Consider the following 55905-nt stretch of genomic DNA (forward strand, 5'->3'; position numbering starts at 1 on the left):
GAACGCATCAGTTGTCCTTTCCCTCGCGGGAATCGACTACCCACTTGCGGCGCGTCCATGCACACGAATCAGGACGCGACGGTGATACCGAGTATGAGCACCCCGATGAGCAGCCAGGTGGCGTAGTCGCCGATGTGACCCGAATGCATGGCATGCGGCCAGGCCGTCAGACGATGGCCTGCACCCCAGGGACGGTCGCCACCACAACGCACCCGCGGCGGTCACGATGGAGGGAACCGATCGGGTCGCGACGGTTCCGAGGTATCCGGTGTGCTCGAGCAACCCGGCGCCCACCTGCGCCGCAAGCTCCGAACTGCCGGGCACTCAGCCCGATCAGCAGCAGCACGGTGATCGTGGTGCGCATCGTCACGGAGGCTTTCGGCAATACCGTCCTGCCCTCCGGAGCTTCGCCCTCCCCACTGGTGCGCTCGCTCGTGTCGCCCGGGCAGTCCGGGAACTAGTGGACCCATGATGTGATTGCATGCCCCGGCCGCAGCCGTGCCAAGCATCGGATCGACCACCGATCAAGCATCCCGGTGCTGGGAGGTCATGCTCGGGTGTTGCGCCTCCGTGGTCGCCGCCCCGATGGCTGCTCGGGCTCCGGCCGCGCGGATCCGGGTAGCGGCGGCACCTGTTTGCTCACGGCCTCGTCGGGTGTCACCAGGATCGGGTCCCCGTAGTGGGCCAGCTCCAGTGGTTCACCGGAAAGCAGCCGGTAAGTGGCCCAGTCCGGGGTGATCTGGACTTCCACCAGACTGTCCCGCATCCGCAAGCGGAACGTCAGCCGCTCGAGCGCGCTGGGAAGACGCGGCGCGAATGACAGGTAGCCGTCGTGATCGCGCATCCCTCCGAACCCGGCGACCACACTGGTCCACGCGCCCGCAAGCGAGCCGATATGCACCCCCTGGGAGACATTGCCGTGCAGGTCGTTCAGGTCCGTCAGACAGACCTCGGCGAAGTAGTCGTAGGCCAGATCCAGGAAGCCGGTCTCCGCGGCCAGAACCGCCTGCGGCGCAGCCGAAAGCGAGGAATCACGCACGGTCCTGGCTTCGTAGTAGATGAAGTTGTGCTCCTTCTGCCGCGCATCGAATGCGTCCCCTCGCAGGTACATCGCGAGTACCAGATCGGCCTGTTTGACCACTTGTTTGCGGTAGAGGTCGAAATACGGGTAGTGCAGCAACAGCGGGTAATCCGATTCGCCTGTCTTGTCGAAGTCCCATTCCGCGTGCGCGGTGAATTCGCTTGACTGCTGGTGCACACCGATCGCCTCGTCGAACGGGACGAACATGTGGTCGGCGGCCTCGCTCCAGGCTTCGGGTTCCTGCGCATCGACGCCGAGCACGCCCGCCACCCTCGGGTTACGGGAGCAAGCCCTGGCGGCCTCACGCAGATTGCGCTGAGCCATGAGATTCGTGTAGGCATTGTTATCGGCAACCGCGGTGTATTCGTCGGGGCCCGTCACGCCGTCGATCCGATAATTTCCCTCGCGGTCGTAGTGTCCGAGCGAATGCCACAATCGGGCGGTCTCCACCAGGATCTCGGTGCCGTATCCCGCGTCGAACCTGGAGTCCCCGCTCGCCGCGAAGTAGCGGGAAACGGCATCGGCGACATCGGCACTGACATGGAACGCCGCTGTCCCGGCCGGCCAGTAGGCCGAGCACTCCGCTCCGTCGATCGAACGCCAGGGAAACGCCGCTCCGCGCTGACCGAGCAACCGCGCGCGACCCCTTGCCTTGTCGAGCGTACTGTAGCGCCATCGCAGTGCGTACCGTGCGGCTTCGGGCATCGTGTAGGTCAGCACCGGAAGGACGAACGTTTCGGTGTCCCAGAAGGCATGTCCTTCGTAGCCGGGTCCGGTGAGCCCCTTTCCGGGGATGGCACGGCTTTCCCCGCGAGCGCCGGCCTGCAGTACGTGGAACAGTGCGAACCGCACCGCCTGCTGAAGCTCCGCGTCACCGTGCAGTTCGATGTCCGCGGCAGACCAGAACTCCGCCAGGTAGTCACGCTGCTCTTCGAGCAGCCCTTCCCAGCCGGTCTGCAACGCCCCGGCGAGCGCGGCGTCCACCTGAGCACGCAGGGCCGGCGCCGAACGCCGCGCGGACCAGCCGTAGCCGACGTATTTGGTCACACACAACCGTTCGCCGCGAGGCACATCCACCGCCAAGGAGAGCCTGGCAAGGTCTGCCTCCGCGGAGATGTCGGTGCGCAAGCCGTGCGGAGTCTCGATCCGGTGGTCCATCGCCGCGGCCATGCGCAGCCCGGAGTTGCGCGTGTGGTGGTTCAGGACCGCGTGGTATTCGCTCGCGTCGGCGAACTCCGGAACGAGCGGGGCATCCAGAGCCACCGAGACGCGAGGGTCGTTGCTCTGTGGCGCAATCGGTTCGTTCGCCAGCAGATCCGACTGCACGACCAACTGCATATCCGCGTCCAATGGCCAGACCTCGTAGCGCAGCGCCATGACCGCGCGCTGGGTGAACGAGACGATCCGCTGCGAGCGGACCAGTACCCGGCGCCCGGTCGGGGAGATCCATTCGGTCGACCGGGCCAGCGTCCCGGTCCGGAAATCCAGCACACGCTCGTGCGATGTGGTCTCGCCATAGCGCACATCGAACGGTTCGTCTTCCACGAGCAACCGGATGATCTTGCCATCTGTCGCATTGACCATCGTCTGGCCGTCTTCGGGGTCCCCGTACCCGGTTTCCGCGTACGGTAGCGGATGCTGTTCGTGGAAACCGTTGAGATAGGTACCGGGCAGGGCCCGCGGCTCTCCCTCCTCGAGGGTGCCGCGGATACCGATATGCCCGTTGGACAGCGCGAAAAGCGATTCGGTGCGTTCCAGCGCCGTCAGTTCGTGTTGCCGCCTGCGCAGGCTCCACGGCTGGGCGTCCCGGTTGTTCCTCGACTCAGCCATCCGATCCCTCCAGCAGGTCCGCCAGATCGGACACGACCACGTCCGCGCCCCGTTCCCGCAACGCCGCGGCCTGATCCGAGCGGTTCACCCCCACCACCGGGACGAAACCACCTGCCCGGCCCGCGGCGACCCCGGCAAGGGCGTCCTCGAACACCGCCGCGTGCCCCGGTTCGGTGTGCAAGGCCGCGGCGCCGGCGAGGAAGGAATCCGGAGCAGGCTTGCCCACCAGTCCCTGACGTTCGATGACGAGACCATCCACGACCACCGGAGCGAGCGCGGTCAGCCCCGCCACCGCCAGGACCTCCGTGGCGTTCGCCGAGGCACTGACCACGCCGACCCGCAGGCCTGATCGCCGCACCGCCGAAAGGAAGCGCACCGAACCGGGATAAGCCCGCACTCCCCCGCGCTCGAGTTCCGCGCGCAGCCGGTTGTTCTTGGCCGTGGCGACACCATGCACGGTCGGTTCCCGCGGGCCGTCCGCTTTCGTCCCGTCGGGCAGTTCGATCCCCCGCTCCGCCAGGAACGCGCGCACTCCGTCCTCGCGCGAGCGCCCGTCCACCAGCCGTGCGTATTCCTCGTCGCTGAACGGGCGCGCCGCCGGACCCTCATAGCTGCGCACCAGATCGTCGAAGGTCTGCCGCCACGCCGCGCGATGCACCGCAGCGGTATCGGTGAGCACTCCGTCGAGGTCGAACAGGACGGCCTCCACCGTAGCTGGCAGGCCGAGCTCGCCGTGCAGCATGGCGGCCGGTTTCCGGGACAGTGCCCTCTGGTCGTCTCCGCGTTTCATGGTCACTTCTGCGGGTACCCCGAAATCGAGAAGGACACACATGCCGGCCACCGATGAAGCGAGGAACGAATGCAAGGCCCACAGGCGAACCCGCGGCGCACGGCACTCGACGACGATCTCCAAGCCGAGCCGCACGAACAGCAATGGCCACAAGTGGCCGAGGAAGTACGCGTGGCGGCCTCGGGCGATTCCGGGACCGGTGAGCAGACCGCCGCGCTCACCGGTAAACGTGTCGCCTTCCTCACCGCCACGGAAGGAGTCGAGCAGGTCGAACTGGTGGAGCCGTGGCGCGCGGTGACACAGTGCGGCGGCACCGCCGAACTGCTTTCCGTTCCCGGTGCGCACGGACAGGTACAGGCTTTCCATCATCTCGACAAGGCGGACACCTTCGCCGTGGACAACACCGTCGACGAAGTCGAGCCGCAGGCCTATGACGCACTGGTGCTTCCGGGGGGAGTGGCCAATCCCGATGCACTGCGCATGGACGACACCGCCGTGGCCTTCGTCCGGGAATTCTTCGACCGCGCCATCCCGGTCGCCGCGATCTGTCACGCGCCGTGGGTGCTCGCCGAAGCGGACGTGGTGCGCGGCCGCAGGCTCACTTCATGGCCGAGCCTGTGCACCGATCTGCGGAACGCGGGTGCCACCTGGGTCGATGAAGAAGCGGTTCTGGACGGTTTCCTGCTCACCAGTAGGAAACCGGACGATCTTCCGGTGTTCAGCACACGATTGATCGACCTCGTCGGCACCCGGCTGCGCGCCTGACACCGGTGGGCCGGTCGCTTCTCCCACGGAAGCGGACCGGTCCACCCGAAACCTGCGAGATCCTGACGACACAGGGAGGATGGATGACCGAGCCACTGCGGCTGCTCGACGAACACGGCCAGAACGTGTGGGTCGACGACCTGTCCCGAGCGATGGTGCGCTCCGGCGAGCTGGCCACGCTGATCGACCGCGGGATCACGGGTGTGACATCCAACCCGACGATCTTCCACACGGCGATCACCGAAGGGAACGCCTACGACGACCGGCTCGCGGAGGAACTGCGCCGACAGCGCGATCCGAAAGAGATCTATCTTTCCCTGGTCGCCGAGGACATCCGGGACGCATGCGATCTGCTACGGCCGAATTTCGACCACGATGGCGCGGGGCTGCGCGGATGGGTCTCGCTCGAGGTCGATCCACGCCTCGCCGACGACTCGGTAGCCACCGTCGAGGAAGCGAAGCGTCTGCACGCGCTGATCGACCGGCCCAACCTGTTCGTCAAGATCCCCGGGACCCTCGCGGGACTGGCCGCGATCGAGAACACCGTCGCGCTGGGCATCCCGGTCAACGTCACACTGTTGTTCTCCGTGGACCGTCACCGCGCCGCGGCACGCGCGTACCAGCGCGGACTGTGCAAGCTCCGGGCAGCGGGCGGCGACCCGGTCTCGACGCCCTCGGTAGCCTCGTTTTTCGTCTCTCGCGTCGATTCCGCGGCCGATCGCCGCCTCGAGGAGCGCGAGGGGCCGGCGGAACTGCGGTCCACCTTGGCCATCGCCAACGCGAAGCTGGCCTATCAGAACTACCTGGACCACCTCGACGAAGCGGAATGGCAGGACCTCGCGGCGGCCGGAGCCCAGCCACAGCGGTGCCTGTGGGCTTCGACCTCGGTGAAAGACCCCGCACTTCGGGACGTCTCCTATGTGGAGGCACTGGTCGGGCCGGACACGATCACGACCATGTCGCGCCCGACCATCGAGGCTTTCGGCGATCACGGCACGGTCGATCCGAGCCTGCGCGACGGGCTGGAGGACGCACGGCGAACCCTGGAGCGCTTCGCCGAGGCCGGTGTCGATTACCAGGAGCTGACCACCGCGCTCGAGCGCGACGGTGTCCACCGGTTCACCGACTCGTTCATCGGTCTGCTCGAGGCCATCGCCGAGAAACGCGATCACTTCGCCGAAGGGGGTGCCCGATGAACCGCGAAGAATTCCGTGCCGAACTGGCGGCCGCGCTGCGGGTCGATTCGGTGCGGTGCAGCACGGCCGCCGGGTCCGGTCATCCGACCTCCTCCATGTCCGCCGCGGATCTGCTGGCCGTCCTGCTCGACGGTCACTTTCGCCGGGATCTGGGCGATCCGGCCGATCTCCGTGGTGACGAGCTCATTTTCTCCAAGGGGCATGCCTCACCCCTGTACTACGCGGTCCTGAAGGCCCTCGGCCTGGTGACGGACGAGGAGCTGCTCACCTTCCGCGGACTGGGCAGCAGGCTGGAGGGCCATCCGACACCGCGCGCCCCGATGACCCGTGTCGCGACCGGTTCACTCGGCCAGGGACTACCGATCGGCGTCGGGGTCGCTCTGGCGGCAAGGGACCTGGAAAGGCTGCCGGAGCACCGGACCTGGGTCCTGTGCGGCGACTCCGAACTCGCCGAAGGCTCGGTCTGGGAGGCCTTCGCCCATGCGGGGTGGCGACACCTCCACAACCTGACCGCCCTCGTGGACACCAACCGGCTCGGGCAGACCAGGCAGACCATGCTCGGCTGGGACATGGACGCCTACGCGGAGCGGGCCCGCAGCTTCGGCTGGCGTCCGATCGTGGTGGACGGGCACGACCTCGCCGCGATCGACGAGGCGCTGACCGAGGCCACTCGTACCGAGGACCGGCCGACAGCGGTATTCGCGAAGACCAGGAAAGGCCGTGGGGTCGCCGCCGTCGAGGATCAACTCGGGAAACACGGAAAACCGCTCGATGAGCCGGAGCAAGCGGTCACCGAGCTCGGCGGCAGGCGCGATGTCCAGGTACGGCCCCGCGCACCGGAGACCGCGGACGTGCCACGTCCTTTCCCGGTATCCGGTAGCGATCACGGTCCCCGCTGGGACCTGGAGAAGCAGGTGGCGACCCGCACCGCCTATGGAGAGGCGCTGACCGCACTGGCCGCCGAACGCGGTGATGTGCTCGCCCTCGACGGGGAGGTGTCGAACTCGACCAAGTCGGAGATCTTCGCCACCGCGTACCCGGAACGCTACTTCGAGATGTTCATCGCCGAGCAGCAGATGGTCGGCGCGGCGGTCGGGATGCAGACGCGCGGCTGGGTGCCCTTCGCGTCCTCCTTCGCCGCGTTCCTCAGCCGTGCCGCGGACTTCGTTCGCATGGCGGCGATCTCCCGTGCCCAGCTGTGCCTGGTCGGCTCGCACGCGGGCGTGGCGATCGGCCAGGACGGGCCCTCGCAGATGGCGCTCGAGGACATGGCCATGCTGCGGGCGGTGCCCGGCAGCGTGGTATTGCACCCCTCGGACGCCAACCAGACGGCCGCGCTGGTCCCGGCGCTCGCCGAGCATCGCGGTATCGGCTATCTGCGCACGCTGCGCGGTCCGACAACGGTGCGGACCGCGCCGGAGGAACCGGTATCTATCGGCGGGAGCCGTATCGTGCGGCGCAGTCCCGAAGACACCATCACACTCATCGGCGCGGGAACCACCGTGGACGAATGCGAGCGGGCGGCCGAGACCCTTGCCGCGCGCGGAATCGCCGCCCGCGTGCTGGACTGCTATTCGGTCAAGCCGATCGATGCCGACGCGGTGCACACCGCGGCCGAGGCTACCGGAGCCCTGGTCACCGTCGAAGACCACCGGCCACAGGGCGGTCTCGGCGACGCCGTACTCGAAGTCCTCGCCGAATCGGCTGTCCGTCCCGTGGTCCGCAAGCTCGCCGTCCGGTCCATGCCGTTGTCCGGGCGACCAGAAGAACTGCTCGCCGAGGCGGGCATCGACGCGGCCGGGATCGTCGAGGCAGCCGAATCCCTTGTCGGCCAGCCTGTATGACGCGGCCCGGCGGTTCACCGCAAGCGTTCGACGAACCAGTGCCGGTCCGCGCCGACATCGCCACAAGCTGGGTCGGTGCACACCGGACCGGGCGCCTCCTGGTGCGGCTCCGGCTCACCGGAGAGCAGCGTGCCGTGACAGTGGTCGAGCCCTCGTGCGCAGTCTTCACAGTCGTTCACGAGGCCCGCCTGCCCTTTCGCTCGGCCTCGGCGACCGCCTCGGCCAGTTCGTCGCGCCCGAGTTTCGAACGGCCGGGGACGCCCAGTTCACGCGCCCTGCGCTCCAGTTCCTTCTTGGTGAGCTCCGCGCGGCCTCCGGGCTCGTCCTGCCTGTGGGAGGCGGTACGGCTTCGCCCGCTCCGCCGTCCCTTCGGTTCCCCCGCGCCGCGCACGCTGCGGGACAGGGCTTCGAACAGGTCCACGACCTCGGTCGCCGGTTCGGGGTCACGAGCCGGTCGCACGGCATGCCCGGCCCGCTTGTCCTCCAGCAGCTTCCGGACACGTTCGGCATAGGTGTCCGCATAGTCCTCCGGTCGCCATTCCGCGGACATCGAGTCGATCAGGCTCAACGCCATCTGCACCTCTTTGTCCCGAACCTGCACCTCCGGCCCCTCGGCGGGCGTACGAACCTCATCGGCGAACAGCAGAGTGTCCAGGGCAAGAGTGGTTTCGCCGGCCCGCAAGGCCGCCAGATATTCCTTACCCCGCATGACAAACCGGGCGATTCCGGCTCGTCCGCTCTGCGCCATGGCCCGCTGCAACAGCGCATACGCTCGCCCGTGCTCCTCGCTGCCCGGCGCAAGCCAGTAGCTTCGCTGGAAGTACACCGGATCGATCTGTTCGGTACGGACGAAAGAATCGATATCGATCGTGCGCGACCGGCCCGGGGCGATCTCGTCCAGTTCGCGCTGCTCGACGTGCACCACAGTGCCGTCCTCGAACTCATACCCCTTGACGATGTCCTGGTAGTCGACTTCTTCGCTCGTTCGCTCGTTCACTCGGCGGTACCGGACCCGGTCGTCGGTGTCCCGCTGGTACTGCCGGAATCGCACACCGTGATCCTCGGTGGCGCTGTGCAGTTCCACCGGGATCGTGACCAGTCCGAAGGTGATCGCCCCTCGCCACACCGGGCGCGCCATCGAGGGCCTCCTCCACGCTGTCGCCGTCTACCGGCCTGGTGTTCCCCACTCCCGGACCGGTCAAACACGGCACCCGTGGGCGCCTACTCCCCACTCTGGAACAGTTCGGCCGCCCGTTCGGCCGAACCGGGTGCCGCACCGATCGAGGACCAGGGATCGGTCTTGCGCGCCAGCCGGGAACGCATCGCTCTCGGAGCCCAGCCATTCGGCGTGGCCCTGCCGAGTTCACTCCAGTCGAGCGGGGTGGCGATCGGCGCTCCCGGACGGGCGCGCAGCGAGTACGGTGCGATGAAGGTCTGCGCGTACGCGTTGCGGTTCACGTCCAGGTAGATCCGGTGGCCGCGGTTTTCCTTGCGGTGTTCGGTGGTGAGCCGATCCGGTTCGGAAGCGGCAAGCCGCTCGGCGACCCCGGCCGCGAGTTCGCGTACTCGCCCGTAGCCGGACCGCGCATCGAGCGGCGCCACGACATGAAACCCGCGCCCGCCCGTGGCCTGGAGGAACACGGGAAGCTCCAGGGCACGCAGGCGGTCACGAACCTGGCGTGCCACCCGGCGCAGCATCGATACGGCCGTTCCGCGCGGCGGATCCAGATCGATGACCAACCGGTCCGGGTTCTCCAGCGCACCGGTCTTCGATAACCACACGTGGAATTCGACGGTCGCCTGATTGGCCAGATACAGCAGTGTTTCCGGGTTGTCGCACACGACGTGGTGCACCGGCGAACCGGTGCCGTGCACGGGCACCGTCTCGATGCGCAGCCAGTCCGGAAAGTGTTCCGATGCCTCCTTCTGGAACCAGCCCTCGTGCTGAATGCCATCGGGATAACGGCGCAGCATCAACGGCCGGTCGCGCAGGTGCGCCACCATGTTCTCGGCCACGGCCCGGTAGTACTCCACGACGTTCTGCTTGGTCAGCCCCGATTCCGGGAAGAAGAGCTTTTCCGGGTTGCTCGTGCTCGTCGATCCGGTGGCCATCGCTTTTTCCTCCGCTCAATGCTGTTCGCGAACCACGTCCGCCGGGTCTTTGTCCGTACGAAGCCCGGTATAGCGCGGATGACGCAGTCTCCCGTCCCGGGTCCATTCGCTGAACTCGGTCTGGACGACCAGCCGCGGACGCACCCAGTGACAATCCCGTTCCGGTATCCGGTCCGCGAAGGGGCTCACCTCGGTCTGGTACCGGCGCAGCATGGCGCCGAGCGAGCGCAGCGTCGCCGTGGTGAATCCGGTGCCGACCTTGCCCGCGTAGCGCAGCCTTCCGCTCCGGTGGTAGCCGAGTAACAGCGCACCGAATTCCGCACGAGCCCCGGAAGGCTCGGTGAATCCGCCGACGACGAACTCCTGGCCGAACGCGCACTTGAACTTCAGCCAGTCGTGCGACCGGCCTGCTTGATAGGGGGCGCTCGCCCGTTTCGCGATGAGCCCCTCCCACCCGCGACGGCAAGCCTCGGCGTAGAACCGTTCCCCCTCGGTATTGCGGTGCGCCGAGTACCGGAGCACACCGCCGAAGCCGAAAGCCGCCGAGAGCAGCTGTTTACGCTGGCGTTGAGCCAGCCCTCGGACGTCGTGGCGCTGCCAGTGGAGCAGATCGAACAGGTAATAGGACACCGCGACACCGGTGGCGGCGATGCGTGCCGGATCGGTCAGCCCCAGCCGCTTCTGCAAAGTACCGAATCCGCGATCCCGGCCGGCGGCGACGATTTCGCCGTCGACCGCGAAACAGGATGACTCCACGGCACGCAGGGCCGCGACGACTTCCGGAAAGACCCGGTCGAGAGCCTGTCCGCTGCGCGACCACAGCCACACGCGAGAGCCCTCGCGCACGCCGATGGCCCGCACCCCGTCCAATTTTCGTTCGTAGATCCACGCCTTGTCCGAAAACCGCTGTTCGGTGAGCGCGGCCAGCATCGGTGCCCGCCAGCCGGGCTCTTCGCCATCCCACGGTTGCGCCGCACGCACCATGCAGCGGGGCTACCCGGAGGTTCCCCGTCTCAACCGTCCCGCCACCGCTGCCACCGTCGAGGTTTCAGCGGAAGCCACCCCGGGAACGGCGACCGTATTCGGACAGTGACGAAAACGAGGGGCATGACGACTCGCACGGCGCCACGAACCGGTGTGTACCTCTCGCCACGGAGCGGTTCCGCTTCTTCTCCGGAGTCCGCCCGGCTACCCGGACACGCGGCCGTCGTGACAGCAAATCCGTTCCGGTCCCGGACGCGACATCCTGCAGGTCCGGACGGAGAGCACCCGGATTGCCTCCGGAAATCGCGTCGCCGTCACCTGACCTCGGCCACCGCCGTCCGGTACCGTGCCCAGGCGGCGGCCGCCGCGACGGCCTCGGGTCGATTCTCGTACCAGTACAGAACCTCTTCCGCGGCCGTGACTTCCAACGACCGGCGCACCGCGAGCGTACGGACGACAACGGCGAACTCCCGCTGGTCGAGGGCGAACTGCCGGGCAGTGCGGACAAGTGTCTGCACCCCGCAAAGCGCGAGGAAGCCGACCGCGCGGAGGTCGACGACGACCGAGGCCAGCAGGTTGTCCCTGGCCACGCTTTCCAGCTCGTCACACAGCACGGGTTCGGTCTGCAGATCGATGTCACCGATGACGGTACAGACCGCAACACCGGAAGAAGGGCGCTGCCGGACGGCCCGCAGCCGTTGCTGTCGACTATGGGTTTTCTTCCGCGGCAAGAGCATCTGATCAGCAGAGTAAGAAGCCGAAAGATCGGACATGGTAATGACTCCCCATCCACGACGGAGCTCACACCAGGCCACGAACCCGCCGCGAAACCCGCCGAAATCGGCGAACTGAACGCCGGCTCGTGGTCTGAACCGATGTCCTCAGGATAGGGCGATTCGGCTATACGGGCAATGAACACCATCACCCGTTCGGAGGTTTCATGCGCGCGTCAGCAATGCGTTACGGTAAAAGGCTCGTGGTTGACACAGCAGCTACGTCCGGATGGCGCGTGTTCCACCACTCGATCAGAAACACCGCCGTCCGTCGAGCACTCTGCGAAGTCGTTCCCATGACGACGCACACTGCAATCTCGTAGTACGGAGGCATGACAGTGACCACGAAACCGGGAACCGGAAACCGCGATCCCTACAACACCGTGCCGATCATCCGATTCGACGGCGAGATCGACCTGCGAACCGAGCCCCGGTTCGCCGCGCGGATCGACGAGGCGCGCCAGCACGAGCCCCGCGCGATCCTGATCGACTTACGGGAGGTCACCTTCTTCGGTTCGGCGGGTATCCGCCTCCTGGCCGATCTCGAACACGAGTGCTCTCGCCACGGCAGGCGGCTCACGGTGCTGCCCAGCCCACCCGTACGCAAGGCGCTGCGGCTGGTCGGCATGCTCGGCAGGTTCGAATTGGCCGACCGGCGCGCCGACGTCGCCTGAACGGCAAGCGCCGAGGTCGGTCGCCGGGGGCCACCATCCGTTGGTCACCCGACGGCCGGTTTGTCCTCGGCCAGTGCGGGAATCAGTCCACCCGCCAACACGGTGTGTACCTGCCGCGGCGAAAGGCGGTGGCGCACGCCGAACTCCTCCTGCTTGGTCATGTCCTGCACGACGATCGTCTCATCGCCCTGCAGAACCGTGTGCAGGCCGGAAATTCGCAACTGGTCCCCCACCTCGACGCGCTCCAGATCCCGCTCCTGATCGAATTCGAGCGGAAGAATGCCGAAATTCACCAGATTCTGCCAATGTATTCGGGCGAATGAAATCGCGATGACGACTCGCAGGCCCAGGTAACGTGGCGTGATAGCGGCATGCTCCCGTGACGATCCCTGACCATAGTTCGCTCCGGCCACGACGATGTGCTCGCCTTCGGTCCGCGCCGCTCGCGCCGGATAATCCGGATCCAGGCGGGTGAACGTGAATTCGGCGAGCTCCGGGATGTTCGAACGCAGCGGCAGTGCCTTCGCTCCGGCCGGGGATATCTCGTCGGTCGAGACATTGTCTCCGGCACGCAGCAGCACTGGCCCCGTGACGGTGTCGGGTAGTGCGGAAAGGTCGGGAAGCGCCGAGATATTCGGCCCTTTGACCGGTTCCACAGCGCGGGCCTGTTCCACGGGCAGCGGTGCCACGAACGCCGAACCCGTCACCTCGGTTCGTTGCGGGACGGTGAGTTCCGGCGGTGCCAGACCGTGTCGGCGGGCGAACGCGGTGGGGTCGGTGATCGTCCCGGTCACCGCGGAAGCGGCGGCCGTCTCCGGGGAGCAGAGCCACACCGAATCATCCGGTGTCCCGGAGCGGCCGGGAAAGTTACGGGGAAACGTACGCAAGGACTGCTGGCCCGGAGCGGGCGCTTGGCCCATACCGATGCAACCGAGGCAACCGGTCTGGTGCAGTCTCGCTCCGGCCCGGATGAGCTCCACCGTCGCGCCGGTTCGTGTCAGGTCGGTGAGAATCTCCCGGGAAGCCGGGTTGATGTCGAGGCTCGTCGTGTCCGCGACCCGGTGCCCCCGCACCATCGCCGCGACAACACTCAGATCGCGCAGCCCCGGGTTCGCTGAGGATCCGACCACGACCTGGTGCACCGGTGTACCGGAGACCTCACGTACCGGCACCACCTTGTCCGGCGCGGAAGGCTTCGCGATCAGCGGCTCGATACTCGACAGGTCGATCTCCTCGGTCAAGTCGTAGCGCGCGTGTTCGTCGGCAAGCAGTGGGACGAAATCCTCGGCCCGCTGTTCTGACTCCAGAAAGGCACGCACCTGCTCGTCGGCGGGAAAGACCGTGGTGGTCGCCCCCAGTTCGGCTCCCATGTTCGCGATCACGTGCCGGTCCATCGCGGTGAGCGTGTCCAGTCCCGGACCGTGGTATTCGATGATCCGGTTGCGCCCGCCGGACACCCCGTGTCTGCGCAGCATCTCCAGGATCACGTCCTTGGCCGAACACCACGGAGGAAGCGAACCGGTCAATCGCACGCCCCAGATCTGCGGCATCCGCACGTACAACGGCTGGCCGGCGATGGCCAGCGCCACCTCGAGTCCGCCGACACCGATCGCCAGCATGCCGAGTGCCCCGGCGGCGGGGGTATGTGAGTCGGAACCCGCCAGGGACTTGGCCGGGACACCGAACCGCTGCATATGGGTTGGATGCGAGACGCCGTTACCCGGCCTGGAAAACCAGATTCCGTAACGCTGGCACGCGGTTCGCAGGTATTCGTGGTCCTCGGCGTTCTTCTCGTCCGATTGGAGCAGGTTGTGGTCGACGTACTGGACGCTGCGTTCGGTACGAGCGCGATCCAGCCCGAGCGCCTCGAGCTCCTGCATGACCAGAGTACCGGTCGCGTCCTGCGTCAGCGTCTGGTCGATTCGCAGCGCCAGCTCCGCGCCCTCGGGTACCGGCTCGCCGATCCGGTGCCGGTCGATGAGTTTCTGGGCGACACCGCGGCCTTCCATTCGTGCTTGCATATCTGGTCACCTATCCTGGCAGGGAATGTGGCAATCGCGGCGTCAGCCCTCCGAACGTTCCCTGCGGAGTTTCTCCTCGAGCGACTCACCGTCACGTTGCTCGGCAGCGGTCAGGCCGTGCCCCGTTGCCGCCGTCCAGTCCTCCGGCGGTTCCCGGCCCGACTCCAGTGGATCCTCGGCAAGGGTGTCCTCGTCCAGCTGCTCGCTGACCTGGATCGCCTCCGGTGTGCTTTCGACCTGCTCATCGCCGCGTTCCTCGTCGGCCATGACACGCGCTCCTTCCTTTTGCACGGTGCTCGCGCTATCCGGCGACCGCTTCGCGCACCTGCGCGGCCGCGCTCGGCCGTAATCCGGCCCGTACCAGTGCGGCCGCGGCCGCGGGAAGCCGCTCGGCGGCCACAAGGTTCCCCAGTGCCTCGGGGTCCTCTGGCAGACCGAGCGCTTTCGCACCCTGTAAGGCTTTCCGGTCGAAACACGGGCGCAGCTCCGGCCAGATGCCCTGCACCTCCCGGCAGAAGATGTTCGCTCCGGTCGGCCCGATCCGTGGCAGCTCGGTGAGCCGTTCCCTGACCCCGTTCGCGGACCCGTCCGCCCGCTTGCGCAGCTGACGGAGGTCGCCCTGATACTCACGGTGCAGCAGCTCGGCTCCCTGCCCCAGCGCCGTGGCCGTCTGCTCGTCGTAGCGCCGGTACCCGGCCCTGCCGAGCGCATCGACACGCTGCTGCCAGGTCGCCGCGGCCATCCGCCGCGGACTGGTCATCCCCGCCTCGGTGAGTTCCCGGGACGCGGCGACCGCGATCTCGGCCTTGATCCGCGTCGAGAGCAGCAGGGCGAGCACCGAGAGCCGGTAGAGTGGCGATGGTTTGTCGGCCAGCCGGATACCTGCTTGCTCGGCGTAGGTCCGCCCGCACATCTCGAGCGACCGCCGCATGATGTCCCCATCCGTGGTCATATCGGTCGGTTACCCGGTACTCGCGGCCGTGAAACCTCAGTCCGCCAGCCACACTGTTTTCGGGTTGGTGAAGGACTGGACACCGAACCGGGCCAGCTCGCGACCATAGCCGGAATGCTTCACACCGCCGAACGGCACCTCGGGCGTGGACGCGGTGAACTCGTTGACGTACACCATCCCGGCGTCGATCTCGTCGATGCAGCGCCGTTGTTCGGCCTCGTCGGTGGTCCAGACGCTGGCACCGAGCCCATAAGGCGAGTCGTTGGCGATATCGAGAGCCTCACGCACACTGGCGGCCCGCCAGACGAGCGCCACCGGGCCGAAGAACTCCTCGCAATGGCCGGGAGAATCCGGGGGAACCTCACACAATACCGTTGGCGGATAGAAGTTTCCGTCTCCCTCGCCCGGCGTTCCGCCCGTGACCAGCCGCGCTCCCGCGGCGATGGTGTCGGTGACCTGCCGATGCAGTGTGCGAACGGCCTCCTGCGAGGACAACGGTCCGAGTTCGGTCTCGGAGTCCATCGGATCCCCCATCCGCACGGCCTCGAACTGCTCGGTGAGCCTGTGCAGAAACTCCTCGGCGATGTCCTCGTGCAGGATGAAACGCTTGGCGTTGATGCAAGATTGGCCGTTGTTGAGGATTCGGGAATGGACCGCGGCCGAAACGGCACGGTCCAGATCGGCCGAGGCCAGCACGATGAAGGGATCGGTGCCGCCCAGCTCGAGTACCGTGGGTTTGATGTGCCGCCCGGCCGCCGCGGCAACCGCACTGCCCGCCGCTTCGCTGCCGGTCAGCGTCACCCCGCGCACTCGCTCATCAGCCACCACCGCTTCGACCTCCGACGAGGGGATCAGCATCGTGGTGAGTACCCCGTCACCGCATCCGGCCTGCGCTACGACCTCCTCGATCGCCAGGGCACACTGCGGGACGTTCGATGCGTGCTTGAGCAACACGGTATTGCCTGCCAACAGGGCGGGGGCAGCGAACCGGAAGACCTGCCAGTAGGGGAAATTCCACGGCATGACGGCCAGGATCGGGCCGAGGGGCTGATATCGGGTGAACGCTCGGGCACCATCCACCGTCCATGGCTCATCCGCGAGCAGGCCGGGGCCGTGGTCGGCATACCAGTAGCAGCCGGATGCGGCCTTGGCTACCTCGGCACGCGCGGCTCCGATCGTCTTGCCCATTTCTTCAGTGGCCAGCCGGGCCAGGCGTTCGGTGTCCCGCTCCAGCACTGAGCCGATCGCCCGTAGTTGCCGGGCCCGCTCGGCGACCGATGTCGACCTGCGCGAACCGAAGGCCTTGCGCGCACCGTCGAGCGCATGCTCGATGCCGGCACGGTCAAGGGGTTCGAAGGTTCTCGACACTTGCCCGGTCGCGGGATTGATGCTGTCGATCGGCACGTCGTTCTCCTCTGGTAGAAGGCGGGCTGTTCGTTCTCCGCTGCCGCGCGATGACGGGACAACGAGTCAGGACCATGCACAGGGCAGCAAAGCGGTAAGGCGGACCGAGAAGGCTCGGCACCGCGGCGCGGCGGAATCCGTCTCGGCGAGCGATACGGTCCGGGTGGATTCACCCTGTACCGAAGCCGTCCCGGGACAAGCTGATCACAGCCCTACCGTTATGTCTTCCGGAGAAGCCATGTCCTCGCAGGCACACGGCCCATTCGAGGAGGCGGCTGGCGCCGGTGTCACGGTTTCAGGATGACTTTGGTCCAGCCATCCAGCCGTTGATCGAAATTCTCATAGGCGCTCGGGGCCTGCAGCAGTGACAGCTCGTGGGAAACGAGGAAGGACGGTTTCGCCCGGTCCCGGTGAATCAGCTCTCGCAGGAACCGGTTATAAGCTTTGACGTTGGCCTGACCGGTCCCCATACGCTGGCCCTTGAACCAGAATTCTCCCATGTCGAAGGGGAGCTTTCCGTGCTGCGCGAGCTCACCTTCCGCCCCGGGATCCTGCGGGAGAAAGGCCCCGACGACACCGAGCGTTCCGGTCACCTTGACCGAACTGACCAAGCGGTTCATGGTCGACTCCGGATGTTCGCGCCCACGTGGGTCATGGGCATGGAAGCCGACGCACTCACACCCCTTATCCGCTCCGATCCCATTCGTGCGTTCCAGTATCGCGTCCACCGGGGAGCTCTTCGAATCGTCGATGGCCGTGGCACCGATGGCCTCGGCCAGCTTCAACCGGTCCGGGTGCCGATCGACGATCATCACCTCGCTCGCACCCCGCAGATAGGCCGAGTACGCGGCCATCAGTCCGACGGGCCCGGCACCGTAAACGGCAACCGACTCACCGGGCTGAACGTCGGCGAGCTCCGTGGCGTGATAACCGGTCGGGAAGATATCGGCCAGCATCACGTAGTCGTTCTCTTTCTCCACGGCGTCCTCGGGCAGGACGAGACAGTTCGCATCCGCCCAAGGGACCCTCAGGTATTCGGCCTGTCCACCGCTGTAGGAACCCATACCGGCGAAACCATAGGCGCCACCGGGAGTGTCGGAGTCCACGTTGAGGCAGAAGGCGGTGTTGCCTCGTTCGCAGTTCCCACAGTGCCCGCAACAGACGTTGAACGGCAGACATACCCGGTCACCGCGGCGAACGTGTTCCACCCCTTCACCGAGCTCCACCACTTCCCCGAGGTTCTCGTGGCCGAGCACGCGTCCGTATTCCATCGGTGTGCGTCCCTCGTACATATGCAGGTCGGAACCGCAGATATTGGTACTCGTGACACGGATGACGGCATCATTGGGATTCTCGATACCGGGGTCAGGGACGTCCTTGATCCGCACATCGCGGGGCCCGTCATAGACAAGTGCCTTCATTGGTGGAATTGCTCCCTTCAGCACGGCTTCATGGCCTGTGATACTGGCCTACCCGGAAATCGGCTGCCCGAACCATCCGTCCGCGCAGCATCGGCTCGTCCATCGCGCCGTTGTCCGCGTCCTTGAGCCAGTGATCCCACCACTGCACCAGCCCCTGCAGGAATCCGATGGCCGGGTTCACCGAGATGCGGGTATTTGTGCGACCGCGGTCCGATGGGCCTCTGCGCGGCACGGCCAGCTCGGTCATCAGGCGGAGCACCGCGTTCGAATAGCCGTCCGCCCAGCCGCTCACGGCCAGTACCGGGATGCCGAGCGCGACGTCCTGATCGACCTGTACGAACGAAAACCCGATGACCGCCGGTGTTCAGGCGATCGCCGTGGTCATCCCGGCCCACGACGAAGCGGCGGCTTCACGGTGATCGTGGTGGCCGACACCTGCACCGACGAGACACCGTGGCGCGCTGCCCGGGCCAGAGCCCAGACGCACACGGTCCGGTGGCACAACGTCGGACGCTCACGTGCCGCAGGCGTAGACGAGGCTCATCGACATTTCGGCGCCACCGGACTTTGGATCGCCTGCACCGATGCCGATTCCGCCGTCCCACCGGATTGGCTGACGAACCAGCTGCGGGCGGCGGTATGCGGCTGGGATGCCTTCGTCGGAACGGTGCGACTCAGCGCCGGTCCACGGCACGCCTTCGACGCGCGCTACCGGGCCCGGCAGGGACATCGCCACGCACACGGCGCGAACCTCGGCGTACGTGCGCAGGCGTACACAAGAATAGGCGGATTTCCACCGTTGGCAACCGGAGAAGACGCCGGCCTGCTGGCACATCTGCGGGCATATCGGTTTCCCGTACTCGCCACCTCGGCGGCGCCCGTGCGCACCAGTGCCCGGTTGGACGGGCGAGCACCCCGCGGGTTCGCCCACGATCTGCGAACACTGGATCACACCACCGGATCGGCGAGACAGCGCCTGTTCGCCGCAGGACCCGATGAACCCAGCACTGGGGAACACCGAGAGTCCCGATAGTAAAAAATCGTAAAACACCATCGGAATTCCGTGAACGGAGTTGTCTTCCCGGGCCTGGAGGGAATATATTCGCGGGACGGTTCAAACCACGTGCCGCGTTCCGCGTTTCCTGATCAAGTCAGCAGGGAGCTGCGCCGTGGTCGGGGGCGGTACAGCTTCCTGCTGACACTCTGTCAAGCCAGGAGTTGTGCCGAGTGACGCCATCCTCTATCGGATCCACGCATGCGCAGCAGAGCCACGCACACCACGGTTCGCTGGTGTGTGCCCATCCATGGCTGCATCTGTATCGGTATTGTCCACAACGGGACGTGCTGGTATGCCGCACTGTCGGCGAGGTGGATCTGCTCACTGCCCCACTGCTGGCACGCGAGTTGCGCAGCATCGAGAACAACGGCCAGCGGGTGCGCACGGTCGTGGTCGACCTCTCTGAAACCACCTTCCTCGGCGCGGCAGGGGCCGATGTCGTGCTGCAAGCCAGCGCACGAGCCCTGGCCGAGCGCCGCGAACTCGCAGTGGTCGGCCGGACCACGGCAGTGCGGCGCACATTGCAGATCACCGGCATCGAAGAGGCACTGCATCGGTATGCCTCGGTGTCCGACGCGGTCGGCGCCGCCCGCCTCCACACCCGGCACCTGCGCACGATCAACGACCACTCCAGCCGGGACCATAGCCAGCCGAGGATGCCTGGATACCCCGCGACGCTGCCCGAACACCACGCTGAACGGGCGTCGGGAACAAGATAATGTACGACGAATCCGATATCGACTGGCTGGATTGGGCCCTGCGCACCTATGTACACCGGGTCGCCGCCGGATTCGGCCTCGGTCCGGGCGCCACCTATTGTGAGGTCGCCGAACTGGCCAATGCCTACATCGCACTCGCCACCCCCGCGCCACACCGGCCAGACCGCGAAGCCGCCCTGGTCTGGGACCAACGGTACGGATGGGCATTCGGTATCGAGACATACTCCGGCGAAGACCTGCTGATCCTCGCTTACCACACCGAAAAACTGCTGCCCGAACCAGACGCCGTCGTCACTTTTGTCAAATCCGTCCGCGCCGAACCCGAGAACTACCCCACCCCAGCCGACCCACCGCGGTTCGACACCACGACCGACGAACTGACCAGACAGCTTTTGACCTATCTCCCCGTGGTCGGCTAGCACCACCGGCAGACCCCACATCGAACACCCGGAGCCTTATCGATCGATGGCCGTGTGGCGAGCGAGCCCGATCGCCGCGAATACCAAACACGCGCCGGAAATCCCTTCGAACACCAGTGCGGTCCCCGAGACGCGCATCGTCTCGTTCAACGCGACGACACCGCCACAGGTGGCCACGAGCGGATCGAGCACCGTCAGTGGCGGCAGTGAGGCCGCCAGGGGCCCTGCACGGAACGCGGCCTGTTCTACGATCACCGAGGCCAGTGCCATGGCCAGCAACATCCAGACCGGCCAGTCCATCAGGACCGGTAGCGGTCCGTCCCGGATCTGGAGCAAGCAGTACTTTCCCAGCACACTCACGATACCGAAGCCCAAACCCGTGCTGGCACCGAGCAGAGCCGCACGATAGCGGGACAGTGTTCCGTTCGCGAGCACGGCCAGCACCGCGGCCAGCCCCAGCGTCGTCAAGGCGCTCAGGAGCAGAGTCGTCCGGTTGATCTGGCCGGGCGAGCCGGATTGTGGGCTGGCGGCCAACAAAAAGGCCGTCAAGCCCGCGAGCAGAATTCCTGCCCACACCACCTCGGCCCGCTCCGGCCGGCGCCGCTGCAAAAACCCATTGGCCGAGAGCGCGAAGACGAGCTCCGTGGTCAGTATCGGTTGCACGATGGTCACCGGCCCCATCGCGAGCGCGAACGCCTGCAGTGCCACCGCAACGAGCCCTGCCGCGGAACCGGCCAGCCACACCGGCCGGGTGGCCACCCGCACCCACCAACGGGCTGTGGCATCGGTGTGGGTTCCCGTTACCCCGTGATGCTGGAAGCTGGTGTTGACCGCGAACCCGACCGCCGCGCCCAGTCCCGCTCCCACCGCTATCCACTGCATCCTCGACGCACCTTTGTCCCGTGGTTCGGTATCCCCGTACGGCGATCGCGGCCTTCGTGCTCGACGGTCATCTCGTATCGGACCGCCGTCCGATACGACCAGACCCGTTGTCGCCTCGCCGCGATCGACAGCGGCCGCCTCGGACGAGGCGTATGAACCACCGGGCCACTCTTCGCGGACCGGCCGGCTGCTGGGACATGCTCTCCGGCGCCCGGCCCTGCAAGCGACGTGTGCCGGAAACGAGCACGGTCAGCAGTGGTACCGCGAACAAGGCACCCGGGACTCCAGCGGCGACGGCTCCGACCGTGATGGCCAGAACGATAGCCAAGGGGTGCAGGTGCAACGTGTGGCCGAGCAACAGTGGCTGCAGCACATTTCCTTCCAGCTGCATCACGACCACCACCACGACCAGCATGATCAGCGCCGCTCCGAGCCCGTTGGTGACCAGAGTGACCAGTACCGCGACCGCACCGGCCAGCACCGTGCCCGCGATCGGAACGAACGCGCCGAGAAAGACCAACGCCGCCAGCGGCAAGGCCAATGGCACCCCGAGAACCAACAACCCGATCCCGATTCCGAGCGCGTCGCCCGCTGCCACGAGTATCGTCGCGCGCACGTAGTAGGTCAGCGCGGAGAAACCGGCATGCCCCGCGGTTTCTATCCGGGCCCGCTCGCGCGCCGGGGCCGCCCGGACCACGAAATGCCATATCGCGGCGCCCTCGTACAAGAAAAAGATCAGCGTGAAGATTGCCAGCGCGATCGCTGTCAGGCCCTCGGCCAGGGTGCTGAGCGCCCCGGAGAGTAGACCGGTCTGATGAGCTCTCGCCATGGTGATCGCTCGATTGACAAGATCCTGCAGTGTATGCGGAGACAACCGCAGCGGCCCGGCCGCCAGCCACCCATTGATCTGCTGAATACTGTCACCCAGCCTGCCCTGCAGACCAGGAAGCCCAGTCAACAGTGCGTTGATCACCGCGCCGAGCACACCGCCGATGATCACGAGCCCTCCGATCACCGCCAGTGCCACTGCGACCGCGCGAGGCAGCCCCCATCGCACCAGCCGGGTCACGACCGGATGCAGCAGCGCCGCCAGTAACAATGCGACAGCGACCGGGATCACCACCACGGCCAGATAAGCAATCAGGTAGCCCAGCACCACCAGCCCGGCAAGACATACAAGGCCCCGCCAGGCGAACGCCGCGCTCAGTCGCCAGCCAAGCGGCAGCCGATCATCGACCGGATCCCGTTCCGGACCGGGATCCGGTGACTTCTCGGCGGTATCCGGACCGGTACCGTCATCTGCCCTCACGGGGCCTGCCTGATCAGCCATCATCCGGCGGTATCGTCGCGACCACACCAGCGGCCGTCTGCGGCGTCCGGGTGGCCCGCGGTCCGCTGTGCCTTCCCTGGCGATGGCGGTCAAGCCATCCCGTCACACGCATTCCACGAGAGCGCCCGGTATCGCTTAGCTCCATGGTTTACCGAAGTACCCGGGTTTCATCGACCGAATCGCATCACGCCCGGATTCACGTATCGATGACCATGCCGAACCAAGTGAAGCGCCGGTTGTCCTGCCGTGAGCCCGGGCGGCGCAGTCACGCCCGAGCAACAGGGCCGACATGCGACAAGGGGGCCGGAGACTCTCCCTTTACTCAGGCCCCGATCATCAACCGCGAGACCGATCGTCGATTCCACTTTCTTGCGAACCGGACATCGGTTCCGGTGGCAAGGTCGTGGTGGACCCACGCCTGGTGATCCTGGCTGCCGATCGGGCCGACATGCGGCGTGTTCGTCGATCCAGTCGACGCTGAGCTCGGCGATATCGTCGTTGCTGGGCACGTGTACTGGGCGAGATCATCGTCGATCACGTGCCCCGGTGCGCGGATCGAGAATTCCGTTCTCGTGCAACGCCCCTGGAAAGCCCCATGGTCATGCCGCCGAGGAGCTGTGAGCGTGCGGTGACCGGATTGATGATCCGACCGGCGGCGAAGGTGCCGTGCAGGCGGCAGACCTGGATCTCGCGCGTGTCCGCGGACACCCGGCGGGCCGGAGCCGCTGTGCTGCGGCGAGCGCGAGCGCAGCACCGGCGGAATCGCCGGCGAGGAAAGCTGTCCGAGGCCCCTGGGTTCGACGGACAGCGTGGTAGGAACGCTCGACCACCGGCAGTATCGTTGAACTGTCGTAGCGCGGTGCGCGCGGGTAGATGGGAAGCGTTACCCAACAACCGTGCTCACTTGCCGGTCGTGCGGCGAAACGCCGATGATGCGGCTCGATTGCATGCGAGGAATCCGTCCGCGCCCATGGCTTCCGCTTCCCCTGGCCCACCACGGGAAACTCGGTCGTGCAGGGCTGTGTGCTCCCTCGTACTCCCCGACGAGGTCTTGCCGGTAACCGAGTCCGCGGTGCGCTCGGTGGTCAGGATCGGCGAGTGATCGGCCGCAAACGGGGTAGTACTCAAGCACCACTACCCGAGAGGAGCATCAGGATGACCACCACCGGGCCAGCTATCGTGCGGGTAAACCGCACAATGCCACCACTGCCGTGCGCGGAGTGCGGCCGCTCGCAGGCTCACATCGCCTACCTGGTGGGAGACGACGGGCTGCAGGTCGGGACCACCGTACTCTGCGGCTCCTGCCACAGTCCCGGAAAGGCTCGACCGAGTTTTCTCGGTGCCTTCGGCACACGCATGCGAGACTTCCGGGGCTGATCGTTCCGCGGCGGACTCTTCATCGACCACGCCCGGCATGCATGACCGGGTCATTTCCGGGGTACCGCGTCAGGCACCCCCTGAACCGGTAACGACAGAGGAGGTCGACGCATGAGTGAGTTGTCCCCCAGCGAACGCCGCCATCTCGGCGAGATCGAAGAACAGCTCACCGAACAGCTCACCAGGCGGCAATTGTTGCGCTTCACGCGTGCCCGTGGTTTTCGCCGCGTCCCGTGCCACCCGATCGCTTTCGCCGTGGCGCTGGTGATCGGAGTCAGCGGACCACCGACGACCGTACTGCTGGGCACACTGGTCGGCGCCAATATCGGTATGGCAGCCGCTATAGCGTTGGCGGCCCTGTTGACCGTGGTGATGCTGGCCGGCGCTGATTGGGCGTGACCATGCGAAAAAGCCGCGTAACGCGGGAGGTCTGCCATCGGCGACGTGAGCCGATCGCTGAGCCACACCTGGTGTGCGCCGGCCCCCGGACACCGACGAAGATCCTGGTGGTCGATCCTGCCGGCCAGGCCAGCCGGGGGCTGCTGCCCGGTTCCTGGCGCGAGACCGCGCGTCGAACCGGTATCGCCTGGTACCGACTGATGAACCGCAGTATTCATGAACTGCTCGAGAACCGCGCCCTCCACGAATTCCTCGGCGACGCGGAACGCGTGCATCTGCTCACGGCCGGTCGGTGCGCCGTGTCCGTGCTCGCGCTGGCCGCCGTACACGCGCCACGGGTGCGATCACTGTTGCTCGCGAATCCGCTGCCCTCCACGAGCCTTCGGTTCGATGCTGAGGATGAGTTCGAGAACCAGTGGCAGCCGCTGTGGTCACTGTTGAAACGCAGCGGAATCCACATCGACCTGCTGCGCCCGCCATACCGGCGCCCATCGACCGGGATCGCACCGCTTGGGCTACCCGAGATCGTCTCCCGCGTGAACACTCGACTGGCCATGGCCGACGAGAGGAGCTAGTGCTCCTGCTATCCGGCAAATTTTCCGGGCGGCTGAGCGAAGCTACGCGACCAAGATTCCGGGTCAGCGTAGTGTTCCTCTGAATTCGATCACCTGAAACTCTTCGGCGCGCCGAACCCGGGCCCCTGCATGCTTGGGTAATCGTTGGCGACCCGTCGATCAGCGGCCAAGAGCCTGTTGCAGCTGGTGCTTTGTCATGGTCGAGCGGCCTTTGATATTGCGTTTCTTCGCGTCATTGTAGAGCTGTTCTTTGGTAGGCCCACCACTGGGGCCGAGACGTTTCCCGGAGCGGTGCCCACCGCGTCGTTGCGGGGATTCGCCGTGTTTCGATGTCGCGCTGGCTTGTTTCGCCGCGCCGGACCGTGCACGGTTCTTGTTCACGGTGCGTGCGGCAATTTCCTCGGCGCGCCCTTCGCTCGCGCCGCGGTCGAGCTGAGAGGTCTTGATGTCTTCGTACTGGCGGTTCGACTTCGCACCCCATTCTTGCTGACGCGGGTCACGCTGTTGTCGACGAGGCGTTTGCCGTGGCATGGTCGTCCTCCTTGGCGACGTATACAGTCGTTCGATGAAGCGGACAGTGTCGCGCCGTGCTGTGGATTCCCCGTTCTTCACCTGCTCAAACCACCATGATCAGGCCAGGTCGAGGATGGCCGTGACCAGGACCAAAAACCGGCTACGGCCGGTTAATCGAATGCGGCCACGGATAGTGGTCGAATTCCGCATCCACGATCGCCTGTGCGCGTTCGGCATCCACCTCTTGATAAGTCTGATCGACGAACGTTTTCAACTCCTCGATATTCGCGAGGAACCGTGTCGCTCCACGCCCCGGTACAGAGACCTCCACCAGGACGGGACCGTCGGCGAGTGGCCGGAAGCGAATGTCGCCCTCGCCTGCGGGAGCGGCGAGGCCTTCGACAAACAGCTGCCTGGCGAACGTCCAGTGGACCCAGCGTTCCTCGGTGATCCGGAACGCCAGGTGTATCGCCCAGGGATCCCACTCGTAGTAGGCAAGATCGACCTCGATGGGCACGGTTGTCCTGCCCCCGGTCGACATCTCGAACAGGAGAGTTCTTTCGGCCGTCACCTCGTAGCGCATGGTGGTTCCGCCTCCGGTGATCTCGAGGTTCGCCCCGTCCGGCCACACCGTGTTGGTTGCCCTGACAGCGGGGGAAATACCCCGGTATCGGACGGGCAAACCTGTTGTGGGAACCGGCACCGCCTGAAGAGCCTCTCGGTGTGTTCCGGCGCGGCCGGACCCCGGCGTTCCGGCCCGGCCGGCCGGAGCACCGAGATCGCCGACCTGGACGACCAAGACCGGTACTCTGGCCTGGTCTCCAGGCGCCGGTGGCGATCGATCACCTGCGGTTGTGTGGCCGGGGTGAAGAAGCCGACATGTGTTCGTGACGGGCAGACTCTAGGGTGGGGTCTGGAACTCGTCACGGATAAGGTGCGGATCGATGACCGAGGAGTATCACCGGGTGGTGATCGTAGGCGCGGGCTTCGCCGGCGTCACGGCCGCGAATGAACTTGCCGCCAAGGGGATCGATGTCCTGTTGATCGACAGGAACAACTACCACCAGTTCCAGCCGTTGATCTACCAGGTGGCGACGACCCAGATCGCGGTCACGGATGTGGCCCGGCCACTGCGGGCGATGTTCCGCCGCACACCATCGGTATGCGTCAAGACCGCCGAAATCACCTCGATCGACCCGGGCGAACGCGCGGTCACCACTGCGGATGGGATCACCTACCGCGGCGGATTCCTGATACTCGCTGCGGGGGCCGAGGCGAACTTTTTCGGCATTCCCGGAGCCGCCGAACACGCGTTTCCCCTCTATTCGGTCGACGATGCGGCCAAGTTACGTTCGCGTTTCCTCGGTGCCCTCGACGCCGCCGACCGCGACGAGGCCTATATCGACAAGGGTGCGCTCAACGTGGTCGTCGTCGGTGCGGGCCCGACCGGTGTCGAGACCGCGGGCGCGGTAGCCGAGAGCATGCGCAGCGCCGTACCCGCCTACCTGTCCCCGGCGCTGGCCGCTTCGGGGCGGGTCTACCTGGCCGACATGCTGCCCTCGGTCCTGACCCCATTCAGGGAGCGGTCGCAACGGTATGCGGAGGCGAAGCTGCGCGAAGCCGGTGTCGAACTCCGGCTCGACCTCGGCGTGACCGAGGTCCGCAAGGACGGCGTGACGCTCTCCGATGGCACCGAGATCCTCTCCCGAACCGTCGTGTGGGCAGGTGGTCTCAAGGCAAGCTCGCTGCTTTCCGATACCGGACTGCCGCTCGGCAAGGGAGGACGGGTCGAGGTCGCCCCCGACCTGACCGTGCCCGGGTTCGAGGGCGTCTACGCACTCGGCGACTCGGCCAATATTCCGGACTCCGCGGGATCTCCGCTGCCCCAGCTCGGTTCGGTCGCCCAGCAATCCGGCCAGTGGGCGGGACGCAATATCCTCGCCGAACTCGAAGGTAAGCGGCGCACCTCCTTCACCTACCGCGACAAGGGAATCATGGCGATGATCGGCCGCGGCGCCGCAGTCGCCGAGTTGGGCCGTGCCCGGTTCCCGCTGCGCGGTCTCCTCGCTTTCTTGGCCTGGCTCGGCGTCCATGTCGTTCTGCTGTCCGGGATCCGCGAACGGGTCGGCGCGATCATCAGCTGGGTGTGGGACTACTTCACCACGCGCCGCCCCCAGATCGTGGTCGACCGCCCGGACTACTACCACATCGACTGGGACGATCCGCCGGACCGGACTCGAACTTAGCGAGCCCGTCTACCGGGCGGCGCGGTCGAGCCGGACCTGACCGGTGCGGCAGCATCGCATCCGGTGACCGGCGAGATCCCGGCGCGGACCGGTCGCTGACCTGCCGGAATCCGGGCAGTCGGCTGTGCGGGACCTCTCGGCGAGGGAAACAGGGGTCAGCGTGCCGAACGGGATCGGCCGCCGAGCAAGTGTGCGACGAGCCGGTAGATCAGCAGCAGAACCACGGCACCGAGCAAGCCCAGTCCCCAGGTACGCAGATCGAAGAAACTGCCGAGATCGGTGTGCAAGAAACGACGGCCGAGGAAACCGCCCAGCAGGGCACCGGCCACACCGATCAGGAGCGTCACGATGACACCACCGGGGTCGCGACCGGGCAATACCAACTTCGCCAACGCGCCGACCACCAGTCCCAGCACGATCCAACCCAGAATGCCCAACTCGGTCACCATCCTCTCGTCATTCGACCGATCCTCACGCCATTCCCGCGCCGCGAAGCTGCGAAACCATGTTCGGTGACCGATCCTCGCGCCGGACGAACGCTGCATACCGCGAGGAACGGACGCCGGATGCGTCAGAGTTCGACATCCGGGTGCAGCCGCGAGACGGTCCAGATACGTTGCCGCCGGATCGCGAGTGCGGTCAGGGACAAGAACAGTACGCCGAACCCGGCCAGCACGCCGAAATCGCGTATCAGATGCGAGGTGAGGCCGCCGGAGATGGTGATTCGCAGTCCGTCGATGAGATAGGTCATGGGCAGGACCGGGTTGAGTGCCTGGAAAAACCCGGGTGCGGTGGGCATCGGATACAGTCCGCCGGACGAGGTCAGCTGCAGGATGAGCAGCACGAGGGAGAGAACATCGCCCGGCACGCCCAGCGCGGTACGCAGAAAGTGGTCGACCGCGACGAAACTCGCCGCGCCGACGGCCAGCAGTAAGACGGTCAGCCAGGCGTGTACCGGGTCGAGGCCGAGGCCGAGATCGACCACGGTATAGAGCACCAGCGCACCCGCGATCCCGAGAGCGGCGGCGGGCAGCCAACCGGCGAGGGCGAGCGTGGAAGCACGGACTCTGGCGGCAAGGGCACGGAGATTGACCGGACGCAAAAGCAGATACGCGAACAGGCCGAACACCCATAATGCGATACCGAAGAAGAACGGCGCGAGACCGCGCCCGTACACGCCGGCGGGATGCAGGTTGCTCCGCTCGATGTGCACCGGTGAGCTGAGGACTTCCGCCGAGCGGGCGACCTGGTCGGGATCGGTCGGCGGGATTCGCTTCCGGCTGTCGTCGACCGTGCCCGCCAGATCAGTGGCGGCATCGCGAGCCTGATCGGCGGCTGTGTGCAAGGTACCCGAGCCCTGGTGCAGGACGTCGAGCCCGCGAGTCAACGTGCCCGCACCGGCGGTCACCGTATGCGAGCCGGTGTCGACCAGGTGCACGGGTGTCTGCAGGTCGAGCACCTGTCGCTGCAGGGAGCCGGTTCGCGACTGGATATCCCTCGCCTGCTGCAGTGCCTCGTGCGCTTGCCCGGCCGCGCTGCCGGATTGCGCGTCCACGCGGCCGGCTCCGGCATCGAGCTGCTTCGCGTGCTCGATGGTTCTCGCGTACAGCGGGTCACCGCGCAGCTCGGGGTGCGCGTTCGCGAGCCCGTTCAGGTCCGCGACACCGCGTCCGGTCTGCTGCTTGACCCCGGCGGTTCCCGCGTGCACGGTATCGAGCCCTTGGCTGGCGAGTCGTGCCGTGTCGACAAGGCCACCGGTCACCGCGGGCAGGGCCTTGGCCGCCGTGCCGGTCAGCTTGCCTGCCATGGTGTCGAGCCGACCCGCGGCTTCGGCGATCTGGCCGGTACCCTCGGTGATCTGACCGGCGCCGGTGTGCAGCGCGGCGGTCCCCGAGGTCAGGCTCGCACTGCCCTCTTCGGCGACCTGAGTGGCTCCCACCAGCCGGTGAGCACCGTCAGAGGCGGTCGTGAGTTTATCGCGTATCCCGGACAGCTCACCGTAGATACTGCGCACGTACGCGGCGTGCGCGGCCGCATTGACCTGGTCCTGGAGTTTGGTCTGCACGACTTCCGTCATGATCCCGGCCAGATAGTTGTTCGCATCGTTGAGCCCGATCATGATCCCGGCGTGCTGCGGGTCCGGATTCGCGGCGGTGGCCAGCTTGGCGCTGAACTCCGGCGGAATGGTCACCGTGAAGAAATACCGGCCGTGCGCCAGCCCGTCCCGGGCATCGGCAGCGTCGGTGACGTTCCAGTCGAACGTTTTCGATGCTTTGAGCTGCTGGACGATCTGACCGCCCGCGTCGACTCGCTGGCCCTGGCTGGTGTGCGCCAGCTGGTCCTGGTCGACCACCGCGACCGGTACCCGGTCGATCTTGCCGTACGGGTCCCAGTTGGCCCAGAGGTACGTGGCTCCATACAGCAACGGCACCAGGATCAGCACCACGGGCACCACCTGCCGCAGCGGTCCACGAAAACGGCGGAGCTCCAGCCAGGCCAGCTTGATCGCGGTCATATCTGCCCATCCCTCGCTCGGCGACTCACGGATTCGGTGGCAACCGGTCCTCGCTGCGCCGCGGTAACGCAACCAGAACCGGCGGAACAGCCAACCTCGGCGGTGGGGTCACGGTGCTGGCCAGCACCGTGACCCCCGTGCGGCATACCCGCGCCAGCGCCTGCCACACCGTGTCGCGCTGACCCGCGGTGCAGTCGGCATCGGCGTCGTCGACCAGTACCGCGGCAGGGCGCTGCGCCAGCGCCAAACCGAGCGCGAACAATATCCGATCGTCCGAGGACAGTTCCCCGACGAGCGCACCGGCCCGAGGGGCGATATCCAACATCCCGAACGCCTCCCGCATGCGCTCGTCACTCGCGCCAGGACTGATCCAGCGTCGTTCTGCCATCACCTCGCGCACCCGCAGCCGCGGTTCGAGCAGCCCGGCGGGTCCGGCCGAGGCCACCGCTACGAGCTCACGTACCCGGCGCTCCTCGCCGGGCAACCGGTGTGCACCGACCCGCGCCGCCCCGGTGGCCGGTCGCATCCGGCCGGACAGCGTCAGCAACAGCGAGCTGCGCCCCGAACCGCCAGGACCGTGTACCACCAGGAGTCCGGCCGCGGGAACGTCGACATCCACGCCCTCGAACACCGGCCCGCGCCGCCCCCGCACGCTCAACCCGCGTGCGGTCAACGCGACACTCTCGGCACACATCCCAGTCACGATAACCAACGGATCAGGATTCGCCTTCCGCTCGGCACGGCGAGTTCATGGATTCCGCACTCCGGGTACCTGGGAAGGAGGGCCGGTCAAGAAGCGACGAGAAACCTGGGCAAAAGCCGCGCCGCGTGGAGCGGAAATCGTCATGATCGCTGCTCGTCGATCGGCGCCGTCGTGAGTAGATCCTGCCGGTAGTCGGCAGGCAGTTGTGCGATGAGGTCGTCGAATTCTCCTCGGGACACACCGGCCTTGAGAGCGGCGACGACCGCACGAGCGTGCTCGCGGGCGGCGTCTTGCGTACAGCCACGTCCCTCCGCATCGCCGACCCGGCGGCAGAACTCTTCGAGCCCGAACGTTCCCCGGCCGCCGGATTCCGGAAGCGCCTCGGCGACCGACGGTGGCAGCTGTGCGGCGAGGTCAGCCGGTTCGTTCCCGGCCAGGCGCTGACCGAGCACTGTCAAGGTGGCTTCGGTGGCGTTCCGCGCGTGCTCGTCATCGCTGAGGCCGACCGTACGCCGGACCGCCGCGATGATCTCGTAATCCTTCATGACGCCTCCGTCCAATGGAAGACAGGTACCGTCGGCCGGGTACCACCACCGGAGTCCGAATACACCTCCTCGAGTCCTCTCCGGCGGCTTTCCACTTCCCTGTGCGAGGTTTCGCCGGCGCGTTCGGTGGGCACACCAAATCACCGTAGGACCCAGGTAAGGAGCATCGATGCGGCGTCTGATCGACATACTCTTGAATCGGCGAGGAACCACGCACCCGGCCGAGGCAGACGTCTCGGGTGATCCTACCGTGCCCTCGAAGCGTTCCTCAGGGGCAGAAGACCCGACCGGCGACTCCGACCCGGCGGTCGGCAGCGAGGTCGGGGTGGATTCCGGTTATGCCCACGAGACCGGCGCGGAGGCACGCGCCGAACAGGAATAGCTCGCCGGGAGAAAGGCCGTCGGCGCTGCCGTTCCCGGCCTGCGGTTCCGTTCGATCAGGGTAGCTCGCCCGCCAGCGGATCGGTCTGCCGTGGGCTCGTGTAGACGGGCTTTGGCGGACATCCGAGGCAGCCCCCGGGTTGTCGTCCACTGTGCTGAGCTGCTGACTCAATTCGGTGAGCCAGGGATGCCTCAGCCCCAATCGCAGCCTCCTCGGCCCGCTGTGCGCGGTGCAGAACTACACAGCGCCCATTTCTTGGCCTTCTTCCCGCTCGCCATCGCACGCGCCTTTCATCCCTCGCAGAGAGCCGCTCGGCCCGTCCCGACTCGCCGTATTAACCGGTGAAAGACGCACCGTAAACACGGTGTCAGGAAGACCCGCGGGACCCTGCGGTGTTCCCGAGGTCATGACCGGTGTCGTGGCGCGCATCGGGATCGAGCAGCGGCGAACGCGACAACAACACCGTGGCCGCCCCGATCATGACGGCGCCGCCCACCGAACCGAGCAACCACCATCCGGTACGCCCTTGCTCACCGAATACCGCCAACCCGAACACCACCGAGACCGCGGGATTGGTCAGCGTGAACCCAGGCTGCGAGGCGACAAGATTGCCCGCCTGCAAAGCGTTCTGCAACAGGAAAAACGAAACCGGTCCGAGAACGATGATGCCATAGGTCTGCCCAGCAGCAAACAGGTTCGTTCCCGCGGCCACGGCTGCGCCCACGCCCGCGATGAGCGAGGAATTCAGCCCGAACGCCGCCCCCGTAGCTACTCCGAGCAGCGCCGCTCGGTGCTCGTGTCTGCCGCGGTAGCCGATCAGCACCAGCAGCGCGATGCCCGCCGCACACCCGCAGGCACCGAGCAGCCACCAGGAGATCGGCGCTGACCTCGGGTTGCCGCCGTGCGGGCTCAGACACGCCAAGAGTGCGGCCAGACCAATTGAAGCCAGGCCGATCGCCACCCAATCCCGTGCCCGCATCCGCAGCCCGAAAACCCACGAGGCCAACAGCAGCGTCAAGGGCAATTCCGCCACGAGCAACGGCTGCACGAGCGCGATCTCCGAGACCGAAATGGAGATGGCGTGTGTGATGAAACCGGCGAGCATCACGCCAATCCCCAGCAGCCACACCGGCCTGCGCAACAGGTCCGAGAACATGGTCAGAGAGAACGCCTTCCGTTCCGGCTCCGCTCGCGCGGCTTTCCGCTGCAGCACCGAAGCTATCGCGTTGAGCATGGCGGCCAGTACCATCAGTGCGATACCGAGCACAGACTTCGTCTCCTTCTGCTGCCAGCCCATCAGTGGACGCTTCTCGCCGGTTACCCGCGACACCCCACCGGGAAACTCCGCGCACGGTGTGGTGAATACCATCCCCGCCCCGACACGAAGGCGACCGGACTGATGATGCGGGCAGCGGCCGCGACGAGCTCACCACCGAACACGCCCTTGCCATCGATGCCGCCGTGGACCTACCCGACGCGCGAACGGCCATCCTGCCCGTAACCCCGCCTATACCTCCGGAACAAGGATTGGCTGCCCCGGCTCGGTGACATAAGCGACAAGGATCTTGGCACGCTCTGCAGTGTCATTGCCGGCATCCAGGTGCAGATGCTCACGAGGTTCGAACCAGTGCTGCCCGGCTTCGTACCGCTGCACCGGCTCACCCTCCATCCGAGAAGTGACTCTTCCCTCCAGCACATAAATCAGCTGCCAACCGGGATGACGGTGCGGCGGCGTATGCACTCCGGCCGGATATTCGACGGTCAGCAACCGGATCTCTTTTCCCGGCAACCCGTCAAGAGGCCAGCTCCCGATTTCAGTGATGATGCTGCCTTGCCGCTCAGCCATGACACACTCCAAGTATCAGTTCATCTGACACATATTTCTTATCAGGCTAGCTGATACGCTGCAAGAGTGAAACAGGACGATGCGAGGCAACGGTCCCGCGGCGAACACGGCAACCTCGGCTATTTGATGCGACTGGCCCAGCAATCGCTGCACGGTGCGCTGACCGAGAAACTGGACCCGTTCGGGCTGTCGGTACCGCAATACGGAGCGCTGAGCGTGTTCGACGTGACCCCCGAGCTCTCCTCGGCCGAGTTGGCGCGATTCGCAGCAGTGAAACCACAGAGCATGAACACGATAGTTCACCAACTACTGGAACGCGATCTCCTCGAGCGCGGCCCGGCCCCCAACCACGGCAAGATCGTGCTCCTCCGGCTGAGCAAACGTGGCCGCAAACTGCTCGACCGTGCGACCGCGGCCGTGCGTATCGTTGAACAACAAGCCCTGCAAGGGCTCTCCGAACCGGAAAGACAACTGATCCTCACCTGGCTTGCGCGAACGATCACCGTCCTCGACTAGCGGTCGGCCGCTTTCTTGGCTGATTCCCCGGCGGCCCGGCTCAGCCGTCCAGTAACTGTGCGGCCAGCGCGAGGGCACCGGCGACCGGCTCGCCCCGGTACAGGCACAGGGTGAGGTCGAAGCGTTCGCGAAGCAGATCGCCGATCCGGGCGGCGAGCCTCGGCTGGTTGACCAGCACGCTGCCGCCGCCGATGACCCGGCTGAACCGTCCACCCTGGACGAGAAGGTCGCCGATGTTGTCCACAAGGGACTGTGCGCCGGATTCGATCGCGGCGAGCGCCGCCGGTGAGCCCTGTCCGGCCACGGCGTGGACCTGGGGTGCCCACTCGGCCCAGGATCGCGCGGGCCGGCGTTGCATCCGGCGTTTCACCTCGCGCAGCGAATCGGCCCCGGCCAGTCGCAGCAGCACCGGAAGCAGCGGATCCCCGTCGAGTTCGCCGCGATCCTGGGCGTGGTGCAGCGCCCGCACCGCGTCCCGGACGGTGCCCCAGGCGGATCCGGGGTCACCGAGCAGCCAGCCCCAGCCCCCGGTGTGCAGTGCCCGCCCTTCGTGGTCCCAGGCGACCGCGACGGAACCGGTGCCCACGACCAGACCCGCGCTCGGCGCCGATTCCGCGGCGATGAGCAGAAACGCGTCGTTGACCACCCGGACCGGCGCACGCAACCGGGCCTGCACCGCGATGCGCAGCTGCTCGCATTCCGCTTCGGAGTCGCAGCCGTGCGCGCCGAGTCCCACGGCCGAGGGCGGGGTGCCGGTGAGCTCACCGAGCCAGGATTCCACGGCCCGGGCCTTGTCCTCGACCCCGAGCGCGGGCCAGTCCTCGGCCGAATGTTCGGCGCGCGCGAGCACGGTGCCGTCCGGGCGGGCCAGGCGAAGCCGGGTCCGGGTACCGCCCGCGTCGATCCCGAGCAGTACGGTCACGAGGTTTTCCGTGCGGTGGCGTAGAAATCCAGGCAGGCTGCCAGCGTGGCCCGCGCGGTGTGCACCGTCGCCGAAGGCTGCGCGCCGTGGCGCAGCACCGCGAGCAGGGCGTCCAGGTTGCCGAACGGATCCGGAGGCAGCGCCGTGAAAGACCATTCGCCACCGGCATCGGCCACCCCGAGGGACATCGAGTCGTAGTAGATCGCGCCCGCGCTGCCCACCAGCTGCACCCGGTTACTGGAACAGCCCGGCGGGGCGATCCAGGTGTCCTCCACGCCGACCACCGCGCCGTTGCCGAGCACCACGGTGGCGTGGCCGTAGTCCTCCACCGGGAGCTCCGGATACGCGAGGTTGGTCACGGTTCCGGTGATGGACGCGATCGGCGAATCGAACAGGTGCCGCAACCGGTCCAGGTGGTAGACGGAGTGGTCGATCCAGCCGCCGCCGGGAACGCAGGCGGGATCGGCGAACCAGCCCGGTGCCTCGGACCCGGGCCAGGATTTCGGCAGTCCACTGTGCATCGAGAAGGCGCCACTGCGCAGTTCGCCGATCCGGCCGGAACGCACGAGCTCGGCCAGCCGCCTGCTCAGCGGCGAATCCCGGCGCGCTTCGCTTGGCACATAACAGATCCCGGCCTGCTCGACGGCTTCGACGACGGCGTCGGCCTCGGCGAGGGTGCGCGCGAGCGGTTTCACCCCGATGATGTGCTTGCCCGCCCGCGCGGCGGCGATCGTCAGCGCGGGACTACGTTCCAGGCTCGGGAAACACGCGATCGCTTCGATTCCGTCATCGGCGAGCACCGCTTCGAAGTCCGTGCTGGTGCGCACCCCGCCGGTCAGCCGGGAGACGTGCGTGGCGCGTTCCGGATCGGGATCGGCGATCACCCGCAGATCCACCGCGGGGTCCGCGGCCGCGCGCTCGGCGAGCGGGATCGCCGCGTACCAGTGGTCGAGCCCGAGAATGCCGAGCCGAACGGGATTGTCCATGGGTTCGCTCCAGGATTTCAGAAGGTGGTCGACAGGTCCACGAATCGCCCTTCGCGGGCGGAGGTCGCCACGCCCAGCATGATCTCCAGCGCATGCCGGGCGTGTTCGGCGCTGAGCACCAGCGGTGCGTCGTCGAGCAGCACATCGGCGAGGTGCGCGAGCAGCAGTGCCCTGCCGTAGGTGGCGCGGCGCTCATCGGCGGCCAGCGGCAGCTTCGGCTGTATCCAGCCGTCCACCCCGGGGACCGCGTCGGCCCGGTACACCTCGACCGCGGGGCCGTCCGGGGTGAGCAGGTTGAGCACCCCGCGCCTGCCGAACAGCTCGACCTTCGGGCTGCGCGCCGCGTGCACGTTGAACGTCCCGTCCACAACGGCGAACGTGGATTCCCCGAAGTCCAGCAGGAAAAGGCAGTTGTCCGGCGCGGTCACCGGCATCTCCAGCCCCTGGAACGGCCCGGCACGCACCACCCTGCTCGGCTCGGTGATCCCGGCGAACGCGGCGACCCGCCTGGCCGGGCCGAGGATCCCGGTGATCTCGTGGATCCCGTAGACCCCCATGTCCAGCAACGGTCCCGATCCCTCGCGGTAGAACCAGCTCGGATCGGATGGCCAGCCCTTCGGCCCGCCACCGGGTCCCGCGTGCGAGCTGCGCACCCTGGCGAAGGCGACCTTGCCGATCGCGTCCGCGCGCACGAGTTCCGCCGCCCGGGCATAGGGTTCGTGCAGCAGATCCGGCGGAGCGCACACCACGGTCCGCCCGGTCTCCCGCGCGGTCGCGATCAGTTCGTCCGCCTCGGCCATCGTCGCCGCGAGGGGTTTCTCGCTCACCAGATGCAAGCCGTGGTCCAGGATCGTGCGCGAGGTCTGCGCGTGCACCGGGATCGGGGTCAGGTTCAGCACCGCGTCGAGCTCGGCATCGGCCAGCATCGCCTCGAGCGAACCGTAGGCGTTCGGGATGCCGTACTCCGCGGCCACGGACTCGGCGAGTTCCGCGTCCACATCGGCGATCGCGGTGATCCGAACCCGGTCGGCCAGGTGGTGCGTGTTCGGCAGCACGCCGTAGGAGACCGTCGCGATACCGCCGCTGCCCAGGATCCCGACCCGCAGTGGTACACCCATGGCCGCTCCACCTTCCCTGATACAGAAACGTTTCTTGCCAGATAGTACAGAGACGATCGTCGCCATGCCAGACTGTCATTTCCCTGTTCACAACATAAACGGACGATCAGCGGTAACCTCTTGCGCTTTTCGGTAAGGAAACTTTATGGTTATGCGACACGGTTGGCGCGAACGCGAGGAGGAACGTCGTGGCGGTGCGCGGAACCCCGTCCTGGCTCGGGGACCAGAACGCGGCCCTTGCCTTGCGGTTGCTGCTCGACGATGGTCCGCTGAGCCGCAACAGCATCGGGGAACGCACCGGACTGTCCAAGCCGACCGCCGCGCAGATGGTGTCGCGGCTGGAGGAAAAGGGGCTCATCGAGGCAGTCGGCGAGGAGTCGGCGGGGCGCGGGCCGAGCGCGGTGGTGTACGGCGTGCGCAAGGACATCGCCTACGGGGTGGCGGTGAACGTCGACCAGGACGGGGTCCGCTCGGCCATTGTCGACCCACTCGGCACCCGGTTCCCGGTTGCCGCCCGGTCCGCGGCGGAGATGCGCGGCAAACGAGGTGCGGCCAAGGATGTGGCGAACGCGGTGCTGCGTGCCTGCGAGTCCGCGCAGGTCGAACTCGCCGCGGTGCGCCAGGTGTGCGTGGGCGTGCCGAGCAGCATCGATCCGCGCACCGATCAGCTCAGCTCGGTGGAGGCGCTGCCCGGCTGGTCACGCACCAGCATCCGGCAACGGCTCGAGGAAGCCCTCGGCTGCGAGGTCCAGGTGGACAACGATGTGAACCTCGCCGCCGTCGCCGAGCGGGAGACCGAGGCGTTCGCCGGGAACGCCACCTTCGCGCTGATCTGGGTCGGCTACGGGGTCGGCCTCGCTGTGGACGTGGCGGGCACCCTGTTGCGCGGCGCCTCCGGGGGCGCCGGTGAGATCGGCAATCTCCCGGTGCCACACGGGGTTTTCGCGCCCGGAACCGAGGCAGGCGATCTGGAGGAACTGCTCGGCGCCGGGGCACTGGACCGGATCGGGCGGGAAACCGGCTGGTCGGAGCGCGCCTTCGAACAGGCGCTGGCCGGTGACGCACTGCCCACCGAAGTGCTCACCGCGTTCGCCCCACTGCTCGCCCAGGCGGTGATCCCGGTGCTCGGCGTGCTCGACCCGGAGGTCGTGGTGCTCGGCGGCCCGGTCGGACTCGCCGGTGGCGCCGAACTCGCCCGGCTGACCAGCGCGGCGATCCGGGACCACACCCGGTGGAACCCGGAACTCATGCCCAGCCAGACCGAGGGGGACGCGGTGCTCGACGGTGCCCGCATCCTCGGCACCCGGTATCTGCGTAGCTACCTCACCGAGCGCGCCGGTTCCACCGAGTCCACACAGGACCGCTCGCGCATCATCGCCGGCAATCTGCGCCGCATGAGCTGATCACGCAGCGGGGCGCCGAACACCGTCCCAGACCATAGGAGGTCCGTGGTGCGAGCAACGAAGCCGGCCACAGCCATCCCGGCGGTCGCCCTGGTCGCCGCGCTGATCCTCACCGGGTGCGGTATCGGCGCCGACGAGCCGGTCGCCAGAACCGCACCGCGGGAACTGACCGGGACCATCCAGCTCTGGCACCACTACACCGATCGGGAGGCCGCGGTGATCCAGTCGGTGGTGCGCGATTTCGAACGACTGCACCCGGGCCTGCACGTGAATGTCCACAGTGGACAACAGGACACCAAGATCACCCAAGTGGTTTCCTCCGGCGGGGATGTGGATGTGATGCTCACCAACGTCAACTCCACGCTCGGCACACTGTGCAAGACGATGGCCGATCTCGCGCCCTACATGGCCCGGGATCACGTGCGCGCGGCCGATTTTCAGGGCACCTTCGCCTCGGCCACCGCGTTCGACGACCGCCGGTGCAGCCTGCCGACCACCTCGGATGTGTACGGGCTGTACTACAACAAACGGCTCCTGGGGCGGGCGGGCTACCACGACCCGCCGAAAACCCTGGACGAGCTCGGCAGGATGGCGCTGAAGCTCACCACCTACAACCCGGACGGCTCGATCCGCACCCTGGGCTTCGATCCGCTGATCGGGTTCGGGCAGAATACATCCGGTACGGTGAGCGCCACCTCCGGGGCGCGGTGGATGCGCGGCACCGAAGCCACCACCGCCGCATCCAGGCAGTGGCACGAGATCCTTGCCTGGCAACGGGATCTGGTGAAAAAGATCGGGTACCGCAAGCTGAAGGCGTTCACCGCGGGACTCGGTGACGAATGGTCGGCCAACAACCCCTTCCAGACCGGGCGGATCGCCATGGCGCTGGACGGCGAATGGCGGGTCGCCTTCGTCGATGAACAGGCACCGCACCTGGACTACGGCACCGCACCGTTTCCGGTGCTGGCCGGTAGCGGACAACCCTACGGCGGGGGCTATGTCTCGGCGGCCGATATCGGGATGAGCAAGCAGTCCGGGCACAAAGAAGCCGCGTGGGCACTGGTGAAGTTCCTGACCACGAACACCGGTGCCGCGGTCAAGCTCGCCAATGGCCTGAAGAACATTCCCACCCTGCGCCGCGCGGCGGACTCACCGGAACTGGAGGCCGGCCCGCAGTACCGGATGTTCATCGAGGCCTCGAAACATCCGGGCGCAAACACCAGCCCGATCACCGAGATCGGCGCCACCCTGGTCGCCACGATGAACGATTTCTGGACCACATACCAGGAAAACGGCGGGAACCTCGACGAGGGACTGCGCGCGGTGGACACCGATATCAACAACGCGCTGAGCCTGCGCAGGCAGAAGTGACACCATGACCAGTACCCGGAGTCTCCCCCGGCCCTCCGTCGCGAAACCACGACCCGCGATGCGCACCCGAAGCCTGCTCGCCTCACGGCTGCCGGTGTGGTCGATGATGATACTCGGGCTGATCGGTCTCGCGGTGTTCTTTCTCTACCCGCTGCTGGCGAACCTGTACTTCTCGTTCACCAACTATGATCTGGCCGGCGCGCCGCACTGGACCGGGCTGCGCAACTACGTCTACCTGTTCACCCAGGATTCCCGGGTGGGCAAGGCGGCGCTGAACACCCTGTGGTTCGTGGTGATCCTGGTCCCGGTGCGGATGGTGTTCTCGCTCGGCATCGGATTGCTGTTGTCCCGGCGCAAAACGGCGCGGGGGTTCTGGCGCACGGTGTTCTATCTTCCCGCGCTCGTGCCCCCGGTCGCCTCGGTCGTCGGTTTCGTGTTCCTGTTCAATCCGGGCACCGGGCCGATCAACGCGGTACTGCGGCACCTGGGGATCACCGGTCCGCTGTGGTTCAACGATCCGGCGCTTTCCAAGCCCTCGTTGTTGTTGCTCGGGCTCTGGATGGCCGGGGATGTGATGGTGATCTTCCTGGCCGCGCTGCTCGACGTGCCCAAGGATCAGTACGAGGCGTGCGAGCTCGACGGCGCGAACGGCTGGCAGCGGCTGCGGTTCGTGACGCTGCCGAACATCCGGCCGGTGCTGTTGTTCTCCGCGGTCACCGGGGTCATCGCCGCGCTGCAGTACTTCACCGAGGCCGCAGTCGCCTCGATGATCGCGAACGGGAAGACCGGGATCGACGCGGGCACCGATCAGTTGCTCGGCTATCCCGATGATTCGCTGCTCACCTACACCCAGTGGATGTACGTGCAGGGCTTCAACAGTTTCCAGCTCGGCTACGCCTCCACCATGGCCGTGGTGCTGTTCCTCATCGCCGCCGCGGTGATGGCGGTGCTGCTGCGGCGGGCCGGGCTGTTCACGAAAGCGCAGGGGTGACCGCGATGACCGTGCGGAAACGAGTCCTGACGGTGTTCGCCGAGCACGCGATCCTCATCGCGCTCGGGATCATGTTCCTGGTTCCGGTGGTGTTCGTCGCGCTGACCTCGGTCATGAACAGCGGGCAGACACTGACCGGCGCGCTGTGGCCGAAACCGTGGGAGTGGTCGAACTATCAGCGTGCCTTCGAGAAGGCCCCGGTCGCGTCCTGGTTCCTCAACTCGCTGCTCTACGCGGGCGGTTCGACGCTGTTCATGCTGGTGTCCTCGGTGCCGATGGCCTATGTGCTCGCCCGGGTGCGGATCCGGTTCGCCAACCCGATCTTCTTCGCGGTGATCGTGGCGATGCTGTTGCCACCGCAGGTGATCCAGGTGCCGATCTACGTGCTGTGGGCGCACCTGCACCTGGTCGGCACGCTGTGGCCGCTGGTGCTGCCGCACCTGTTCGGGCACGCGTTCTCGATCTTCCTGCTGCGCCAGTTCTTCCTGACCATCCCGCAGGAGTACACCGATGCGGCGCGGATCGACGGCAACGGGGAATGGGGAATCCTGACCCGGGTGATGGTGCCGATGGCGAAACCAGGAATCGCGGCGGCCTCGATCTTCATGTTCTTCCAGTCCTGGAACGACTACTACGGCCCGCTGCTGTACACCTCGGAGAACCCGGACAACTGGCCGATCGCCTACGGGCTGGCCAGTTTCCACGGCACGCACAGCACCGACTGGGGCGTGATCATGGCGGTCACCGTGCTGGCCACGCTGCCGGTGGTGGTCGTGTTCTTCTTCGCCCAACGGGTTTTCGTGGAAGGCATCACGCTCACCGGCGTCAAAGGGTAGGAATGATTGGAGAGCAATGGCGGAGAAACCGCTCGGCATCGGGATCATCGGATCCGGGTTCATCGCGCACTTCCACGTGCGGTCCTGGCAGTCGGTGCGCGGCGCGGACATCGTGGCGGTGGCCTCGCGCTCGGCCGAACGGGCCCGGGAACTCGGTGCCTATGCCGAGAATCTCGGTGTCGGCCGGGACGTCCGCGGTCATCAGGACATCGCCGAACTCGTGCGCGACGAACGGGTGGACGCGGTCTGGGTGCTGACCCCCAATCACACCCGGGTTCAGGTCATCGAGCAGATCTGCGCGGAAGTACGCTCCGGGCGGGCGAGCCTGCGCGGGATCGCGGTGGAGAAACCCCTCGGCCGCAACCTCGCCGAGGCACGTGCGGTGGCCGAAGCGGTCCATGCGACCGGAATCCCGCATGGTTACCTGGAAAACCAGGTGTACGCGCCGCGGCTGACCAGGACGAGGGAACTGATGTGGGCTCGCGGTGCCCGGCGTTCCGGCTCCCCGTATCTCGCGCGGTGCACCGAGGAACACTCCGGCCCACACGCCCAGTGGTTCTGGGACAGCGAGGCCCAGGGTGGCGGCGTACTCAACGATCTGATGTGCCACTCGCTCGAAGCGGGCCGGTTCCTGCTCACCCCGCCGGGCACCGATCCGGACCAGTGGCTGCGGCCGGTCTCGGTCACCGCCACCATCGCCTCGCTGCGGTGGGGCCGGGACCGCTATGCCGCGCAACTGGCGCAGGCCTACCCGGGTTTGCAGGATTACCGGCACGATCCCGCGGAGGACTACGCGAGCGCCACGTACACCTTCGTCAACGGGGATGGCGAACCGGTGATCGTGGAAGCCATGACCTCGTGGGGATTCATCGGTTCCGGGATGCGGCTGTCCTTCGAACTGCTCGGCCCGGAGTACTCGATGAACTCGAACTCCCTGCGCGGTGACGCGGACGTGTTCTTCTCCGGGCGGCTCGGCGATGATCCCGATGCGGGCGCGGAGGAGATGCTGGAGAAGCAGAACGCCGAGCAGGGCCTGATCCCGGTCATCGCCGACGAACCGGCCAGTTATGGCTACACGGCGGAGAACGCGCACCTCGTCCGGATGTTCAGCGCGGGACAACAGCCCGCCGAATCCCTGGACAGCGGGGTTTCGGTGACCGAACTGCTGATGGCCGCCTACTACGCGGCGGAAACCGAGACGGTACTGCGCTGGCCGGTGGACCTGGCCGAGTACGTACCCGCCGTGGCGACGCGCACCTGGCACCCACGCGGACGAAGGGATCGACCATGACCGGCTTCGGTTACCAGGACGGGCGCGCGGACCAGCTCGCCGCGCTGGCCGAACTCACCCGCACCCTGCCACAACGGCTGGCACGGCGGGAATTGCCGCGCCCGGAGAGCCGGGTGCTACTCGCCGGGATCGGGGCCAGCCATGCCGCGCTCGCTTCCCCGCTCTACCACTTGCGCGCGGGCGGGATCGACGCGATGCGCACCGACTGCTCGGATTTCCCCGCAACCGCACCGGTTCCCGCGCTCGTGCTCGCCGTCTCACAGAGCGGGCGCAGCGCCGAGACCACCGAGCTGATCACCCGGCTGGGCGCAGCTGGTGCACATACCCTCGCGATCACCAATGCCGAGCAGAGCCCACTGCGCGAGGCGGCGCGGGACTGCCTCGCGCTCGGGGCCCGGCGGGACAGCCGGGTGTCCACGGTCGGATTCGTGCTCACCTACGCCGCACTCGCCATGCTCACCGAACTGCTCACCACCGGTGCCGTGGACGCGCGCTGGACCGGGCTCGCGGACCGGATCGCCCACGCCGTCACCGAAGCCACCCCCACCATCGCCGAATTCGGCACGGCCATCGCGGATGCCGGATCCGTGGATGTGGTCGCCGCGGCCGAATCGCTGAGCACGTGTGAGGAAACCGCGCTGTTGCTGCGCGAAGGCCCACTGGTGCCCGCGGCCGCCTACGGAACCCGCGGATACCTGCACGGTCCGGCGGACTCGGCGAGCACCCGGACCGCGCACCTGCTGATCGGCGGCGACCGGGAACTGCGCCTGGCCGGTCAGCTCGCCTCCGCGGGGACACGCGTGCTCACCGTGACCGAAAGCGCGGCCGAACCGAACGGCGGCTGGGCGGTGCAGGTCCCCACCGGGCTGACCGCACCGCAACGCGCCCTCGCCGAGATCTGCGTGCTGCAGGAGCTCGTCTCGGTCCTGGCGCACGAGCGAGGGGTGCCGATCGACGATCCGGTGTTCCGGCAGGACGACACCAAGATCGCCGGATGACCGTCAGCCCTCCGCGAGGTCCGGCGGGAAACCTCCGGTGGCGATCGGGCCCCAGCGGTCGATGCTGACCCGGATCAGGGATTTGTTCTGCCGGGCCATCGCCGCGCGGTATTCCGCCCAGTCGGGGTGTTCACCGGAGATGCAGCGGAAGTACTCGACCAGCCCGTCCAGTGCCTCGGGCATGTCGAGTACCTCCGCGTTCCCGTCCACCTGGACGTACGGGCCGTCCCATTCCGCGGAGAGCACGCACAGCGAAACGTGCGGGTTCCGCCGGATGTTGTGCGCCTTCGCCCGCTGCGGGTAGGTCGAGATGACGATCCGGCCCTGCGGGTCGACCCCGCAGGTGACCGGGGACAACTGCGGGGTGCCGTCCCCGCGGGTGGCGACGAGCACGGCGCGGTGCCGCGGGGTGATGAACTCCAGCAATTCCGGTCGTTCGACGGTCTCGCTGGTGGCGATCCGGGGCATGAGTCCTCGATTCGTACGGTGTCTGGAAACCCGCCGGAACCTACCGGGGACCCCCGATCGTAGCGTCGTTGTCGAACGCTTCGAGCCGTTCCGCGATGGAGCCGTCCTCGGCATCGGTGAGACTGCGGGCCCGCACGGGGCTCGCTGACCGGGATGTCGGGCAGCCAGCCGGGCAGCGCCGGAACCCCCGATGAGCTGCCCTACACGGTCCGCGGACACCGGAAGCCCGGTACTCGCGCCCGGTGTCGCCACGGGGTTCTCCTCGATGCGGCTCGGCCGGGTGGCGCCGGGAATGATCGCGGTCGGGAGCACCCGGGACCCGGCCTGGCAGGACGCCGTCATCGCCTCCTGCACCACGACCGCGCTCGTGCAGAAAAGCATGGCGAGCGCCACCACCGAGGACATCGAGGTGCGCGGCCTGACCGGCGAGTTTCCGCGGGCCCGGCTACCGTCGCGGTTCCAGATCGATCGCGGCGACCACGCGACTCCTCTCCACCATCCGGCACCACCCGTGGCACGCCGATTCTCCCATCATGCCCGAATTCCCGAGTATGAAACGGGATCGGGCGGCAATGCGGCCAGCTCCACGGACGCCGTCAGCACACGATTCAGGCGAGGTCGCTGTCGTGCACCAGAAGCGCGATCTGGGTGCGGTTGCCGACTTCGAGTTTTGTCAGGATCTGGGTGATGTGCGCCTTGACGGTGGCCACGCTCATGTAGAGGGTGGCGGCGATCTCGGCGTTGCTGACGCCCTCGGCGATGGCGAAGGCGACTTCCCGTTCCCGGGCGGAGAGTGCGCGCAGCGCTTCCCGTGCCCGCTCCTGGGTTCCGGATTTGGCGACGACGCGGTCCATCAGCTGGCGGGTGATCTTCGGGGAGAGCACGGCCTCGCCGGTGGCGACCTGGGTGATCGCTTCGACGATCTGGGTGGGCGAGGAATCCTTGACCAGGAACCCACCCGCCCCGGCGCGCAGTGCGGCGAGCACGTTGTCGTCGGTGTCGAACGTGGTCAGGACGAGGATTTCGGGCGGCCTGTGGCTGGAGCGCAGCCGCTCGGTCGCCTCGACGCCGTTCATCCGCGGCATCCGCAGGTCCATCAGCACGACATCGGGAGCGTGCTCATGGACGGCCGTGATCGCCTCGTCCCCGTCCGCGGCCTCCCCCACCACGGTGATGCCGCCCGCCCCATCGAGCATCATCACCAGTCCCGCGCGCACCAGCGCGTCGTCGTCGACGATGAGTACCCTGATGGTCACCCGGTCCATGGTAGCCAGGACCGCAGGCGGAATTCGCCGTCGCCCGTGTAGTGATCGAGGCTGCCGCCGGCGAGCCGGGCCCGCTCGGTCAGTCCGATCAGCCCGGTGCCGCTGCCCGGGACGAGCGGGGCGGCCGGGGCCGGGAGCGGGTTGCTGACCTCGATGGTCAGACCGAGCTGCGGCGCTCCACTCAGCGTGACGTGCACCGGCTGGTCGGCGGCGTGTTTGCGGGCATTGGTCAGCGCCTCCCGCACGATCCGGTACGTGGTCCGGCCCGCGGTCGCGGGAGCCGCCTCGAGCTCGGTGACCGAGTCCCGCAGGTGCACGACCATCCCGGCCTGGCGCGATTCCTCGATCAGTGCGGGCACGTCGGCCAGCCCGGGTTGCGGGCCGCTGATGCTCCCGGAGTTCTCGTCCTCGCGCAGCACGGCGATGACGTCCCGGAGTTCGCCGAGGGCGTCGTGCACGCCGGTGCGGATGACCGCGGCGGCCTTGGAGAGCCGTTCGGGCGCGGAGTCCGGGCGGTATTCGAGGGCACCCGCATAGGTCGCCACGAGGGAGAGCCGGTGGGCGAGCACATCGTGCATCTCCCCGGCGATCCGCCTGCGCTCGGCGGTGCGCGCCTCGGCGACGCGGCGGCCCTGCTCGTCTTCGGCGCGCTGGGCCCGCTCACGCAGCGAACTGATCAGCGCGTGCCGTGCCTGGGTGAGCGCGCCACCGGCCACGAGCGCGGCCTCGCCGAGCACCACGAGCAGGATCCACCAGCCGATCGGCAGCCCGTCGATCGGCTGCCACAGGCCACGCAGGACGTGCGCGGCGACCCCGATGATCCCGACCACGACGGCGGCCGGGAACCGGCGCTGCCGGGCCACGTACACGGTGCCCAGGGTCGCCGCGGGCGTCGCCGCCCAGGACACGGCGGCGAGCACGGCCATCCCGACCGCACCGAGCACCGGCTTGCGCAGCAGCACGGGCACGAGCGCGCAGCACACCACCCCGACCGCGACGTCGATGGCCAGCAGCGGCATCGCGGCGCCCGCCTCGTACCGCCCCCATACGGTCGCGGACATCAGTACCGCCATCGCGGCGATGATCCGCACGATCATGGCCATATCCGCTGGTCTCGGTTCAGCCGGGGAAAGGGCGAGGGACGTCATGCATGGCTCCAGAATAGTCGCCGATCCAGACCGGGTGGCATAGACGAAAGTCGACGTCGTTCTCGACCCGGGTCGAGAACATCGCCGACCGCCGACCGAGGCGAAAATCCCAGCGCGGCGCCTAACTTGATGGTCATGACAAGGACGAAGACCCGCTCCCCGGCCAAAGTCCCGCCGCCGCCCGCCTGGAAGCTGCTGATGGTGCCCGTGGGCCTGACCATGCTGATCGTGGTCATCGTCTTCGTGACCACGCTCGTCCAGGCCGATGCCCTGGTGGCCAGCGCACAGACGGCCGATCCCTCGGCACCGCACGGCGGCATCCTCGCCCAGGTGTGGGGCCGGGTCGCGTTCGGTGCCCTGCTCGCGGCGAGCTGGCCGCTGGCGCTGCGTCGGCTCGGCCGCGGCAGCCTCACGGTGTACGCCAGGTGCCGCCGGGTCGCCCTCATCGCCGCCGTGCTGCTGCTGGCGGTGACCCTGTTCGACAGCGGTCCGCGCTGGCTGCAGATCGCCCACGGCCTGCTCGCCCTGTCCGAGATCGGTATCTTCGCGGCCGCCATGCACCCCCGGATGCGGGCCTGGTACGCCGAGAACCGCTGAACGAGGCAGCACAGTCCGATCGACCAGCTCGCCACCGGGAGCACCGCATGACCACCACACGGACCACCGCAGCACCCCCGCAGCAGTCGGGGCGGCGCACGCTGATCGATCTGGTCACCGACCTCATCCTGCCGGTCGTCCTCTACTACGTACTGCGCGGAGCCGGGATGGGGATCTACGCGAGCCTGCTGATCTCAGCCGCCGTCCCGGCGGCGATCGCCATCCTGCGGCTGATCCGCACCCGCCACATCGACGGCCTGGCCGTGTACGTGGTCACGGTGATGGTGCTCAGCGCGGTCGTGTCACTGATCGCCGGGAGCCCGCGTTTCATGCTCGCCCGTGAGGGCTGGCTGACCGGGTTCACCGGCCTGTGGTTCCTCATCTCGGTCGGCTTCGGGCGCAGGCCGCTGGCCTTCCTGTACAGCCGCCCGTTCCTGGAAGGGCGACTGACCCGCCGTGGTGTCCCCGGCGACTGGGACCAGCTGTGGATACAGCTGCCGGGCTTCCGCCGGATCTGGCGGGTCGCCACCCTGCTGTGGGGCATCGGGCTGCTGGGCGACGCGGTGCTGCGTGTCCTCATGGCCTACACCCTCCCCGTCGACACGGTCCCGGCGCTCAGCACTCCCCTGTACACGGTGACCTCGGTCGCGCTGCTGTTCGCCACCAATATCTACTACCGGTTCGCCGGACTGTTCGACGGCCGCTCGGCACTGTACGCGTCCTTCCGCGATCCGGGCGAGCAGTCGGCAGCGGATCACGGGTAGGCGCTGAGATGCCGGTAACCGGGCCACAACTGCACCCAGGGCCGTTGGCGGCCCCGGCAGGATGGAAGGTGCGGTAGCCGCCGGAACTGCCCCGCTCCTGGTCCTGTTGGCCTTCGCCCATGAGGTTCTCCGCCCGATCCACTGAGCCGGCCTCAGCTCAGCTCGGCGCAGATCGCACGCGCCGCCCAGTTCCGGTACCGGGCCGGGGACCAGCCGCAGTGTGTGACGAAGTGTTCGAACGCGGTGTGGGACACCAGCAGCGCCAGCGCATCCGCCGTCTGCCTGCGGGCGCGGGCGCCGAGCAGTGGGCGCAGGCGGTCGCTGATCTGGCTGCGCTGAACGGTGCGGAGTTCGGTCACCAGGGCACGCACCTGCGGATCGGTGTCGGCGGCGGCAATGAGGGCGCGATACACCCCCGCGGAGTCGGCGAACCGCCGCACGATCGGGCGCAGTGCCCGTTCGACGCGCGCGGGTTCGAGTCTCCCGCCCTCACCGAGGTCGGTCTCCGGAACGGGCGCGAACCGGGATTCGAAGGCGGCGCGCAACAGGGCGGGTTTGGGTCCGTGCCCGTGCACGGTCTCCACACTGGTTCCGGCCCGTTCGGCGATGGCGCGCATCGTGGTCGGCGCGTAGCCCTGCTCGGTGAACAGTTCGGCCGCGGCGTCCACCACGGCCTGCCGGGTGCGTGCGGCCGCCGCCGCACGCACCCGGGAACGGTACTGGCGGTTCTGCTTCGCCACGGGCCCTCCTTTTCGTTACACTCAGACTGTATCGAATATGAGCGGAACGGGGACGATGGCTGCCATACTGATCTGCGCGGGGCCCTTTCGTGGGCATGTCATGCCGCTGCTGCCGCTGGCCGGCCGTCTGGTCGAGCTCGGGCACCGGGTTCGCTTCCTGACCGGGAGCCGATACCGGGATGCGGTGACCGATTCCGGAGCACAGTGGGAACCGTTGCCGGAGCAGATCGACTTCGACGAGAACGATATCGACGGAACCTTCCCGCAGCGGCGGGAACTCGGCGAGCTCGCGCAGGGCAAGTTCGATCTCGAGCACGTGTTCCTGCGCCCGATCCCCGCGCAGGCGGCGCGAATCGAGGAGCTGCTCGACGCGGAACCGGTGGACACGGTCGTGGTCGAGACGATGTTCTTCGGGGCGATCCCCTTGGCGCTGCAGCCCTCGGTACCGCGGCGGAACCGGCCGCGGATCGTGGCCTGGGGCAGCAATCCGCTCAACCTTCCCGATACGGATCTCGCCCCCACCGGGCTGGGCCTGCCCCCGGCAAACGGGGCACTCGGACGGCTGCGCAACCGGGGGCTGGGGCTCGCCGTGCGCGCGGGTATTTTCCGTTCCCTGCAAGGAATTGCCCGGGGGTGGTGCGCGGGGCGGGTGCCGAGCTGCCGCTGTTCTTCCTCGACTGGCTGACCCTGACCGACGATATCGTGCAGCTCACCGTACCCGGTTTCGAGTACCCGCGCCCGCATACCCGCCCGCGCGTGCACTATGTCGGTCCGCTCGCGGTCAGTGACACCGGGACGCATCCACTCCCGGACTGGTGGGCCGAGCTGGATTCCCGGCTGCCCACCGTGCTGGTGACCCAGGGGTCCGCGGAACCCGATCTGGATCGGATGGTCCGGCCCACCCTCACCGCGCTCGGCACCGAGGCGGTGAACGTGCTGGTCTCGCTCGGTGGCAGGGAAAGCGAAAGCGGGCTCGCCCTGCCCGCGAACGCCCGCCTCGCCGATGCCCTGCCCTACGACGAGGTCTTCCCCGCCCTCTCGGCCTTCGTGACGAACGGAGGCTACGGCGGGGTCGGATTCGCGATCCGGCACGGTGTTCCCGTTGTCGCGGTCGGGCGTTCCCAGGACAAGGCCGAGGTCGCCGCGCGGATACGCTGGAGCGGAATCGGTATCGGGATACCCAGGCGCACCATTTCGGCCCGCGCGATCGGGCACGCGGTCGGGGAAGTCCTGTGGCAGCCGCGTTACCGGGCTCGGGCGCGGGAATTCCGCGAACAGGCCGCACAGTGTTCCGGACTCGATGCGGCCGCCCGCGTCGTCGTGGGGTCCGGCACGGATCGAGGCCCGGGAGAAGGAAGCGGTACATGAGGACACCGGGACCGGGGTCATGCTGCCCCGGGACCTGGATTCCGAGCGGATACTCGAATACGGCCGCCGCGCCGAGGCACTGGGTTCGACGAACCGTGGGTGCTCGAGGATCTCGGTTTCCGCGGCGGGATCGCTCAGGCGGGCGCACCACTCGCCGCGACATCCCGGATCCGGATCGGCGTCGGCGTACTTCCCGCCGCGGCGCGGCGAGGCAGGCATGGGTGAGGATGCCGAGCCCGGTCCCGAGGACGACGGTGCGCACCCGCGTGTGTTCCCGGCAAGGGCCTGGGTGGTCACCAGGGTGAAGCTCGCGCCGGGAGTGACCACGATCGGGATCATCGCGATCGCGAAGGCGGCGGCGCAGCGGCGAGCGGCACCTCAGAAGCCCGGATGGAAGGTCGTCGTCACATCGCCGTCCTCGGTGATGTGGTGCAGCGCCATTCCCGGCGGGCAGTCGCCGCGCATCTCCGGCGGATCCGGAGCCAGGGTGAGCGCGGAGACGATTCCGGGCGCCCCGCGCACCGGAACCCCGGAAAGCGAGGCGGCGAGCGGAGTGTGCACGTGTCCGCTCAGGATCGCGCGCACTCCCGGGATCCGCTGCACCAGCGCGGTGAGCGCCTCGGGATTGCGGAGCATGATCGCGTCGACGTAGGCGTGCCCGATCGGGACCGGCGGCTGATGCAGCGCGAGCACCACGTGTCCTGCCCCGGCTGCCGCGGCTTCGGCCGAGCGGACCGTTTCCTCGTCCAGCAAACCGTGATCCGCGCCGGGCACCGTGACATCCAGGCCGATCACCCGCACCGGGCCGACATCCAGGGCCGGGCACCGCTGCTGACCGAGCACCTCCCGCAAGGTGTCCGGGTGATCGTGGTTGCCGGGAATCGCGATCCACGGCTGCCCGCCCGCCATCGCCTCACCGAACGCGCGGTATTCCCCGGCGCGGCCGTTGTCGGCGACGTCCCCGGTCACGATGATCGCGTCCGGTCGCCTGCTCGACGGAATCTCGAGCACCCGCCGGAGCCGGGCGACGGTGCCGGGGTCCTCGCTGATGTGCGGATCGCTCAGCTGAAGCAGTGTGGTGCTCACCCGGCGAGCCTAGTGGATCGGTTCGCCACGGCCCGTTCCGGAATGCACTCCGCCCGGTGATGCCTCCGTGGTTTCCATGGGATGGCACAAACCACCGTCGATACGCGCATTCCGCCTGGCGGTAAACGACCCAAAGCAGTCGTCGACCGATCCCCTCGCGCTTTCCCCGGTTTCTACGCTCGATGCCGTGGATCTCCGAAAGGCGGACGGCAATGGGTTTGCGACGGTATCTCGACCCGACCGAAGTCCAGCACCTCGGCGCGGCGCCGGCACATGTCGCCGAATACCGGGGCGCGGTGGATCACCGGTTTTTGCGGCAGGCATTCGAGCTGCTCTGTCTTCGTCATTCGGTTCTTCGCGGCCGGGTGGAAACCGGGAGGCACGGCTCGCTGCTGTACGTCGAACCCGGTCATCGACCCGAGGATATTCGGGCCAGGGGCGACTACGAGGTGCTGCTCCGGCACGCGTTCGGCCCGTGGAATCCGGCCCACGCCATGGCAAGGCTGATTCATGTCCGGGAAAACGGCGGCGGATTCGTGGCATTGCGCATCGATCATGCGATCGTGGACGGCTGCAGCCTGCGGGCGATTTTCGATGAGCTATGGGAGATCTACGCGACAACCCTCCGCGGAATCGGCACCTCGATCCGGCCCGGCGCCTCGCTGCCGCGCTCACCGGAGGACCTGCTCGCCGAACGATGGCGCAACCTTCCGGACCGGTCTCCCTTGGCACAACAGCAAGATTGGCATCGGGTCCCGCCACACCAGGGATACATCCGATTCGACGAGCGAGATACCGGCGCGCTGATCGCCGCGGCCCGCGACCACGGGACGACGGTGCACGCGCTGATCGCCGGGGCGGTGCTCGGCACCCAATGCGACCACGGCAGCCGAGTAGCGGCACCCGTACCGATGATCTGCCTGTCACCGGTGAATCTCCGTTCCCGGGTGACCCCGAAAGCCACGGCCACCGAGACGACGGCCCTTGTCGAGATCCACAAGGCCGAGCTCGCGGTCCGGCCCGATCAGGATCCCTATGCCACGGGGCGCGAACTGAAGGAACAATTGGATTCCGCGATCACGGGCCGGGAACTCCTTTCCGCCGCCGAGCTGCCGATGGCGCTCTCACCCTTTCCGGATTCCCAGCTCGATTCCCGGTTCGCCATCGCCCAGATCAGCAACAACGGCCACGTGCACGCTCGGCTCGAGCGGTTCACCGAGCCGAGATTCCTCGGCTTCTTCAGCGCCGTGGACCTGATCTTCGACGCGTTCCCCATCTACAGCGTGTTCACCTTCCGCGGCGAACTGAGTATCCGATACCTGTTCCCCTCGAACCGGTTCTCCACCGAGGATGTCGCGCAGCTCACCGAATCGCTATCGGACTTGCTCCGCACCAGCTGCGGAGCGGCAACCCGGTCCCGGGGTTAGCTCATGACCTGGACGAATTTCCACCTCACCAGGCGTTCCTGCGACGGTGACCGGCTGAGCGCCCGGATCTGGCTGCTGGCCGGGATCGTCATGCTGGGCAACGGGATGACATTGCTGAACACCACGACGGTGAACGTCGCCTTCGACACGATCAGCCGGGAGATGCACGCGCCGATCCCGGTCGCGCAGTGGACGATCACCGCCTACCTGCTGGCGCTGGCCACGGTTATTCCGGTGGCCGGCTGGGCGGTCGACCGATTCGGTGCGCAACGCCTGTGGATGTTCGCGATCTCGGTTTTCCTGTTCGGCTCGGCGCTGTCCGGAATAGCGTGGTCGATGTCCTCGCTGATCACCTTCCGCGCACTCCAGGGAATCGGCGGTGGGCTGATCGTCCCGCTGTCCCAGACGATTCTGGCGAAAGCGGCGGGGCCGGAACGGCTGGGCCGGGTGCTGGGGCTGCTCGGCATTGTCACCGTGCTCGGACCGGTGCTCGGACCGGTCATCGGCGGCGCACTGGTGCAGGACCTGAACTGGCGCTGGATCTTCTACGTCAACGTTCCGCTCGGGATCATCGCGCTGGCCACCGCCAGACTGTTGCCCGATGGCCGGTCACCGCGGAACACGCCGTTCGACGTGCCGGGGCTCATCGCCACCTCCGTCGGGCTCGCCGGACTGGTTTTCGGGGTCTCCCGGGCCGGGGCCGGGCGCGGTTTCGGCGAACCGATGACCTATCTGCCGATCGTGCTCGGCTGCCTTCTCCTCGCCTGGTTCGTCCGGCACAGCCTGCGGCGCGGGCCGGGTTCGCTGATCGATGTGCGGCTGTTCGGGAACCGGAATTTCGCCGCGGCGGCACTGTTTCTGTGCCTGGCCGGGGCGGTCGTGATGAGCGGGCAGCTGTTGCTGCCGCTGTACAACCAGGCGGTTCGGGGGACCGGGGCGCTCGAGGCCGGGGTTCTCCTCGCGCCGCAAGGCATCGGCGTCGCCGTGGCCACTGCGCTCGCCGGCCGCCTCACGGACCGGTTCGGGCCGCGCGTCGTGGTCCTTCCGGGGCTCGCATTGCTGTTCCTCGGCACCGCTGCCTACACCCAGTTCACCGCGCACACTCCGGCGGTGTGGCTCGGTGTCGCGCTCGTGGTCCGCGGTATCGGTATCGGCTGCGTGATCACCCCGGCCAGCGCCGCGGCCTATGTCTCGCTGCGCGCCGAGCACGTCGCCAGGGCAGCGAGCGCGCTCACCAGCATTCAGCAGACCGGTGGCCTGATCGGTTCCGCCTCGATCGCGACGATCCTCGCCGCCCAGCTCGACCGGTCCGCCGCACCCACCGCGTTCACCGACACCTTCTGGATCGCCGCGGCCCTCGCCGTGGTGATCGCGCTTCCCGCGATGCACCTGTCGAACGCGGCAACCAATACCAGTCATCGGAAACCACGGGAGAAATCGACATGGACGACACGGTGAGTACTTTTTCCGGAGCACGGACCCTGCTGTACGTGCCAGGGCACCGGCGGGATCAGTTCGCGAAGGCACGGGACAGCGGGGCCGACGCGATCGTGCTGGACCTGGAGGACGCGGTAGGGCCGGACGCGAAGGCCGTGGCCCGGCGCAATGTGGCGGATTGGCTCGCCGAAGAAGGCTGCGGTGCCGTGCGCATCAACGGCCTCGGTTCCCCGTGGCACGAGGAGGACATCGCGATGCTGGCCGGTTATTCCCGGATCGTCATCCTCCCGAAGGCCGAATCGGGATCCCGGGCGATCCAGCTGCGGCACCGACTGCCCGCCGTGGCCGGGATCGTGCCCATCCTGGAGACCGCGGCGGGCATCCTCGCCGCCTGGGATGTCTGCTCGGCGCGCGGCGTGATCCGGGCGATATTCGGCAGCGCGGACCTTGCCGGGCAACTCGGCTTCGATCACCGGAACCGGCTCGCGCTCGGCCATGCGCGCTGCCAGGTGGTGCTGGCCTCTGCGGCGAGCGGGCTGGCCCCACCGCTCGACGGCGCCAGTACCGCGATCAGCGATATGCCCACCCTGGCCACCGAGGCCGCGCACGCCGCGAAACTGGGATTCTCCGGAAAGTCCTGTATCCATCCCCGGCAGATCCCGGTCGTGCGGGCCGCGTTCGCCCCTTCGGCCCAGGAAGTGGAGTGGGCGCGGAAGGTGATCGCGGCGACCGGGAACGGATCCGCGACGGCCCTGGATGGGCAGTTCATCGGGAAGCCGGTGGTGGTGCGCGCCCACCGATTGCTGCAGCGGCATTCCGAGACGGGCAGACCCGGCACCGGAACGCGGGCCGACGGCACGGCGCGGGCAGGGAACGTGGCGGTGCCGCTGGATCAGTCCTGATCACCGGGAGAAGCCCGCACGGGACGCTGCAACGGGGATTCCCAGACGTTCGAATAGGTCACGAGTTCGTTCACCGCGATCTCACCACGGGCCACGAGCTCGGTCTGGGTGCACCGCACGTACGCGGTGACCGTGACCCGTTCCCCGGTGTCCAGGTGCGCGGTCAGGATGTGTTCCCCGGTCGTCACCGTGGCATCGGGCGCGCTGCGCCGCACGCTCGCCCGGGCCTCGGCCGACTGCTCCAGTTCGTGCCTGCCGTCGGTGGACCTGCCGCGGCCACGGCCGCCGATCACGACCTCGATCCCGTCGTCGACCTCGTCCCGGGTGATGCTCCACCGATCCTCGCCACCGTCCGCGGTACGGGGATCCTGGTCGATCAGGTCCAGCTCGGTCGGTTCCCCCTCCTCGTCCGCCGGAACCGGGATCGCGAGGTCGACCGCGGCGAGGCGCAACAGGCCCGATTCGGGAAGCGGGGTGAGCCGGGGAAAATCGGAATCACTGAGCACGATGCGCAACCGGTGCCCCCGGCGGACCCGGTAGGTCGTCGGCCGCAGGAGGCAGCGTATTTCCCGGCCTCCGGGCACCTCGGCTCCACTGTGGACACTCTCGTGCCCATTGCCGATCAGCAGGGAGCGGCCGCGCGGGTCCACCTCGGTGAGCCGCACGACCAGCCGCGGCGAGGTGTTCGCGTGCGGCAGGAGCCGGACGGTGACCTCGGGGCGACCGCAGATCAACAGGTCCTCGGTCAACGGCGCGGCGGTGGCCATGACCGCCCGGCAGTCGTCCTCGTGCTGATCCCCGGGCAGGCCGATGCCACCGGTCTCCCCGCCGAGCCCGGACAGCGCTCCGGTGGTGGGATCGGAGCGGTACTCGGCGATCGCCTCCGCGCTCGGGGACGCGTCCTGCCGTGGCGCGG

Annotated in this window: 58 protein-coding genes and 1 pseudogene (1 of these 59 only partly in view); 26 read left to right on the forward strand and 33 right to left on the reverse strand. The window is 67.5% G+C overall.

Features of this window, described 5'->3' with window-relative positions:
- Positions 1–547: 547 nt before the first annotated feature.
- Both A37U_RS0129770 and A37U_RS0129775 read right to left on the reverse strand, forming a co-directional pair.
- Positions 548–2911, reverse strand: a complete 2364-nt coding sequence (locus A37U_RS0129770) for a glycoside hydrolase family 65 protein (RefSeq protein WP_020500326.1) — start codon at positions 2909–2911, stop codon at positions 548–550.
- Entirely contained in the window at positions 2904–3653 is a 750-nt protein-coding gene (locus A37U_RS0129775) for an HAD family hydrolase (RefSeq protein WP_040589136.1), read from the reverse strand. Before A37U_RS0129775 ends, A37U_RS0129770 begins: the two co-directional genes overlap by 8 nt.
- Before the next feature lie 201 nt (positions 3654–3854).
- On the opposite strand from A37U_RS0129775, the gene A37U_RS0129780 reads away from it, so the two are divergent.
- The 3 genes from A37U_RS0129780 (at position 3855) to A37U_RS0129790 (ending at position 7506) form a co-directional block, all read left to right on the forward strand.
- Entirely contained in the window at positions 3855–4466 is a 612-nt protein-coding gene (locus tag A37U_RS0129780; RefSeq protein ID WP_020500328.1) for a type 1 glutamine amidotransferase domain-containing protein, read from the forward strand.
- An 83-nt stretch (positions 4467–4549) separates the two neighbouring features.
- Positions 4550–5662 (forward strand): transaldolase, encoded by a 1113-nt coding sequence (gene tal, locus A37U_RS0129785; protein WP_020500329.1) that lies wholly within the window; start codon positions 4550–4552, stop codon positions 5660–5662.
- Entirely contained in the window at positions 5659–7506 is a 1848-nt protein-coding gene (locus tag A37U_RS0129790; protein ID WP_020500330.1) for a transketolase, read from the forward strand. Before tal ends, A37U_RS0129790 begins: the two co-directional genes overlap by 4 nt.
- Positions 7507–7520: 14 nt before the next feature.
- On the opposite strand, the gene A37U_RS52725 is transcribed toward A37U_RS0129790, so the two are convergent.
- From A37U_RS52725 to A37U_RS46045, 5 genes are all read right to left on the reverse strand, one after another.
- A complete protein-coding gene (locus A37U_RS52725) occupies positions 7521–7685 on the reverse strand; it encodes a hypothetical protein (protein WP_020500331.1) in 165 nt (54 codons plus the stop codon).
- Complete coding sequence (ku, locus tag A37U_RS0129800; protein WP_020500332.1) at positions 7682–8644, reverse strand: non-homologous end joining protein Ku; 963 nt, start codon at positions 8642–8644, stop codon at positions 7682–7684. Before ku ends, A37U_RS52725 begins: the two co-directional genes overlap by 4 nt.
- A gap of 83 nt (positions 8645–8727) precedes the next feature.
- Positions 8728–9618, reverse strand: a complete 891-nt coding sequence (gene ligD / locus A37U_RS0129805; RefSeq protein ID WP_020500333.1) for a non-homologous end-joining DNA ligase — start codon at positions 9616–9618, stop codon at positions 8728–8730.
- A gap of 15 nt (positions 9619–9633) precedes the next feature.
- Entirely contained in the window at positions 9634–10602 is a 969-nt protein-coding gene (ligD, locus tag A37U_RS0129810) for a non-homologous end-joining DNA ligase (RefSeq protein ID WP_020500334.1), read from the reverse strand.
- A 314-nt stretch (positions 10603–10916) separates the two neighbouring features.
- The gene (locus A37U_RS46045; RefSeq protein ID WP_083934007.1) at positions 10917–11375 is read right to left on the reverse strand and encodes an STAS domain-containing protein; all 459 of its coding nucleotides are present in this window, start codon (positions 11373–11375) and stop codon (positions 10917–10919) included.
- 332 nt (positions 11376–11707) lie between these two features.
- On the opposite strand from A37U_RS46045, the gene A37U_RS48705 reads away from it, so the two are divergent.
- Positions 11708–12049 carry an STAS domain-containing protein gene (locus A37U_RS48705; protein ID WP_051111775.1) on the forward strand — a complete coding sequence of 114 codons (342 nt, stop codon included), beginning with the start codon at positions 11708–11710 and terminating at the stop codon, positions 12047–12049.
- Positions 12050–12093: 44 nt separating this feature from the next.
- Here the strand turns inward: A37U_RS48705 and A37U_RS0129830 are convergent, their stop codons facing one another.
- From A37U_RS0129830 to A37U_RS0129855, 6 genes and pseudogenes are all read right to left on the reverse strand, one after another.
- Positions 12094–14070, reverse strand: a complete 1977-nt coding sequence (locus tag A37U_RS0129830) for an aconitate hydratase (protein WP_026197743.1) — start codon at positions 14068–14070, stop codon at positions 12094–12096.
- 42 nt (positions 14071–14112) lie between these two features.
- Positions 14113–14337 (reverse strand): hypothetical protein, encoded by a 225-nt coding sequence (locus A37U_RS0129835; RefSeq protein ID WP_020500338.1) that lies wholly within the window; start codon positions 14335–14337, stop codon positions 14113–14115.
- A 34-nt stretch (positions 14338–14371) separates the two neighbouring features.
- A complete protein-coding gene (locus A37U_RS0129840; RefSeq protein ID WP_020500339.1) occupies positions 14372–15022 on the reverse strand; it encodes a hypothetical protein in 651 nt (216 codons plus the stop codon).
- Positions 15023–15058: 36 nt separating this feature from the next.
- Positions 15059–16426 (reverse strand): NAD-dependent succinate-semialdehyde dehydrogenase, encoded by a 1368-nt coding sequence (locus A37U_RS0129845; RefSeq protein WP_020500340.1) that lies wholly within the window; start codon positions 16424–16426, stop codon positions 15059–15061.
- Positions 16427–16713: 287 nt separating this feature from the next.
- Positions 16714–17847 carry a glutathione-independent formaldehyde dehydrogenase gene (locus A37U_RS0129850; protein ID WP_020500341.1) on the reverse strand — a complete coding sequence of 378 codons (1134 nt, stop codon included), beginning with the start codon at positions 17845–17847 and terminating at the stop codon, positions 16714–16716.
- Between the two features lie 31 nt (positions 17848–17878).
- A pseudogene (locus tag A37U_RS0129855) lies at positions 17879–18163 on the reverse strand (CocE/NonD family hydrolase); the annotation flags it as partial.
- Positions 18164–18271: 108 nt separating this feature from the next.
- On the opposite strand from A37U_RS0129855, the gene A37U_RS55125 reads away from it, so the two are divergent.
- From A37U_RS55125 to A37U_RS46065, 3 genes are all read left to right on the forward strand, one after another.
- Positions 18272–18880, forward strand: a complete 609-nt coding sequence (locus A37U_RS55125; RefSeq protein ID WP_157183111.1) for a glycosyltransferase family 2 protein — start codon at positions 18272–18274, stop codon at positions 18878–18880.
- A 308-nt stretch (positions 18881–19188) separates the two neighbouring features.
- On the forward strand, positions 19189–19623 hold the full coding sequence (locus A37U_RS48710) for an STAS domain-containing protein (protein ID WP_020500343.1): 435 nt from the start codon (positions 19189–19191) through the stop codon (positions 19621–19623).
- On the forward strand, positions 19623–20042 hold the full coding sequence (locus A37U_RS46065) for a DUF6292 family protein (RefSeq protein WP_020500344.1): 420 nt from the start codon (positions 19623–19625) through the stop codon (positions 20040–20042). Before A37U_RS48710 ends, A37U_RS46065 begins: the two co-directional genes overlap by 1 nt.
- Before the next feature lie 36 nt (positions 20043–20078).
- Here the strand turns inward: A37U_RS46065 and A37U_RS0129875 are convergent, their stop codons facing one another.
- The 3 genes from A37U_RS0129875 to A37U_RS55130 form a co-directional block, all read right to left on the reverse strand.
- Positions 20079–20924 carry a DMT family transporter gene (locus tag A37U_RS0129875; RefSeq protein ID WP_026197745.1) on the reverse strand — a complete coding sequence of 282 codons (846 nt, stop codon included), beginning with the start codon at positions 20922–20924 and terminating at the stop codon, positions 20079–20081.
- Positions 20925–20991: 67 nt separating this feature from the next.
- Positions 20992–22233: an AI-2E family transporter gene (locus A37U_RS0129880; RefSeq protein WP_020500346.1), complete on the reverse strand. Its 1242-nt coding sequence runs from the start codon at positions 22231–22233 to the stop codon at positions 20992–20994.
- A gap of 620 nt (positions 22234–22853) precedes the next feature.
- Positions 22854–23252, reverse strand: coding sequence for an alpha/beta hydrolase fold domain-containing protein (locus A37U_RS55130; RefSeq protein ID WP_083934011.1), 399 nt, complete (start codon positions 23250–23252; stop codon positions 22854–22856).
- 490 nt (positions 23253–23742) lie between these two features.
- Between A37U_RS55130 and A37U_RS0129885 the strand changes: the two genes are divergently transcribed.
- The gene (locus A37U_RS0129885; RefSeq protein ID WP_020500347.1) at positions 23743–24030 is read left to right on the forward strand and encodes a hypothetical protein; all 288 of its coding nucleotides are present in this window, start codon (positions 23743–23745) and stop codon (positions 24028–24030) included.
- 107 nt (positions 24031–24137) lie between these two features.
- Positions 24138–24605, forward strand: a complete 468-nt coding sequence (locus A37U_RS0129890; RefSeq protein WP_020500348.1) for a hypothetical protein — start codon at positions 24138–24140, stop codon at positions 24603–24605.
- A 159-nt stretch (positions 24606–24764) separates the two neighbouring features.
- Here the strand turns inward: A37U_RS0129890 and A37U_RS50360 are convergent, their stop codons facing one another.
- Together A37U_RS50360 and A37U_RS46070 are read right to left on the reverse strand one after the other, a co-directional pair.
- Entirely contained in the window at positions 24765–25136 is a 372-nt protein-coding gene (locus A37U_RS50360) for a plasmid stabilization protein (RefSeq protein ID WP_240437719.1), read from the reverse strand.
- A gap of 142 nt (positions 25137–25278) precedes the next feature.
- Entirely contained in the window at positions 25279–25917 is a 639-nt protein-coding gene (locus A37U_RS46070; RefSeq protein ID WP_157183114.1) for an SsgA family sporulation/cell division regulator, read from the reverse strand.
- Positions 25918–26062: 145 nt separating this feature from the next.
- On the opposite strand from A37U_RS46070, the gene A37U_RS0129900 reads away from it, so the two are divergent.
- The gene (locus A37U_RS0129900; protein WP_020500350.1) at positions 26063–27364 is read left to right on the forward strand and encodes an NAD(P)/FAD-dependent oxidoreductase; all 1302 of its coding nucleotides are present in this window, start codon (positions 26063–26065) and stop codon (positions 27362–27364) included.
- A 155-nt stretch (positions 27365–27519) separates the two neighbouring features.
- Here A37U_RS0129900 and A37U_RS0129905 read toward each other — a convergent pair whose 3' ends face one another.
- From A37U_RS0129905 to A37U_RS0129920, 4 genes are all read right to left on the reverse strand, one after another.
- The gene (locus tag A37U_RS0129905; RefSeq protein ID WP_040589144.1) at positions 27520–27801 is read right to left on the reverse strand and encodes a GlsB/YeaQ/YmgE family stress response membrane protein; all 282 of its coding nucleotides are present in this window, start codon (positions 27799–27801) and stop codon (positions 27520–27522) included.
- A 134-nt stretch (positions 27802–27935) separates the two neighbouring features.
- Positions 27936–29879, reverse strand: a complete 1944-nt coding sequence (locus A37U_RS0129910; RefSeq protein WP_020500352.1) for a YhgE/Pip domain-containing protein — start codon at positions 29877–29879, stop codon at positions 27936–27938.
- A gap of 25 nt (positions 29880–29904) precedes the next feature.
- On the reverse strand, positions 29905–30573 hold the full coding sequence (locus A37U_RS0129915) for an ABC transporter ATP-binding protein (protein ID WP_020500353.1): 669 nt from the start codon (positions 30571–30573) through the stop codon (positions 29905–29907).
- A gap of 149 nt (positions 30574–30722) precedes the next feature.
- Positions 30723–31127: a DUF2267 domain-containing protein gene (locus A37U_RS0129920; protein WP_020500354.1), complete on the reverse strand. Its 405-nt coding sequence runs from the start codon at positions 31125–31127 to the stop codon at positions 30723–30725.
- A gap of 169 nt (positions 31128–31296) precedes the next feature.
- Between A37U_RS0129920 and A37U_RS0129925 the strand changes: the two genes are divergently transcribed.
- Complete coding sequence (locus tag A37U_RS0129925) at positions 31297–31509, forward strand: hypothetical protein (protein WP_020500355.1); 213 nt, start codon at positions 31297–31299, stop codon at positions 31507–31509.
- Between the two features lie 367 nt (positions 31510–31876).
- On the opposite strand, the gene A37U_RS0129930 is transcribed toward A37U_RS0129925, so the two are convergent.
- Together A37U_RS0129930 and A37U_RS46075 are read right to left on the reverse strand one after the other, a co-directional pair.
- Positions 31877–32806 carry a DMT family transporter gene (locus A37U_RS0129930; RefSeq protein WP_157183115.1) on the reverse strand — a complete coding sequence of 310 codons (930 nt, stop codon included), beginning with the start codon at positions 32804–32806 and terminating at the stop codon, positions 31877–31879.
- A gap of 210 nt (positions 32807–33016) precedes the next feature.
- On the reverse strand, positions 33017–33355 hold the full coding sequence (locus A37U_RS46075; RefSeq protein WP_020500357.1) for a cupin domain-containing protein: 339 nt from the start codon (positions 33353–33355) through the stop codon (positions 33017–33019).
- 66 nt (positions 33356–33421) lie between these two features.
- Between A37U_RS46075 and A37U_RS46080 the strand changes: the two genes are divergently transcribed.
- A complete protein-coding gene (locus A37U_RS46080) occupies positions 33422–33871 on the forward strand; it encodes a MarR family winged helix-turn-helix transcriptional regulator (protein ID WP_020500358.1) in 450 nt (149 codons plus the stop codon).
- 40 nt (positions 33872–33911) lie between these two features.
- Here A37U_RS46080 and A37U_RS0129945 read toward each other — a convergent pair whose 3' ends face one another.
- The 3 genes from A37U_RS0129945 to A37U_RS0129955 are packed head-to-tail and all read right to left on the reverse strand — an operon-like array spanning position 33912 to position 36897.
- Positions 33912–34793, reverse strand: coding sequence for an N-acetylglucosamine kinase (locus A37U_RS0129945; protein WP_020500359.1), 882 nt, complete (start codon positions 34791–34793; stop codon positions 33912–33914).
- A complete protein-coding gene (locus A37U_RS0129950) occupies positions 34790–35779 on the reverse strand; it encodes a Gfo/Idh/MocA family protein (RefSeq protein ID WP_020500360.1) in 990 nt (329 codons plus the stop codon). Before A37U_RS0129950 ends, A37U_RS0129945 begins: the two co-directional genes overlap by 4 nt.
- A 17-nt stretch (positions 35780–35796) precedes the next feature.
- Complete coding sequence (locus A37U_RS0129955) at positions 35797–36897, reverse strand: Gfo/Idh/MocA family protein (protein ID WP_020500361.1); 1101 nt, start codon at positions 36895–36897, stop codon at positions 35797–35799.
- 188 nt (positions 36898–37085) lie between these two features.
- On the opposite strand from A37U_RS0129955, the gene A37U_RS0129960 reads away from it, so the two are divergent.
- Genes A37U_RS0129960 through A37U_RS0129985 form a run of 6 tightly spaced genes read left to right on the forward strand, consistent with a single transcriptional unit; the run spans position 37086 to position 43787 of the window.
- Positions 37086–38300: an ROK family transcriptional regulator gene (locus A37U_RS0129960; RefSeq protein WP_020500362.1), complete on the forward strand. Its 1215-nt coding sequence runs from the start codon at positions 37086–37088 to the stop codon at positions 38298–38300.
- A 48-nt stretch (positions 38301–38348) separates the two neighbouring features.
- Positions 38349–39671 carry an extracellular solute-binding protein gene (locus A37U_RS0129965; RefSeq protein WP_020500363.1) on the forward strand — a complete coding sequence of 441 codons (1323 nt, stop codon included), beginning with the start codon at positions 38349–38351 and terminating at the stop codon, positions 39669–39671.
- Positions 39672–39675: 4 nt separating this feature from the next.
- Positions 39676–40662: a carbohydrate ABC transporter permease gene (locus tag A37U_RS0129970; protein ID WP_040589103.1), complete on the forward strand. Its 987-nt coding sequence runs from the start codon at positions 39676–39678 to the stop codon at positions 40660–40662.
- A 5-nt stretch (positions 40663–40667) separates the two neighbouring features.
- Complete coding sequence (locus tag A37U_RS0129975; protein WP_040589149.1) at positions 40668–41498, forward strand: carbohydrate ABC transporter permease; 831 nt, start codon at positions 40668–40670, stop codon at positions 41496–41498.
- 16 nt (positions 41499–41514) lie between these two features.
- Positions 41515–42789 (forward strand): Gfo/Idh/MocA family protein, encoded by a 1275-nt coding sequence (locus A37U_RS0129980; protein WP_020500366.1) that lies wholly within the window; start codon positions 41515–41517, stop codon positions 42787–42789.
- Complete coding sequence (locus A37U_RS0129985; RefSeq protein ID WP_020500367.1) at positions 42786–43787, forward strand: SIS domain-containing protein; 1002 nt, start codon at positions 42786–42788, stop codon at positions 43785–43787. The genes A37U_RS0129980 and A37U_RS0129985 overlap by 4 nt, the downstream gene beginning before the upstream one ends.
- Before the next feature lie 3 nt (positions 43788–43790).
- Here the strand turns inward: A37U_RS0129985 and A37U_RS0129990 are convergent, their stop codons facing one another.
- From A37U_RS0129990 to A37U_RS0130005, 3 genes are all read right to left on the reverse strand, one after another.
- On the reverse strand, positions 43791–44255 hold the full coding sequence (locus tag A37U_RS0129990) for a PPOX class F420-dependent oxidoreductase (RefSeq protein WP_020500368.1): 465 nt from the start codon (positions 44253–44255) through the stop codon (positions 43791–43793).
- A 608-nt stretch (positions 44256–44863) separates the two neighbouring features.
- Entirely contained in the window at positions 44864–45520 is a 657-nt protein-coding gene (locus A37U_RS0130000) for a response regulator (RefSeq protein ID WP_020500370.1), read from the reverse strand.
- Positions 45508–46668, reverse strand: coding sequence for a sensor histidine kinase (locus A37U_RS0130005; RefSeq protein WP_040589105.1), 1161 nt, complete (start codon positions 46666–46668; stop codon positions 45508–45510). Before A37U_RS0130005 ends, A37U_RS0130000 begins: the two co-directional genes overlap by 13 nt.
- Before the next feature lie 135 nt (positions 46669–46803).
- Here A37U_RS0130005 and A37U_RS0130010 point away from each other — a divergent pair, with 135 nt between their 5' ends.
- Entirely contained in the window at positions 46804–47265 is a 462-nt protein-coding gene (locus tag A37U_RS0130010) for a hypothetical protein (protein ID WP_157183116.1), read from the forward strand.
- Positions 47266–47312: 47 nt separating this feature from the next.
- Positions 47313–48029 (forward strand): VC0807 family protein, encoded by a 717-nt coding sequence (locus A37U_RS46085; protein ID WP_020500373.1) that lies wholly within the window; start codon positions 47313–47315, stop codon positions 48027–48029.
- A 152-nt stretch (positions 48030–48181) separates the two neighbouring features.
- Here A37U_RS46085 and A37U_RS0130020 read toward each other — a convergent pair whose 3' ends face one another.
- Positions 48182–48769, reverse strand: a complete 588-nt coding sequence (locus A37U_RS0130020) for a TetR/AcrR family transcriptional regulator (protein ID WP_020500374.1) — start codon at positions 48767–48769, stop codon at positions 48182–48184.
- 55 nt (positions 48770–48824) lie between these two features.
- On the opposite strand from A37U_RS0130020, the gene A37U_RS48715 reads away from it, so the two are divergent.
- The 3 genes from A37U_RS48715 to A37U_RS54530 all read left to right on the forward strand — a co-directional run bounded on the left by A37U_RS48715 (position 48825) and on the right by A37U_RS54530 (position 50362).
- Positions 48825–49454 carry a glycosyltransferase family protein gene (locus A37U_RS48715; RefSeq protein WP_157183117.1) on the forward strand — a complete coding sequence of 210 codons (630 nt, stop codon included), beginning with the start codon at positions 48825–48827 and terminating at the stop codon, positions 49452–49454.
- Positions 49403–50137: a glycosyltransferase gene (locus A37U_RS48720; RefSeq protein WP_051111777.1), complete on the forward strand. Its 735-nt coding sequence runs from the start codon at positions 49403–49405 to the stop codon at positions 50135–50137. Before A37U_RS48715 ends, A37U_RS48720 begins: the two co-directional genes overlap by 52 nt.
- Before the next feature lie 99 nt (positions 50138–50236).
- The gene (locus tag A37U_RS54530) at positions 50237–50362 is read left to right on the forward strand and encodes a hypothetical protein (protein WP_020500375.1); all 126 of its coding nucleotides are present in this window, start codon (positions 50237–50239) and stop codon (positions 50360–50362) included.
- Positions 50363–50515: 153 nt separating this feature from the next.
- Here the strand turns inward: A37U_RS54530 and A37U_RS46095 are convergent, their stop codons facing one another.
- The gene (locus A37U_RS46095) at positions 50516–51223 is read right to left on the reverse strand and encodes a metallophosphoesterase (protein ID WP_020500376.1); all 708 of its coding nucleotides are present in this window, start codon (positions 51221–51223) and stop codon (positions 50516–50518) included.
- Between the two features lie 212 nt (positions 51224–51435).
- On the opposite strand from A37U_RS46095, the gene A37U_RS46100 reads away from it, so the two are divergent.
- The 3 genes from A37U_RS46100 to A37U_RS0130050 are packed head-to-tail and all read left to right on the forward strand — an operon-like array spanning position 51436 to position 54989.
- Entirely contained in the window at positions 51436–52650 is a 1215-nt protein-coding gene (locus A37U_RS46100) for a phthiocerol/phthiodiolone dimycocerosyl transferase family protein (protein WP_020500377.1), read from the forward strand.
- A gap of 3 nt (positions 52651–52653) precedes the next feature.
- The gene (locus A37U_RS0130045) at positions 52654–54108 is read left to right on the forward strand and encodes an MDR family MFS transporter (protein WP_020500378.1); all 1455 of its coding nucleotides are present in this window, start codon (positions 52654–52656) and stop codon (positions 54106–54108) included.
- A complete protein-coding gene (locus A37U_RS0130050; protein WP_020500379.1) occupies positions 54093–54989 on the forward strand; it encodes an HpcH/HpaI aldolase/citrate lyase family protein in 897 nt (298 codons plus the stop codon). The genes A37U_RS0130045 and A37U_RS0130050 overlap by 16 nt, the downstream gene beginning before the upstream one ends.
- On the opposite strand, the gene A37U_RS46105 is transcribed toward A37U_RS0130050, so the two are convergent.
- Positions 54980–55905, reverse strand: partial view of a CocE/NonD family hydrolase gene (locus A37U_RS46105; RefSeq protein WP_020500380.1) — the final stretch only. It continues 1024 nt past the right edge of the window; the window shows 926 of its 1950 coding nt (coding positions 1025–1950); its start codon lies off the right edge, out of view — the gene reads right to left on this strand; it ends in the stop codon at positions 54980–54982. The two genes, A37U_RS0130050 and A37U_RS46105, sit on opposite strands and share 10 nt — an antisense overlap.

Source organism: Sciscionella marina DSM 45152, assembly GCF_000379465.1.
In the GTDB taxonomy this organism is placed as follows: Bacteria; Actinomycetota; Actinomycetes; order Mycobacteriales; family Pseudonocardiaceae; genus Sciscionella; species Sciscionella marina.

Coding starts and splice junctions, on each gene's coding strand:
- A37U_RS0129915 (WP_020500353.1), bottom strand. CDS start 30,573: ATGTGTGCCGAGAGTGTCGCGTTGACCGCACGCGGGTTGAGCGTGCGG.
- A37U_RS48705 (WP_051111775.1), top strand. CDS start 11,708: ATGACAGTGACCACGAAACCGGGAACCGGAAACCGCGATCCCTACAAC.
- A37U_RS0129970 (WP_040589103.1), top strand. CDS start 39,676: ATGACCAGTACCCGGAGTCTCCCCCGGCCCTCCGTCGCGAAACCACGA.
- A37U_RS46065 (WP_020500344.1), top strand. CDS start 19,623: ATGTACGACGAATCCGATATCGACTGGCTGGATTGGGCCCTGCGCACC.
- A37U_RS0129835 (WP_020500338.1), bottom strand. CDS start 14,337: ATGGCCGACGAGGAACGCGGCGATGAGCAGGTCGAAAGCACACCGGAG.
- ku (WP_020500332.1), bottom strand. CDS start 8,644: ATGGCGCGCCCGGTGTGGCGAGGGGCGATCACCTTCGGACTGGTCACG.
- A37U_RS50360 (WP_240437719.1), bottom strand. CDS start 25,136: ATGCCACGGCAAACGCCTCGTCGACAACAGCGTGACCCGCGTCAGCAA.
- A37U_RS0129885 (WP_020500347.1), top strand. CDS start 23,743: ATGAGTGAGTTGTCCCCCAGCGAACGCCGCCATCTCGGCGAGATCGAA.
- A37U_RS0129790 (WP_020500330.1), top strand. CDS start 5,659: ATGAACCGCGAAGAATTCCGTGCCGAACTGGCGGCCGCGCTGCGGGTC.
- A37U_RS0129955 (WP_020500361.1), bottom strand. CDS start 36,897: ATGGGTGTACCACTGCGGGTCGGGATCCTGGGCAGCGGCGGTATCGCG.
- A37U_RS48715 (WP_157183117.1), top strand. CDS start 48,825: ATGGCTGCCATACTGATCTGCGCGGGGCCCTTTCGTGGGCATGTCATG.
- ligD (WP_020500334.1), bottom strand. CDS start 10,602: ATGGTGCGTGCGGCGCAACCGTGGGATGGCGAAGAGCCCGGCTGGCGG.
- A37U_RS0129930 (WP_157183115.1), bottom strand. CDS start 32,806: ATGGGCTGGCAGCAGAAGGAGACGAAGTCTGTGCTCGGTATCGCACTG.
- A37U_RS0129875 (WP_026197745.1), bottom strand. CDS start 20,924: ATGCAGTGGATAGCGGTGGGAGCGGGACTGGGCGCGGCGGTCGGGTTC.
- A37U_RS0129975 (WP_040589149.1), top strand. CDS start 40,668: ATGACCGTGCGGAAACGAGTCCTGACGGTGTTCGCCGAGCACGCGATC.
- A37U_RS0129990 (WP_020500368.1), bottom strand. CDS start 44,255: ATGCCCCGGATCGCCACCAGCGAGACCGTCGAACGACCGGAATTGCTG.
- A37U_RS0129775 (WP_040589136.1), bottom strand. CDS start 3,653: ATGCTGCACGGCGAGCTCGGCCTGCCAGCTACGGTGGAGGCCGTCCTG.
- A37U_RS0129840 (WP_020500339.1), bottom strand. CDS start 15,022: ATGACCACGGATGGGGACATCATGCGGCGGTCGCTCGAGATGTGCGGG.
- A37U_RS0129985 (WP_020500367.1), top strand. CDS start 42,786: ATGACCGGCTTCGGTTACCAGGACGGGCGCGCGGACCAGCTCGCCGCG.
- A37U_RS0130005 (WP_040589105.1), bottom strand. CDS start 46,668: ATGACGTCCCTCGCCCTTTCCCCGGCTGAACCGAGACCAGCGGATATG.
- A37U_RS0130045 (WP_020500378.1), top strand. CDS start 52,654: ATGACCTGGACGAATTTCCACCTCACCAGGCGTTCCTGCGACGGTGAC.
- A37U_RS0129830 (WP_026197743.1), bottom strand. CDS start 14,070: ATGCAAGCACGAATGGAAGGCCGCGGTGTCGCCCAGAAACTCATCGAC.
- ligD (WP_020500333.1), bottom strand. CDS start 9,618: ATGGCCACCGGATCGACGAGCACGAGCAACCCGGAAAAGCTCTTCTTC.
- A37U_RS0129920 (WP_020500354.1), bottom strand. CDS start 31,127: ATGAAGGATTACGAGATCATCGCGGCGGTCCGGCGTACGGTCGGCCTC.
- A37U_RS0130050 (WP_020500379.1), top strand. CDS start 54,093: ATGGACGACACGGTGAGTACTTTTTCCGGAGCACGGACCCTGCTGTAC.
- tal (WP_020500329.1), top strand. CDS start 4,550: ATGACCGAGCCACTGCGGCTGCTCGACGAACACGGCCAGAACGTGTGG.
- A37U_RS0129980 (WP_020500366.1), top strand. CDS start 41,515: ATGGCGGAGAAACCGCTCGGCATCGGGATCATCGGATCCGGGTTCATC.
- A37U_RS0129950 (WP_020500360.1), bottom strand. CDS start 35,779: ATGGACAATCCCGTTCGGCTCGGCATTCTCGGGCTCGACCACTGGTAC.
- A37U_RS0129900 (WP_020500350.1), top strand. CDS start 26,063: ATGACCGAGGAGTATCACCGGGTGGTGATCGTAGGCGCGGGCTTCGCC.
- A37U_RS0129770 (WP_020500326.1), bottom strand. CDS start 2,911: ATGGCTGAGTCGAGGAACAACCGGGACGCCCAGCCGTGGAGCCTGCGC.
- A37U_RS0130010 (WP_157183116.1), top strand. CDS start 46,804: ATGACAAGGACGAAGACCCGCTCCCCGGCCAAAGTCCCGCCGCCGCCC.
- A37U_RS46075 (WP_020500357.1), bottom strand. CDS start 33,355: ATGGCTGAGCGGCAAGGCAGCATCATCACTGAAATCGGGAGCTGGCCT.
- A37U_RS0129925 (WP_020500355.1), top strand. CDS start 31,297: ATGCGGCGTCTGATCGACATACTCTTGAATCGGCGAGGAACCACGCAC.
- A37U_RS46045 (WP_083934007.1), bottom strand. CDS start 11,375: ATGTCCGATCTTTCGGCTTCTTACTCTGCTGATCAGATGCTCTTGCCG.
- A37U_RS46085 (WP_020500373.1), top strand. CDS start 47,313: ATGACCACCACACGGACCACCGCAGCACCCCCGCAGCAGTCGGGGCGG.
- A37U_RS46100 (WP_020500377.1), top strand. CDS start 51,436: ATGGGTTTGCGACGGTATCTCGACCCGACCGAAGTCCAGCACCTCGGC.
- A37U_RS0130000 (WP_020500370.1), bottom strand. CDS start 45,520: ATGGACCGGGTGACCATCAGGGTACTCATCGTCGACGACGACGCGCTG.
- A37U_RS0129850 (WP_020500341.1), bottom strand. CDS start 17,847: ATGAAGGCACTTGTCTATGACGGGCCCCGCGATGTGCGGATCAAGGAC.
- A37U_RS0129910 (WP_020500352.1), bottom strand. CDS start 29,879: ATGACCGCGATCAAGCTGGCCTGGCTGGAGCTCCGCCGTTTTCGTGGA.